Source organism: Elusimicrobiota bacterium (genome assembly GCA_016180815.1).
In the GTDB taxonomy this organism is placed as follows: domain Bacteria; phylum Elusimicrobiota; class Elusimicrobia; order JACQPE01; family JACQPE01; genus JACPAN01.
This window is the reverse complement of sequence record JACPAN010000016.1, coordinates 56,814-111,703: the sequence shown is the minus strand read 5'-3', so window position 1 is coordinate 111,703 and position 54,890 is coordinate 56,814. Positions and strand designations below refer to the sequence as shown.

Here is a 54,890-nt window from a genome sequence, read left to right as displayed (position 1 = left end):
TTGTTTGATTTGATTTCAAGATCGACCATCAAATTGCCGTAAACCTTGCCCAGGCGCACCATGGCCGCGGTGGTGATCATATTCAAGGCCATTTTAGTAGCGGTGCCGGCTTTGAGCCGGGTCGAGCCCGCAATGACCTCCGGGCCCACGTTGAGAGAAATCAGAACGTCGATTTTAAATGTTGAGCGGCGAGCGCTGAATTCTGAATTGCAAGTCACCAGGATGACCCGGCAATCGCGGCGCCGCGCTTCTTTGAGAGCGGCCAGCACAAAGGGGGTGATGCCGCTGGCGGCGATCCCGATCACCACATCGCCGGGCCGGATTTTCAGGCGAACGGCCCGGCGTCCCGCGAAAGCGTCGTCTTCCGCGCCCTCCTGGGACCTAAAAACCGCCTTTGACCCTCCGGCCATAATGGCCTGAATGCGGGCGGGCGGCGTATGAAAAGTGGGCGGGCATTCCGCCGCTTCCATAACACCCAACCGGCCGCTGGTGCCCGCGCCGACGAAAAAAATGCGGCGCCCTAGCCGCCAGGCATCCACAACCATGGCCACGGCGCGCTTGATCGAGGATAATCCGGACTTGAGGGCGCGAATCGCAGACTCATCTTCTTGATTAATGACATTAAGGATCGCGCCTGCGTCCAACGTATCGATGGTTGTGGTTTTTGGGTTGACCCGTTCGGTGGCCAATCCGTGGTATTTGCGCATAGGGCCATAATAGTGAATTTGATCGAGGCAGCGAATATTTCGTATATAGGCCTAAAGTCCTATTGGGATACAGGCTCAGGCTTGGGTAAATTTGCCCAATAGGCCCATTTATTGCTTCAATACTTCTGTAAAAATAAAATAAGGTTATGATTCGGGTGGGAATGCGAGGATTAGCGATTATAGCGGGGCTATTGGCGGCCCTATACCCTTACGCCTGGGGGGTCCCCTTAACCCCTGAAGCCACGGAAACCAATAAGTTTTTATCTAATTTAACCAGCGGCGGTTTCGCGAAAGCGGCGGTCGTGGGCATCTTAGAAGACATCACCCCTGTATGGAATTTGCTGCCGTTTGAACTGTCCCCTCTTGAAGATGAAATCAGCCGGTTGGTGGAACGCGAGACGGTCCGGCGGGCCAGCATGCTGGTTCGAACAGGGGTTGGTGAAATCGGTTTAACGGGCCCGCTTTCCTTATCAAGCGGCGTTTATGTGCCCGGCAGCGCTTCAGCCCGCCGTTCAAATTCTTCGCGGCGGCCGGTCAGGTTGCGCGCCAAAGTTTCGCCGCATCGCATCGGCCTATCTTTTCTTCTGCGTTTTTAAGCGACGACAATCCTTGAGCCGTTATCCTTGGGGGGATTTTTTATTTAAAGAGGCCGTTGGTTCAGTAGAGGCTCTTTATTGTGCACTTTTTTCCAGTAGGCGGCCACCGGGGTTCCAAAAATGTACAACACGGGGATGGCGATCAGCATGGCCGCAGGCCCGAAGCGGATCATCACAAGCGCCGCAAGCAGGGCCAAAAAAATCGCATTGCGCTTAAAGTGGGATGATTTTTTGACGGGAGCCTTGAGGCTGCGGTAGGGAAAGTGCGAAACCATCAGGAAGCCCAGCGCGGCGAAGAGAAAAATCATGGCCCGGCGCAGTCCTGTTTCATGGCCCTCAAAGATGGAATTGCCCAGTCCCTGGCCTAGAAACAGCAGCAGGGCCACCCACATCAAGGAAGCCCCGGTAATCGGCAGGCCGTCGAAATACGCGCCGGGTTTCGACGCTTGACCGGCGCTTTGATTGAAGCGAGCCAGGCGGAAAGCCCCGGACAGAAGATAGGCGAGGCACGCCCCGAAACTGAAGAAACTGGGGCGATCATCAAATAAACATACGTAAAAAACAATGACCGGAGCCACGCCGAAACTGACTAAATCAGCCAGGGAATCAAGCTCAAGACCGAGGGCGGAACTGACATGCATTTTCCTCGCCACAAAACCATCCAAGAAATCGCAGCAGCAGGCCACGAAAAGCAACGCCCCTAAGATTGTAAAAAAGCGCGCCGAATCCTCAAAAAACATGTCCCGTTTGGTCAGGGCCAGCCAAATGACCATAAAACCAAAACCCAAGTTGCCCAACGTCAGCATGGTCGGGATCCACTCGCGTTTTAATTTCTTTTTAATGTTCATATCCCCCGATGACGCTTCGTCCGGCGTCAACCTTGTCCCCGACGCGGATTTTGAGATTCACCCGCTCTTTGGGCAGCTCAATTTCCACGCGGGAGCCTAATAATATCATGCCCAACCGTTCCCCTGGTTTCAAGGAGCTTCCTTCCTCGGTCCAGGTGAGTATCCTTCGCACCAGAAACCCCGTGATTTGGCGAACGACGCAAAGACCCAGCCTCGGGTTTTGAATTTCGATGGTCGCCGAAGCATTGAGGTGCGAGGCTTGTGGATCGTAAGCCGGCAAGAATTTTCCGTTTTTCCGGGTGATTCGCGTCACCTTGCCCTCGAACGGAACCCATTGCACATGAACGTCGATGGGGGAAAGAAAAACGCCGATGCGAAGCCGCCTATCCGCGGGATTGGCCCCGGGAATCTCGGTGATATCCGTGACTTTCCCTTCGGCAGGGGAAATAATGGGCTGTTCTCCCGGCTTAAGACGGCTCAATTCTTCCGGGTTCGGCCGGCGTTGAGGATCCCTGAAAAACCACGCAACCAGAGAAGTGATCACGGCCAGAATACCCGTGATCGCCCACGCTGTCATGGTTTGAGACGCCCAGGCCCAATAACCGGCGGCCAGCGTTGTCGTCGAAAAGCCGATTATCCACCGCCAGCCCTGGGCGGCTATGGGCCAGCGTCCTCCGGAGCTCGTCGAAGTTTCCGAGACGGAATTTTTTTTAGGAGGACGCTGGGTTATCGTCGCCGGCCCCCGCCGCCCTCGCCTGCGCCTTGGCGTCGTTCCCCGCGGTTTTGCATCCGGTCGCCCTGACGCTGCATGCGTTCCCCGCGGTTTTCGCGATGCTCGCCCCTGTTTTGCATCCGGTCGCCCTGGTGTTCCATCCGTTCCCCGCGTTTTTCCATTTTATCGGCCCGGTGCTCCATATGATTGGCCGCGCGTTCGTGCCCCGAGGCATCCAGGCGTTCGGCTTTTTTGTCCAAATGCTCCGCTCTCTTTTGCACGCGTTCGCCGCGTTCCTCGCGACGCTCGCCGCGGTTTTCAAGCCGCTCTCCTTGATTTTCCAAGCGCTCGCCGCGGTTTTCTCGCCGTTCGCCTTTATTCTCAAGCCGCTCGCCCTGATTCTCTAAACGTTCGCCGCGTTCCTCGCGACGCTCATCGCGGTTTTCCAAACGTTTGCCGGCATGCCGTTTGATTTTTCTGCGCCTGTGCCCGGGGGCGTTCTCTGAATTGCCGGGGCCGCCTTCGGCGTTTTTCAGGGCCGGGCTGGCGGGCGTGGCTCCTGGCTCGCCGGGCGTCGGGTCAGCCGGGATTGTGCCGCTGGGTGTTTCATCCGGCGTTTGGGCTTGAAGAGAAGTCACGCCCATCAATCCGCCGAGCGCTAAAAAAGCGAACAGTTTCATTTTTTTGTTCATGTTTTTGTCCCTCCCAAAGTTATGATCGTTTTGTGCTCTTTGTCATCGATGATCAAGTGTACACCTTGAAATTGATCAATCAAGGTGCAAATGGTCACTTCAGAGATTATATAAATTGCGGTTGAATACCCCATGTGTTAGAATATTAGCAGTCTTGGCGTTTAACTGCTAATTATCAAAAGACATTTAATTACATGAGAATTTTGGAAGAAAAAGAGCGGCAAAGGCGCCGCAAGCGTTTGCTGCAAGCCGTTATTTTGGAGTACATCCATTCCGGTGATCCTGTGGCCAGCTCTACGGTTTCGAAAGTGGACGGCATGGATCTTTCCTCCGCGACCGTCAGGAATCTTCTTCATGATCTCGAGCAGGAGGGTTTATTGACCCAGCCGCATACATCGGCCGGCCGCGTCCCGACGGATAAAGGCTACCGTTATTATGTGGATTATCTCCTCGGTCTTCAGGAAGTTTTGGAGGCTGAGCAAGTTCGCATCGAGGAAGAATACCGCAAGCGCATGGGGGAGATCGAATCAGTCCTTTCCCAAACTTCCTATATGCTGGCTTATCTGTCCCATCATGCCGGTTTTGTTTTAAAACCAAAACTCGACGTCAGCGTCCTGCAAAGAATGGAGTTGATCCCCTGCGGCCAGGGCCGGGTCCTGCTGGTTTTGGTGGCGAAAAACGGATTGGCGCGTTCACGTTTGGTGGATGCGTCCCGCGATTTCAGCGAGGATGAATTGCGCCGGGTATCCCGTTGGGTGAACGATTCTTTTCAGGGAAGAACGTTCCAGGAATTATGCCTGGGTTTTGAAGCCCAGGTCAGCGACAAGATCGAGGAGGAGCTTCGCAGCACCCGGGATATCCTTCGGGCGTTTATGGAGCCGGTCGCGGCCATGGCCAAACAAGAAAACGACGGGGCGCTTTTGTTGGAGGGCGCGGCCAATGTGCTGACCTCCCCTGATTTCAGCGGAGCTTCGGTCACCATGAGGCGATTGGCCGATACTCTGGAGAACCGCGATGAAATGATGGCGCTTCTGAAGAAAGAGGTGGAACGGGCCGAGGCCAAAGCGCATAAAAGCGTTTCGGTCGTGATTGGGAGGGAGGCGTCTTCCCCGGAATTCAAAGATTTGGCGGTGGTCGCCCGGTCGTTCGAGACCGAGGATCATACGGTCGGGGTTTTGGGCATCTTAGGCCCCAAGCGTATGGAATACGGCCGCATGGTGTCTTTGGTGGAAGCCGTGCACCGCGCTTTGCAAAAGGCGCTGGAGAAATTAACCATCAGCGCCGAGCACGGCAAGGGAGGGTTGTTGCCCGATGACGCAGCAAAACGAATCGGTCCGACAGACAACGCCTGAGGCGGCGCCCTCCGTCGAGGATTCAGCGCGCGCCGAGAAATTGGCGGAGGTGGAGTTGGCCCGCCAGGCCTTGGCCGAAAAGGTCAGGCTCGCTGATGAATTCAAGGATCAATGGCTGCGGGCGATGTCCGATCTCGACAATTACCGCAAGCGTGTGGAAAAAGAGAAAGCCGACATCATGGGATTCGCCGTCAGCAGCGCGCTGGGCCTTTTCTTGCCCGTTTACGAGCAGCTTTGTCAGGGGCTGGGCCTTCTTGAGGCGTCTAAAACCGTCGACCCAAAGGTTAAAGAAGGGTTCTTGCTCATCGTTAAAAATATCGAGAAGATTTTTTCGGACCAAGGTTTGACGAAAGTCCCGGCTAAGGCCGGAGAGCGTTATGATCCCCTCTGCCATGAAGTCGTGGGCATTGAGGAAGGATCGGCTGATGAGGGCCTGATCGTGCGCGTCCAACAGGACGGCTATCGTCTGGGCGGCCGCCTACTGCGGCCGGCGCGCATCGTGGTCTCGGCTAAGGCCAAAAACAGCAAGGATTCATTGAAGTCATAGGAGGCATGTTATGTCAAAGATTATCGGTATCGATCTCGGAACATCCAATACCGCGGCTGCGGTGATGGAAGGCGGGAAATCCGTCATCGTCCCCAGCGCGGAAGGAACCACCGTGGGGGGCAAAGCCTTCCCGTCCTACGTCGCGTTCACCAAGGACAACCAGCTCTTAGTCGGCGAGCCCGCCCGGCGTCAGGCCGTGGCCAATCCTGAGGGAACGGCGGCGGCGTTTAAGCGCAAAATGGGCACGGATTTCAAATACCATTTGCAGGGCAAGGATTACACGCCCCAGCAATTGTCCGCTTTCCTTTTGCAAAAGGTCAAACGCGACGCCGAGGCGTTTTTAGGCGATAAAGTCGAGAAAGCCGTGATCACGGTCCCGGCGTATTTCAATGATAACCAGCGCCAGGCCACCAAAGACGCCGGGCAAATCGCGGGTTTGGAAGTCGTGCGCATCGTCAATGAGCCCACGGCCGCCTGTTTGGCTTATGGGCTTGATAAAAAAGGCAAAGAAGAAAAAATCATGGTCTTTGATCTGGGCGGCGGCACGCTGGACGTCACGGTCATGGAGTTCGGCCACGGGGTTTTTGAAGTGATTTCGACGTCGGGCGACACTCAGTTGGGCGGCACGGACATGGATAATACTTTGGTCGATCATGTCACCGGGCAATTCCGCAAAGAGTCCGGCGTGGATTTGAAAAACGACGCCCAGGCCATGCAGCGGGTCCGGGAAGCCTGCGAAAAGGCCAAAATCGAGTTGTCCAATCTTTTTGAGACGGACTTGAACATCCCCTTCGTGGCCAACACCAAGGAAGGCCCCAAGCATTTGGCCATGAAATTGACGCGTTCGACCTTGGAGAGCCTCGTGGAATCCATCGTCAAACGCTGCAGGGAATCCATTGATCAGGCATTTTCCGACGGAAAATTAAAACCTGCGGACATCACGCGCATCATTTTGGTCGGCGGCCCGACGCGCATGCCCATCGTGCAGCGCTTCGTCGAGGATTACGTGGGCAAAAAAGTCGAGCGCGGCATCGATCCCATGGAGTGCGTGGCCATGGGCGCCGGTATTCAAGCCGCCGTGCTGACCGGCGAGGTCAAGGATATTTTGTTGTTGGACGTGACCCCCTTGACTTTAGGGATCGAGACGTTGGGCGGGATATTTACCCCGCTGATCGAGCGAAACACCACGATCCCGGTCAAAAAATCCCAGACATTCTCAACGGCGGCCGATAATCAGACCGCGGTGACCGTGCAAGTGCTCCAAGGCGAGCGCCCGATGGCCAAAGACAACGTGTCGCTGGGCCGTTTTGATTTGGTCGGGATTCCTCCGGCGCCCAGAGGTTTGCCTCAAATCGAGGTAACCTTCGACATCGACGCCAACGGCATCATCCATGTTATGGCCAAGGATTTGGGTACGGGCAAGGAGCAGAGAATTTCAGTGAGCGCGCCTAATAAGCTGGATAAAGCCGAGATCGATAAATTCGTCAAAGAAGCGGAGCGATTCGCCGATGAAGACAAGAAGAACAAGGAAGTCATCGAGGCCAAGAACGAATTGGATACGGCGGTGTACGCCACGGAAAAGGCCTTGAAGGATTACGGCGATAAAATTTCGCAGGAAGAACGATTGGCCGTAGAGCGCGAGCTGGAAGCCGCCAAAAATGCGTTGAAAGAAGACGATGCCGTGAAATTGCGCCAGGCCAAGGAAAAGCTCTTGGGCGCCAGCCATAAATTGGCCGAAGCCGTTTACAAGGACGCCCAGGCAAAATCAGCCGCGGGTGCTGCTGCCGGCGCCGCAGGCGGCGCCAAATCCGAAAACGGCAAGGATAAAGTCGTGGACGCTGAGGTTGTTGAAGAGCCTAAAGAAGGGGGCCAGTAACGAGTGCCGCGCGATCCTTATGAAGTTTTAGACGTTCCCAGAAACGCCACGGAAGAAGAACTTAAGCGGGCTTTTCGAAAACTCGCCCTTAAGTATCATCCCGACCGGAATCCGGGATCCCAAGAGGCTGAAAACAGCTTCAAGGAAATCAATGCCGCTTACGAAATCCTAAGCGACGCCAGAAAGCGTCAGCTTTACGATCAATACGGTTTCGCCGGCGTTGAATCAGGAGCTGCCGGCGGTCCGGGCGGGGCTCAAGGGTTCGGGGGCGCCGGAGATTTCGGGTTTGGGGATATCTTCGAGGATGTGGTTGAGGGCCTCTTTGGCGGCGCCCGCCGCTCGCGGCGCGTTCATAAAGGCGCGGATTTAAAATACGAGCTCAACGTGACTTTGGAAGAGTCTTACCGGGGAACCGAGATGCCGTTGAAAGTGAAAAAGAGGGAAGCCTGCCCAAAGTGTCACGGCACGCGCGCGAAACCGGGAACCACCCCTAAAACCTGCCCGACTTGCCACGGCTCCGGAAAGATTCAGATGGTGCACGGCTTTTTCGCCTTATCGCAAGCCTGCAATCGTTGCCATGGAGAAGGCCATATTGTGGAGAGCCTCTGCAATTTTTGCGGCGGCGCCGGGCGCGTGGAAAAAGCGGTGGAGGTCAGGTTGCGCATCGCGCCGGGCATCGCCACAGGCACCACATTGAGGATCAGCGGAGCGGGCGACGCCGGCGAGCGGGGCGCGACGCCCGGCGATCTTTACGTGCACGTCGTGGTCAAGGATGATCCGCGCTTCGAGCGCAACGGTGATGATTTGGTCCATGACGTGCGACTGACTTTTCCTAAAGTGGCGTTAGGTTGCGAGATCGAAGTTCCGACGTTGAACGGGGAGAAAACGCGGGTCAAGGTTCCGGCCGGAACGCAAAACGCCACCATGCTGCGCATCCGCGAGCGCGGCATGCCGCGTTTTCAGGGACGGGGCCACGGCGATTTGTTCGTGCGCGTTTCGGTCAATGTCCCTAAAGACTTGAGCGGCCATCAGAAAGAGCTGCTGGAGCATCTTGAGAAAAGTTTCGAAGAAGACAATGAGGGCTTTTTTAAGAAGGTATTCAAGCGATGAAAAAAAATAAAAGTTCCAACCTCGGCGCGTTCGGCCCCTTATTCAGCGACCCGGAACCTGAGCCGTCGGCCCCTTCTTCGGTCGACAGGCCGGCGGATGTTCCCGCGACCGTTTCTAAAAGCAGAGAATTTTTGAAGCGCCCCCTCGTTTTTCTTGATTTGGAAGCCACGGGCTTGGACACGGCCATGGACCGGATCGTCGAGATTTGTTTGATCCGCGTCACGCCCGACGGTCTCGATGAAAATTTTACCAGCAGGATCAATCCGGGCATTCCCATCCCGCCCGAATCCACGGCCATCCATGGCATTTCCGACGCGGATGTGCGCAATGCTCCGTTTTTCAAGGCTGTGGCCCCCAAAGTCGAGCAATTTTTAACGGACGCGGATTTGGGAGGCTACAATATCGCGCGTTTCGACGTGCCGATGCTGGCCAATGAATTGGCCCGCGCCGGCCTGTCCTTGGGCGCGGAGAGACGGCGCATCATCGACGCCATGAAAATTTTCCACAAAAAAGAATCCCGTGATTTGGCGGCCGCCTATAAATTTTATTGCCGAAAAACTCTGGAGTCTCATCACAGCGCGCAAGCGGACACGGCCGCGGCCAGGGATATTTTTTTCGGGCAGCTCGACATGTATCCGGATTTGCCCAAGGACGTTGACGCCTTGCACGCGTTCTGTAACGCGTTGGACAGCCGTTTCGTCGACGGCGAGGGGAAGTTTTCCTGGCGCCACGGCCAGGCGCATTTTAATTTCGGCAAGCACAAAGGCCATTCCCTTCAGGAAGTCGCCCGGATCGACCGGGATTATTTGATCTGGCTGATGGAAGGCTCCGGCTCGTCTCCCGAGTTGGCCGCCATCTGCCGCAACGCCTTGGACGGAGAGTTCCCACGCCGCAGTTCCTAGCCACTCACCTTAACGCGCAGTCGAAAACTTTTGAAATTGTGGGCCAAGAAGCCCGTCATATCGCGCGGGTATTGAGGAAAAAGCCGGGCGATGTTTTACGCTTGTTCGATGGCAAAGGTTCGGTTTTTTTCGGAGAAATTACGGAGGCCGTCCCTGAGCGGGTTGCCGGGCGCGTGCTTGAACATCCGCCCGCCAAATCAGCGGCCGCCGGTCATTGGCCCTGGGAAATTCATCTTTATCAGGCTTTGCCCAAGGGTTCAAAATGGGATTGGGTTTTGGAAAAGGGGACGGAAGTGGGCGTGACCCGTTTCGTGCCCCTGATTTCAGAGCGGACTATTGTCCGCGTGCCGAGCGGAGAAGTTTCCAGAAAAACCGCGCGCTGGAGAAAAATCGTCCAGGCCGCGGCCAAACAATGCGGGGTGGCGCGTTTGCCTATTGTGGAGGAGCCGCAGTCATTCGGCGAAGCCTTGCAGCAAGCGTCTAAAAAAGGCGGCCTTCTGCTTTTTGCCTGGGAATCCGAACTTGCCGAACCTATTTGGACGGCACTGGCTAATCAAAGCAAGCCTTCTTTAGTTTCGCTTTTTATCGGTCCTGAAGGAGGATGGAGTTTGGATGAAGCAGAGACAGCCAAAAAAGCGGGAACTCGTCCCGTGGGTTTAGGCCCCCAGGTGTTGCGCACGGAAACCGCGCCTATCGCAGCCATCGCTATGCTCAATGCTTTATTAAGCCGTTAACGATAAGCGTCTTTGCGGTGTTTAATACGGTAAACGTAGATAATTTTTGTTTTATCATCCACACGATAGAGAATACGCCAGTCTCCAGAGCGCAAGCGATAGCCTTGGTCCGCGGTTAATTTAAGACAGCCGGGAGGGCGGGGGTTGTCAGCCAAAACAGCGAGTTTCTTTTTGATCTGGTTGAAGATGAAAGAATCCAGCGAATCTAAATCCCTTTGCCCGGAAGGGAGAATTTTGAGGGCGTACATTACCTGCGGCGGGCTAGGTATTCTTCAAAGCTGACCGCTTCTTTTTCGTGCGGTTTGTTCATCTTAAAATCTAAAAGGTCTTCCTTGAGCTCTTCTTGCGCCAGTTTTTCTTCGATCGCTTTTTCCACGAAAAAACCCTGTTTAAGGCCATGGTCGGCGCAATAGCGGCTGACTCTCTCGGCTACCTTGGACTCGATTTTTACGGCCAATGTTTTTTTAGGCATCGCTTAGAGTCTACCATGAGAACCAATATTTTTCAACTATAGTTAGTAAATACTAACTTTTGCATACATTAGGCAAATGATCCCCAACCGGGGCCCATGAGATAGAATGAAAGGCGATGAAAGTTTACGTCACCAGTTTCGGGTGCCGGGTCAATCAATACGAGGGCGAGCGCGTGCGCGAGGGATTCGTTCGCCGTGGCGCTTTGTTCACGCCCGATTATCACGAGGCGGATGTCTGCGTCGTCAACACCTGCTCGGTGACGGATAACGCGGATAAAGACGCCCGCCGGTTGTTGAGAAAAATCGGCCGTGACAACCCGGCGGCCAAACTCGTCATCACCGGCTGTTACGCGTCCAGGGCGCCCGGAGAGCTTCAGGATTTATTTCCGCAGGCCTTGATCGTGGGCAATGAAGGCAAAGATTCCATCCCGGCGTTAGCGGATTGTTCCATGGGTTTGGGGACCGACGGCCGTGCGATTTCCTCTTTTTACGGGCATACGCGGGCGTATATCAAGGTTCAGGACGGGTGCAATATGCGCTGCACCTATTGCATTATCCCAAGCACGCGCCCGGCGATGGAATCAAGGCCCGTGGCTGAAATTTTGGCGGAGATCGAGGGCTTGCTCCGAGCCGGCTACAAAGAATTCGTTCTTTGCGGAATTCGCTTGGGAAGGTACTGGGATCGCAGCGCGGATCCTGACGGAAAATCCGTTGATTTGCCGGGATTAATCGAGCGCATCGCGGCCCTGGACGGCGATTTTCGCATCCGCTTGTCCTCAATCGAGATCACGGATTTAACCGACCGTTTTTTGGCCGCTTATGCCAAAACGCCCAAAACCGTGCCGTATTTTCATCTTCCCTTGCAATCCGGCAGCGATGCGGTCTTAGCCTCCATGAAGCGCTGGTACGGCACCCGTTTTTATGGCGAGCGCATTGAAGCCGCCCGGCGTTCGCTGGGGCAGAGCCTGGCTATTTTTACGGATTTGATGATCGGTTTTCCTTCGGAAACAGGGGAGCTTTTTGATGAATCGTTGGCTTTCGCCCGTAAGATCGGATTCGCAGGCATGCACATTTTTCGCTTCAGCTCCAGGCAGGGAACGCCGGCCGCCTCTATGGAGAACGTTGTTGACGTCCTGGAGCTGGACCGGCGGTTCAAGGATTCGCATGCCCTTGATGGGGAGCTTCGCGCGGCCTTTGCCGGGCGCTTTATCGGACGGCAGCTTCGCGTCTTATGGGAGGAAGCGGCGTTGGAGGGACTCAAGGGTCATGCCGAGAATTTCCTTCCGGTCGTCGAAATGCGGCAAGGCCGGGACCAGTCGCCGCGCGCCAATGAATGGCAAACTGTTACAATCAATCATGCGGATGGGAGCCGGTTGATCGCCAGTCATGCCTAATTGCCTATTTTGCCGCATCATCGAAGGGGAAACGCAGTCGCAGCAGGTGTTCGCCAATGACCGTTTGGTGGCTTTTAAAGACATCAATCCTCAGGCGCCGGTGCATATCCTGATCGTGCCGAAAAAGCATGTGGCGGCCTTGTCATTGGCCGAAGTCGAGGACCGGGACATATTGGGGGAGATCCAATTGACGGCCAAGAATATCGCGGCCAGCATGAAATTGGAAGGTTTTCGCCTGGTTTTAAATAATGGTAGAATAGCGGGGCAAAGCGTGGATCATATCCACTATCATCTTTTAGGCGGCCGGCGATTGACGTGGCCGCCCGGATGAGCGGTTCGAATGTTCCGTGATTTGACAAAATTGGGTCTTTTTTTTGTGAGGTGATTGATTGTGCCAGAAGTGAGAGTCAGGGAAGGGGAACCCGTCGAGGAGGCCCTGCGTCGTTTTAAGAGAGAATGCGAACGGGAAGGGATTCTTCAAGAGATCAGAAAGAGAGAGTTTTTTGTCCCGCCTTCGGTCCGGCGTAAACAAAAATTGGCTGAGGCCAGGCGAAAGCTCCGCCGCCGCCGTACTTATTAGAACGCGGTCCATTGAGTTCGGTGTTTGCATTCAAGCAAGATACGTCATTTCTTCAATTGACTTCCGGCTAAAGCCTTGCAAAGGGAATTAGACGCTTTACGTTCGCGTTTGGATATCCTGGATTTGGCCCGGGAGTACCTGAGGGATTTACGCCGGTCCGGGAAATCATGGGCTGCGTTGTGTCCTTTTCACGAGGAGAAAACGCCGTCTTTTCATCTTGATCCGGACCGTGGTCTTTTCTATTGTTTCGGATGCCATAAGGGGGGAGACACGATCGGACTCTATATGGAATTGGAACGGCTTGAGTTCAAGGATGCGATCGAAGCGTTATGCGAGCGCTTCGGGCTGCCGCGCCCGAATTGGGGTATCCAAGGAGCCAAAGCGTCCGGCGAGGAAAAAACCAAAGCCGCCGTTAAGAAAGCCCTGAGTCTGGCGGCCACGCTTTATGCCGAGGCCCTGCAATTGCGCGAAGACCCGCAGGCCGAAGAAGCGAGGCAGTATTGCCTGCACCGGCGCCAAATGGATAAGAACATCATGCAGGGCTATCGCATGGGTTATGCGCCCAGGATGAGCAACTGGCTCTATACGGCGATGGTGAGCAAACACGGGATCGACCCCAGGATTCTGGAGAAAGCCGGTTTGGCCTTAGTTTCATCCAGAGACGGGCGCTACCTCGATTTTTTTCGGGGCCGGATCGTTTTCCCGGTGCTCGATCTTTCGGGCCATGTCTGCGGGTTCGGCGGCCGGATCATCCCCTCGGAAATGGGCTTGGGCCGCGACAGCGAAGGGCCCAAGTATCTGAATTCGCCGGACACGTTATTGTTTAAAAAGAGCGATACTTTGTACGGTCTGGCCCAGCATAAATCGTATATCCGCGAGAAGGACAAGGCTTATGTTGTGGAAGGGTATTTTGATGTTTTGGGCCTGGCCCAGGGAGGCCTGCCGTTGGCGGTCAGCCCCATGGGGGGCAATTTAACCGCCAGCCACGCCCGCACGCTCAAGCGTTTTGCCCGCAATGCGGTGCTTTTATTTGACCCGGATACCGCCGGGATTGCAGGCGCCATACGGGCCGGGCGGATTTTATTGGCCGTCGGGGTGACGATCAAGCTGATGCGGCTTCCGTCCGGGCTGGACCCGGATGAGTTCATGTTGAAGTACGGACGCGCGACATTCGAGGAGCTTGAAGCCCGGGAGGCGAAGAGTTTGTTGGATTTTGAGATCGAGAGCCGCTTAGCCGGCAGGTCCGTGGCTCGTTTGGGTTTGGACGAGCGCCAGGCCTTGGCCAAAGAGATGATGCCTACGCTGTCCGCGATCACCGGGGAAATCGAGCGCCGGGAGTCGGTGGTGAGCCTGGCTCAAGCCCTGCGCTTAAGCGAAGTGGGTTTGGAGCGGGAGCTTTTTAAAAATATGAATCAAGCCCAAGGCGCATCCTCGGCCGCGTCGCGGCCGGCCGGCTCCGCATCGCCGGCCGTCGGCAGCCCTCGAGCGCGTGTTAATCCGGCCGCGTCCTTTCTCTCCCTTGAGGAAGAGCTCTTGGGCATGGCTGTGGTGGATAAGCAAAGCGTCCGGGACGCCTTGGCCCAAGCGGGCATCAAAGCCGCTGATTTCGTCGAACCCAGAATCGCGCAGTACGTTTTAGGAGAAACGCAGGCTCAAGCCGTATTGTTGCCCGATCCGCGATGGCAAGAGATGATCAGCAGAGCCGCCTTGAGCCAGCCCGATCACCTGTCGACGGATGATTTGAAAAAACGCGTCACGGGCTTCGTTCAGGAAATGCGCCAGCGCGTCTTGACGCGGGAGTTGCGGGAGTTGCGCGAAGTCATCCGTCGCGCCCGCGCTAAGGGCTCGGCCGTGGAGCCGGAGATGCTTAAACGTTTTCAGGAAATTTCAAAACAAATGAAGGGATTCGTTCGCGAATCTTAAAGGAGAGTTCTTAAACCATGATGGAAATGGACACCAGCACGACGCTTAAAGACTTGATTGAAATCGGCAAGGAGCACGGGTACCTCACATTCGAGGAAATCCAAAAATCGCTTTTCGGCACGGTCAGCGCCGAGGACATGGATAATTTTCTTGAAACCCTGGAAGATTTGGGCATTCAGGTCATCGACCGGGACCAGGTGCGCCGTTTCCACGGCAGAAGCCGTGAGGAATTAGGAGCGGCCAGCGCCCAGGCCCAGGCCGAGGTTAAAGGGCCGGAAACGCTCAACTCCATCCGCATGTACCTGTCGGAGATGGGGCGCGTGCCTTTGCTGACCAGGGAAGAAGAGGTCAGTTTGGCCAGAAACGTTTACGAGCGCACGCGGGCCCTGCGCCTGTTGGTTCTTGAGTCGCCGATTACCTTCCGCGAGATCGAAAATTGGGAGTCATTGATCGAGCAGGAGGAGATGACGCCCAAAGAACTCATGCCCCGCGGCCGCCGCACGGAGGGCGAACTGACCCGTATGCGCCATAAAATCCGCTCGACCGTAGGGTTTTTAAAGCGCATGACGGAAAAAATGGACAAGGTCAGGAAGGAGCTTGATAAGACGGCGACCGAGCGCAAGAGAAACAGCTTGAAGCTCAAGATCTACAACCTCAAAAAATCCGTCGTCGACCGTATCATCGATTTGAACCTCAATCAGGAAAAAATTAAGCGCGTGACGAATAAAATCAAAACTTTGGCCCAGAGGGTCCAGGAGTGCGAGGTTGAGCTCTCCCGCTATGAGCAGAACTTGAAAATCCCTTACAGGGATTTTCTGGACGGTTACGCGGCTTATGAAAAAGGCCGGTTATCGCCCAGGGACTTCCAGCAGAAGACCTCGTTTACAGTCACCGCAGCCGAGAGCCTGGTGTCCAATATGCGTCAGGTTTTCGAACGCAAAACCAGGATTGTCGCGGGTTTGCCGGTGAGCCGAGAGGAACTGCTGAGCCTGTCGAGAAAAATCACCGATCTTGAGGAAAAAATCCTTGAGGATAAATTAAAGCTGATCCGGGCTAATTTGCGTTTGGTGGTTTCCATCGCTAAAAAACACATGGGCGTTTCGAGCTTGGAGTTGTCCGATCTGATTCAAGAAGGCAGCTTGGGCTTGATCCGGGCGGTTGAAAAATTCGAATACAAGAAAGGCTTCAAATTTTCGACCTATGCCACCTGGTGGATTCGTCAATCCATCAATCGCGCCATCGCGGACCAGGCCCGCACCATCCGCATCCCGGTGCATATGAAAGAGCTGATTTCCAAGCTCTCCAAGGTCCAGAGAAAATACCGCCAGCAAATGGGCCGGGACCCCTTGATCGATGAATACGGGAAGGCCCTTCACATTTCAACGGACAAGGTGCGCGCCGCGCTTAAAATCATCCCGGAACCCTTGTCCTTGGCCATGCCGATCGGCGACGACAATTCCAGGCTTGAGGATTTCGTCGAGGACAGGGACAGCTTGGTGCCCATGCATTCCGCCGTCGGCTTCTTGAAGCGCCGGGAAATCGAGAAGGTTTTGGAAACCCTCTCCCCGAGGGAAGCCAAAATCATCCGCCTGCGCTTCGGCCTGGAGTCGGGGTACCCGCGCACGCTGGAAGAAGTCGGCCGCATGTTTAAGGTCACCCGTGAGCGCGTGCGCCAAATCGAGGCCAAGGCCATCCGAAAGCTGCGGCATCCTTCGCGCAGCAAACTCTTGAAAGACTATATCGAACAGTAACCGGAGGCCCCATGAGCAGCAAAGTTGTTGAGCCGCGGAGCGCCGCTTCAACAGGCGGTCCGATCAACGAATACGTCGGGACGAATTTCGGGCGATTCTTGGATGAGTTGATCGCCTGGCTTAAAATCCCCAGCATTTCCGCCTTATCCCAGCATAAAGGCGATGTGCTGCAATCCGTTGATTTTGCGGACGGGCTTTTAAAGGAGATGGGCTTTCGGACCGAGGTTTGGCCGACCAAGGGCCACCCTTCGCTTTTTGCCGAGAAAATGACGGATGATTCCAAGCCCACGGTTTTGATTTACGGGCATTTGGACGTTCAACCGGTTGATCCGCTTAAGTTGTGGAAAAAGCCGCCGTTTGAGCCCTGGCAGGAAGGCGACCGGTTGTACGGCCGGGGCACGGCCGACGACAAGGGCCAGACCATGATGCATATCAAAGCCTGCCAGGCGATTTTAAACACAAGGGGCCGGCTGCCCGTCAACGTCAAATTCATCATTGAGGGTGAGGAGGAAATCGGCAGTCCGAATTTCGAGACTTTGGTCAATGAGCATCGCGAGCAATTAAGCAACGACGCAGTGGTGATCAGCGATACGGCCATGGTCGGGGAAAATTGCCCGACGATTTCTTATGCGACGCGCGGCTTGGTTTATTTCGACCTGATCGTCCAAGGCCCTCAAATCGATCTTCATTCGGGCGGCTTCGGCGGCGCGGTCGCCAATCCGGCGTTGGCCTTGGCCAAGATTCTCTCGGCCATGACGGATGCCAAAGGCCGGGTAACCATCCCCGGTTTTTACAACAACGTGGCGAAATTAAGCAAAGAGGAGCAGCGTTGGTTCAAAAGAGCCCGTTTCATGGCCAAAGAGCTTGAGGCGGCGGCGGGCGTGCCGTTGACCGGCGGAGAGAAGGGCCTTGATCCGATCACGCGCGTCTGGGCGCGGCCCACGTTTGAGGTGCATGGCTTGGTCGGTGGATTTTTAAATGAAGAAGGATCGAAGACCATTATTCCGTCTTCGGCCAGGGCCAAGGTGTCCATGCGCCTCGTTCCCAAACAAAACCCGGATCAAGTCGCCAAAAGCTTCGAGCGTTATGTCGCCAAATTGGCGCCCAAAGGGCTTCGCGTCACGGTCCGGCGCCTTGAGGGCGGGGGGCCGGCTTTTCTTGAAAATGTCAACAGCCCGGCCATGGAAGCGGCCCGCAAGGCTCTCCATGAAGTGTTCGGCGTCGAACCTTATTGGGAGCGCTGCGGCGGCTCGATTTTCGCGCCCGATCTCTTTAAAAAGGCTTTCCCAAAGACCCCGGTCATTATGCTCGGCTTCGGGCTTCCCGGAGAGAACGCGCATGCGCCCAATGAATGGCTGGATTTGAAGAATTTCAAGCGCGGGATTCTGACCGCGGCCCGTTTCTACGAGCTATTGGGCCGAGCGAATCGTAACTAACGCCACCCCTTCATTATTGGGTCCTAAGTCCTATTTTTTCCTAGGTCTTTTAGGCCATCTAAAAGGCCCCATAGTCCCTCGCTAGTTTTTGGGAGTCGTCTTATCCTATAAGCATTAGCCTTAAAGAGGAGATTGTGATAATGAACAAATCAGAGTCTTTTTTTGCAGATAAAACGCAGGTTTTTGTTTTAGCGGTTTTATCCATGTTGGCATTTGCGCCCCAAGCTCAGGCGGACGGATGTTGCCCCGATGGGTATATCGAGGGAACCGGATCATGCACGCCTCGTGATGCCGATGACGGCCTACGCTGTTGCTGCCGGCTGGACCCGCGCCGGGCTTTTAGGGAAGATACACCGTCGAATCGTACGGCCGCGGCTCCGGTCGCGACCCCTGTTTCTGCGCAGAACGAAGCCGGCCGAAGAGAAACATTGAATTCCGTTATCACATTCGCCGGAGCGGCCAAGGCTTCTTTGGCCAACATCCGCTCCTCCATGCAAGGCCTTGTCCGCGTTGAAGAGCATACGACGCGCGGCCGCGACCCGATTTATTATTACTTTCAGTATCCGGCGCTGAGCGCGGATGAAACCCGCACGCGTTTGGTCTTGATTGACACAGGTTTCAATCAATATGCCGCTCATGTGAAAGTTGCGGCTCGCTTGCTTGAGGCTTATGCGGCGAGCGGAAGCTCCCTGCCCGGCTCCGTCAGCGCCGCTGTTTTGGCGGGCGGGGTTAATACGCTTGAAGCCGGTTACTCGACTCTTAATGTGGCGTCGGTCGCCGGCAACAGCGCCTCCAGCGCCGAGTCCATCGTCACCTTGGTCACCGGGCATCCTTGCGGCCGCACCATCGTGCCTGTGCCGTGGTTCTCCGGCAACGCCGCCAGCGTGGCTGCGATGATGGCTTCGGATGAGTTCCAAAACATCGAGCGTCAAATCAATTACCTGGCCGATAATGATTTAGCGGCTAAATTAGCCCGGGCCCGCGATGCGGCCAGCCGTCCCGCTGTTCCTGAACGCCTGCGTCCGATCGATCGCAGATAATTTTTTTAGATATTAACGCAGCCGGGTCGTGCAGTAGTCCGCAAAAATCGGCAATTGGGCTTTGATTTTCGGCAGCGCCTCTTCGGCAGCGGCTTCGCCCAGCGGGATCAGCTCCGCCCCCTTATCGAAATCCGTCCAATTGTAATTGGGGGTTTTGGGGTGGATCGTGACATGGGCGCTTTCCGTGTTACCGGTCGCGATTTGATGGCTCATGGTCAGAATCATCCTGAAGAAAATATCCAGAATGCCCAGGTTTTCTTCGGCCTTTCCTTCCTCTTTCCCCAACAGCCCGATGGAAAAACGCCGTTCCGCAGGGGAATTGGTCAGGCGCGCGGCGATGATCATGTCCGCGCCCATTTGGACCAAGGTGGAAGCAGGCACCGGGTTGACCAACCCGCCGTCGACCAATAGACGTTTGCCCATGCGGTTGGGTTTAAATACCACCGGCATGGCGATGCTCGACCGGACAGCGTCTAAAACCCGTCCTTCCCGGATGGCCACTTCTTCTCCTGTGCCGATGTCCGTGGCGATGGCGGCGAAGGGCAGCTCAAGATCGTTGAAATCAAGATCATCGAAGAGGCTGCGCAGGAAGCGTTGCAGTTTCAATCCGCCCATGAAGCCGCCCCGGCTGGGCCAGTCAATGTCCCAAAAAACGATTTCTCTCAACCAGTTTTTGTTGATCGAGAGCGCAATTTGCACCATTTCCTCGACGCTCATGCCCCTGGCGTACATGGCGCCCACCAAAGCGCCGATGGACGTGCCCGCGATCAAGTCCGGGTAAATGCGCTCTCTCTCTAAGACGCGCAGCATGCCGATCAGGGTGTGACCCAGGGCGCCGCCGGAGCCCAAGGCCAGGCCGATTTTAACGTCCGCGATGACGCGCGCCATGCGCTCCACATCCCTTAAGGTTCTGGTGCCCATCAGCGCTTCAAACGGGTTCTTGTTCTGATCGAAGGCGCGGTCGATGGCCCGCGCCCAGCCGATGCGGATATGTTCGAGCTTGACGAACGAGGAGCGGCCGTCGGGAACAAGGGTGATGTCCTGGAAAACAACATTGCCGCCGGCTTGTTTGATCAGGTCCGCGATTTTGGGTTTAAGTTCGGGATCGGGTTTCATATCGATGTCGTTTAAAAACAGAATTTGATCCACTTCTTCAAAAACCAGCTTCAAGCTGTCCCATTGCAGAGGCGTGGCGATCAGGATGGAAAAATCATAAGTGGCGCGCAGCCAATTTAAAGCCACGAAAGCCTTGTCTTTGTCCCTGGGCGATGAAAAAATTGAGCTGGGCACCGTAAATAAGTCGAGGCCCGAGGCATGGGTTTTTCGGGTTTTTCTTAAGAGTTCCTGCAGCGAAAGCGCTCCGGGGGACTCGATGCCGGCCATGATATCGCCCAAGCCCGCGAAATCGGTGAGGGAAGATTTATTTTCCAGGCAAAGCTCGATCAAGGCCACGCGCCGGCGCGTTTGTTCCAGCAAATTGACGGCCAGGTTCAAGCCGAATAAAATTCCCTGGGCTTCGCTGGTGAGCCTCAACAGCAGGACGAGCTTGGGCTCGGTGATGCGGCGTTTGGCCAGCTCCTTCAAGCTTGATTCCGTGGTTTGAGCCAGGCGCCTGGATAGAATGCGCGATAAGTAAATGCCGATAGCGGGGTTGCCGGTTAACAACTCTTCGAAGTCTTTTTTTTCCAGGACGAAAAATTCGCTGGTCGATTCCAGACGGGTGTTGACGGTTCGCGGCTCTCCCGTCAACAGCGACATTTCGCCGAACACCTCGCCGCGGCCTAAAACAGCAAGGATAACTTCTTGGTTGTTGGAGGGCCCCGGCGCGGTCAGGGCCACGTGCCCGCTGGAGATGACGAACAGTTTTTCGCCTACATCGCCTTTTTTATACAGGGTCATTCCTCGATGATGAGTTTCGCGTTTGAAGCGGGCGGCTATTTGCTGCAACTCAGCGGGGGGAAAATCCCGGAACAAAACGCTCTCGGCTAAGAGCGATAAGATGTCCTGGTCAATATCCGGCATGAACGCGTTCTCCCGAGTCCATTTAATACCGTAACACACGTTGATGGCTCGCGCCACAATAAAATCGATGCTCCCCGCTTTCCACAAACCCCTCTCCTAGAGAAGGGGTTGTTTCTGTGTTAGAATCCAAATGTCGTGAAAGACCCTGGGCCGCGAAGGGCGGTGACCGAACAATCGATGAAAACAGCGTCCATTCGCTTGACCCGGGAAGTTGCGGGAGGCCTGAGAGTAGACGCCTCGCGTCTGAGTCCGAGTCGTAACGCCGAATCCGACCTCTGTCAAACTCAACGAGTAGCCGTCCCTAGCCTACCCCTAAAGCAAGGAGAATAAGAAACAAATGGGTAAACGTCTGTTCATAGGAAACTTGTCGCCTGAGACAAAGGACGAGGACCTGCAGAAGGCCTTTGCCGATTGCGGCAAGGTGCTCTCTGTCCAAGTCATTAAAAGCAAATTCGATCCGTCGCAGTCGCGCGGGTTCGGGTTTGTGGAAATGGAGAGCGAAACCGACGCCAAGAACGCCGTGTCTAAAATGAACGGTGCGGAGATCAACGGCCGGAAAATCGCCGTTGAGGAAGCCAAGCCTTTAAATCGCGACAGCCGGCCCGGTGGCGGCGGCGGTGGCGGTGGCAGCGGGCGCCCTTGGGGCGGCGACCGATCGGGTGGAGGACGACGGGACTCGAACCGACGCTGGTAAGAACAACCGGTTTCGAGTTTGAAACCCCCCGCCGTTAGGCGGGGGGTTTCGTTTTGCCGACGCTCGACGGCAGGTTGGTATAATGAAAACTCCATCGAGGCCGATGAAAATGACCATCCTGCGTTTGATTGCCGCTCTCTTGGCGCTTATTTTTTCGCATTGTTTAGTCCATGCCCAAGAGTCGCGTCCGCTGAAAATTTTGACCTTCAACGCCGGCGGGGTGCCGTTCGTTTCACCGTTGTCCAACCGCAAGAAGCGTTTTGAGGATATCGCCCGGCGGCTGAACAAGTCCGATTACGATCTTGTCTTTCTTCAAGAAGTTTGGATGAAGCGCGATTTGAAAATTTTTACGGAGCAGTCGGGTTACCCTTACGCGGCTCATGTCAACAGCAGCATGCTCTTCGGTAACGGTTTGGTCGTTTTATCCCGGTTCCCCGTTCTTGAGACGCGCGTTTATACGTTTACGGCCGCGGAGCCGTTTCATGATTTTCTGGACGGCGATTTCTGGGCGGCGAAAGGCGTTCTGGCCGCGCGTTTGGACGTGGGGGGCCGCGCGTTGGACGTGTACAACACGCACTTGGTGGCCAACACTTCCGGGCGCGAGCATATCGCGTTAAGGCATACCCAGCTTTACGATTTGGCCGGGGCCGTGGCTGATTTTTCCAAGGGGCGGCCTTTTGTGCTGGCCGGAGATTTCAATTTTCCGCCGGTTTATGACGGTCATAAAATCCTGACCCGCTTGCTCGGCGCTTGGGACGTTTGCGACGGCAACGGGCCGGGCGCCTGTTCCGGAACCGACGTGGACGGGCGGCTGGATTACATTTTCCTTTCGCGGCATTTCGCCGAAGAAGCTATTTTGGCCCAGGACACGGATTTTCGTTGGGAGCGTTCCTACCCTCATTTCAAATATTCGGATCATCAGGGTTTTACCGCGACGTTGAATCCCTCGGCGATTAACTTCGGCGCGCTGCCGGCGGCCGTTGACACGGACCGGCGCTGGGCCGTGGCCCAGGTCAGGAACAGCATCTTGGTCCACATCAGGGACATCGCCCGGCGCTACCACGAACGGCTTTGGATCCCCCTCTATAATTTTGGCTACGCCATTTTTATGTCCGCGCGTGTGGTGAATTTCATCAACCTGGAGCGCGAAATGAGCATGGTTTTGCAGAAAAAAGATTTGGTTTACGTCCCCGCTTACAGGATGAAGGGGATGAGAAGCCGGGTTCTTTGGCGGTAAGCCGGAAATTCATTTTTGAACGCCTCAGCCAGCAAACGTTCCTCGTTTGAGATCCTCAATAGCACGGCCGGCAGATAACACGCCGCTAAAAAGCAGCCCATCAAACTTCCGAACGCCAGAGGAAAACCCGATAAAAACAGCAACAGCCCGGTGTAAAACGGATGGCGTACGAACCGGTAAGGTCCGCTTTGAATAAGCCGATGCCCTTGCTGAACGGTGATTTTAGGGCTGAACCATCGGCCCAGGGTATTAATTGACCATAACATGATGCCGACGCCGCCGGCCTCCAGCGTCAGGCCAAGTATCGCAGCCCAAGGCGTGGACACGATCCAAAATCCGTAGGTTTCATGGTGCCTGGCCATGCGTCCTGACATCAGCAGCATCATGGGGAAGACGACAAGATTGGCCAAAAAAAACAGCAGTTGCCAGAGGGCCTGGCGGCCTTTGGGGTTTAACTGCATGCGAGAAAGTCCGAAGCCGAATAGAAAGACGAAAAAACCAAGGGAGGCCAGAAGCCGCAGCGGATCGCTCCAGAGTCCGGCCGCTTGATCCCAGCCCCATCCGGACTCAAGAGCAAAAAAACAAAAGGCCGCGGCAGCGGCGGTCAGGGCGATTCGTGTCGGGTCCACCGGCTATATTCTAAACTAATTTGAATTAAGGGTCCGTTAAGGAATTAATGATCAATTTGCCAGGGCGATTTTGGAGCGAGGCAAGGCGCCGCGAGGCGCGGCGTGCCCACAGGGCACGTAAGCCTCGCGGCAACGCAGCCGCAGCCCAAAAGCGCCCTGGCCCTTCGGGGAGGCCCATCTTCGCACCGACTGCGTCGTTGTTCCTCCTCAACGTACCGCAAGGGTACGCCATCGTCGTCGCGCCTAGCATTCGGCGCAAATCTGGGCCTCCAAATTGATCATTAATTCCTTAACGGACCCTAAGGGCTGTCAAGACAGCCCCCTACTATGAAAACCAAGGCTGCCGCAGCGCCCGTTATTCGCGCTCCTCATGGGACGGCGCTTTCCTGCAAAGGCTGGGCGCAGGAAGCCGCCTTAAGGATGCTGATGAATAATCTCGATCCTGATGTGGCTGAACGGCCCGATGATTTGGTGGTTTACGGCGGGCGCGGCCGCGCCGCCCGCAATTGGCCGGCGTTTCATGCCATTGCCCGATCCTTGCGGGAGTTGGAGTCCGATGAAACCCTGCTCGTGCAATCCGGAAAACCGGTCGGTGTTTTTCGGACATTCCCCTGGGCGCCGCGCGTGCTCATCGCCAATTCTAATTTGGTCGGGCATTGGGCGAATTGGGAGGAATTCGACCGCTTGGAGCGCATGGGCCTGATGATGTACGGGCAGATGACGGCCGGGTCCTGGATTTATATCGGCACTCAGGGCATTCTTCAGGGAACCTATGAAACATTCGCGGCTTGCGGCCGCAAGCATTTCAAAGGCTCTTTGGCGGGGCGCTGGGTGTTGACCGGCGGCTTGGGCGGCATGGGCGGGGCTCAGCCGTTGGCCGTGACCATGAACGGCGGCTGCGTTCTGGCTGTTGAGGCCGACGAAAGCAGGATCAAGCGCCGTTTAGAGACCGGGTATCTCGATGAGATGGAGACGGATTTGGACAAAGCCTTGGTGAGGATTCGGCGAGCTACCGAGAAAGGCGAGGCCATTTCCATCGGCCTTTTGGGCAATGCGGCCGATGTGCTGCCGGAAATCCACAGGCGCGGCGTTGTTCCCGATGTCGTTACGGATCAAACCTCAGCCCATGATCCGGTCAACGGCTATATCCCGGCCGGACTAAGCGTTGAAGAAGCCGCCTGGTTGAGAGCGCAAAACCCCAAGGAATATTTGAGCCGCGCCATGGATTCCATCGCCGCGCATGTGCGCGCCATGTTGGATTTCGGACGTTCGGGCGCCCAGGTATTCGACTACGGCAATAATATCCGGACCATGGCCTTTAAAGCCGGGGTCAAAAACGCCTATGATTTTCCGGGTTTTGTCCCGGCTTACATACGTCCGCTTTTTTGTGAAGGCAAGGGTCCGTTCCGTTGGGCGGCTCTTTCCGGGAACCCGGCGGATATCGCGCGCACGGATCAATTGGCCCTTGAACTGTTCCCGGAAAATGAAGGGCTGGCGCGCTGGATTCGCATGGCTTCGGCCAAGGTCAAATTTCAGGGCTTGCCGGCCAGGATTTGCTGGCTGGGTTACGGTGAACGCGCCCGATTCGGGATGCGTTTAAACGATTTGGTCAAAAAAGGCGAGATTAAAGCGCCCATTGTGATCGGTCGGGATCATTTGGATTCCGGGTCCGTGGCCAGCCCTTTCCGCGAAACCGAGGGCATGAAAGACGGCTCAGATGCTGTTGCGGATTGGCCTATTTTAAACGCTTTGTTGAATACGGCCAGCGGCGCTACTTGGGTCAGTTTTCACCATGGTGGAGGGGTCGGCATGGGCTATTCGCTTCATGCCGGCCAAGTCGTGGTGGCTGACGGCACAAAGGAAATGGGGTTGCGCTTGGAAAGAGTGTTAACCAATGATCCCGGCATTGGCGTGGCCCGGCATGTGGATGCTGGTTACGATGAGGCTCGCCGTTTTTCTGTTAAAAATTCAATAAAAATACCTACGGTTAAGTAAAGATTAGTTATCCACAGGTTATCAACATGTTGTTAAACCCATGAACGCCACAGCCCTAGTCACCGGAGCCAACGGCTTTGTTGGCAGCGTTTTGTGCCGGTTCCTTGTCGGCCAGGGATTCAATGTGCGGGCTTTGATCCGTCGTTCGTCAAATCGTTCCCTACTTGATGGCTTGAGTCTTGATTGGGCTTACGGCGATGTTACGGATGCCGTATCCGTTAAAACGGCCGCTGAAGGCTGTGATTATGTGTTCCATCTGGCCGGCGTCATTTTGCCATCGAAGGAAGAGGAGTTTCGGCGGGTCAATGTCGGCGGCACTCAAAACGTGATTCAGGCGGCCGGGCCCTCGGTCAAGCGCGTGGTTCTGGTTTCCAGCCTGGCCGCGGCCGGGCCCTCGGTCAACGGAAGTTTTGTCGATGAAACCATGGCGCCCAGGCCTATTTCCGTCTACGGCCAAAGCAAGCTTGAGGCCGAAGCCTTAGCCCTTGAATCCAAAGTTCCGGTGACCGTGATCCGGCCTCCGGTTGTGTTCGGCCCCGGGGATCAGGCGACGCTGCCGATTTTTTTATGGGCCAGCAAGGGATGGGCTTTTCGCTTGGCCGGCCAACCCATGCTGGCCAGCGTTGTTTACGTCGAAGATTTGGCACGGGCTATCGTTGCGGCAATCCAACATGATCGCTCCGTGGGCCAAACATACTTTGTGTCTTATCCGGAAAGCATTGAAATGGGGCGTTTGATGGAGAAAATCGCGCATTTGGCCGGACACAACCGCGTTCGGACCGTCGCTATCCCACGGTTGTTGTTGCGTTGCGCGGCTTTTGCCGGCGAGTGGGGCGGGCGTGCGTTGGGACGCCGTCCGATGTTCACCAGAGATAAGGCCCGCGAATTTTTGGCCGGCTCCTGGGTTTGTTCCAGCGCCAAACTGGTCCAAGAGATCGGCTTTGTCGATTACACTCCCCTTGAAACCGCTTGCCGCCGGACATTGTCCTGGTATCAGGAGAAGGGATGGCTTTAACCCTGGGCAAGCGCAAGCCCAATAGCGCCGCCTGGGCGTTCATCGTGATCAATTGCCTTGTGTATTACTTGGCGAGCCGGCCTGATGCGATTGATTCAGTCGCCGGCCGGTGGCTGGTGACGCCCGAATCGTTATGCCTGGCCCGCCCTTTCACGCAGTGGGCGCTGGCTGTTATTTTATTGTTGATTGTTCCGCTGTTATCGTCTGTCGCCCTGGATGCAGGAGAGCCCATTCGGCTCCGAACAGGCCTGTCCCTGCCTCGTTGGGACCTGCGCACGATTGCGCTTTGCGCCGGAGGCGTGATGGTGATGGCCGCCAGCGCTTGGTGGGCGTCGCGCCGGGGCGATTTTCAATCAGAGTATCCTCTCTGTCCCTGGGCTTGGTCGGATTTAAGCGCAGGCATTCCCTATTATCTGGGGTATCTGGGCTATTATTTGGCTTGGGAGTTTTTTTTCAGGGGGTATATCCAGCTTCGGATGGCTGATCGATCGGGGATGGCCGCGGCCATGGCCGCTCAGGTGTTGTTATCCACGCTTCTTCATTGGGGCAAGCCTTGGCCTGAATTTTGGGGCGCGCTGCCAGGGGGCGTTTTTTACGGCTATTTGGCGCTGGCGACCAAAAGCGTTTGGCCGTCTTTCTTCCTTCATGCCCAACTCGGATTTTTGACCGATTATTTCTGCGTCAATCAATGAATAAGGTTTTGGTCACCGGCGCCACGGGTTTCATCGGACATCATCTTGTCCGGGCCTTGAAGGAGCGCGGCGATTCGGTCAGCGCTATTATTCAACCGGGCGTGGACGCCGGGTTCGTTAAACCCTATTGCGACCGGATGGCCGTTCATGATTTGCGCCAACCCAGCGGTCTTGAGTTTGTGAGCGGAGGCTACGATTGTGTTTTTCATCTGGCCGCGTTCCTGAGGGATTGGGGCCCTTACCGGGATTTTGAAGAACCAAATGTGTCGGCGACCCGACATCTGGCCGAGGCTTGCCGCGCTGGCGGCTGCGGCCGCTTTCTTTTGTTGGGGAGTTTGTCGGTTCATCGCTTCAAAGACCGCGTTCATGCCGACGGTCTGGAAACTCCGGATAATTTCGCGTTTGGCTATACTCGAAGCAAGCTTGAGGCCGAGCGTGTATTGACCAACGGTGATTTTGGGCGATTGTCGTGGACGATTATAAGGCCGGGTTTCTGGGTGTTCGGCCCGGGGGACGTCAAAAGCACGGCGCCGATCTGCCGGGCGGTCCGCTCGGGACGAATTTTTTTCGTGCGCGGCGCCCGCAAGCTGGTGGCCACATCCTATGTCGGCAATCTAGTCGACGCCGTTTGCCTGGCTGCCTCGGCCCCGCAAGCCGCAGGGAAAACGCTGGTCGCCACTGATGATAATCAAGTTTCCTGGATGGATATTTTTGAGGAGTTGGGACGCATCATGAATTCGTCAGTTCATATCCGCAGCGTGCCTTATCCGTTGGCCTATGCCGCGGGCTGGGCCAATGAATGGATTCACCGCGCGATCCCGGCCGTTCCTTTGGGCGTGACGCGTTACAGGGTTGAGGTCGCGGCTCATGACTGCCATTGGGCAACCAGCCCTTTGCTTCATGAGTTGGGTTATCAGCCAAAAGTCGCATGGCAGCAGGCTCTTGAAGAAAGCGCGCGGTGGTTTTTAGGGGACGCATGCTGCTGATCATCAACGCGGCGCAGATTGTGACCATGTCCGGGCCGATTGGGCCCAGGCGCGGCAAAGCCATGGGGGAAATCGGTTGCTTAGGCAAGGACCATGCTGTTTTAATGAACGGCGAAAAAATCGAGGCTGTGGGTCCTTATGCCCAAGTGCGTAAAAAAACCGAAGGCCGCCAGGTTCAGGAACTCGATGCCGCCGGGCGGGTGATGATGCCCGGGTTCGTTGACAGCCACAGCCATGCGGTGTTCGCCGCTTCCAGGCTCAAGGATTTCGAGATGCGTGCGCAGGGAGCCGGCTATGAGCAAATCGCGGCCCAGGGCGGCGGCATTAAGCGTTCCGTGGAGGATTTACGGGCGGCGCCGGAAAAGAACCTGGAGGTTCATCTGGAACGCTGGGCGCGCCGCGCCTTGAGTTACGGCATCACCACCATGGAGATCAAATCAGGCTACGGGCTTGAGCTTGAAGCCGAGCGTAAGATGCTTTCTGTAATGGCCTCGGTAAAGACTCCGCTGGAAATCATCCCCACGTTTTTGGGCGCCCACGCGCTTGCCAAAGAGTACGAAGCCGATCGCGAGGGTTATATCGATTATCTTTGCGAGCGCATGATTCCCGAACTTAGCGGGCTCGCCAAGTTTTGTGATATTTTTTGCGATGAGGGTTATTTCAACAGGGACGAAGCGCGCCGGATTTTGCTTCGCGCTCAGGAATTGGGCTACGGGCTTAAGCTTCATGCCGAGCAGCTTCATCATACCGGCGGCGCTTACCTGGGCTATAAACTGGGCGCAGTTTCAGTAGATCATTTGGATTGCATAACAGACGGCGATATGAAGTTTTTGGCCGGATCGGACACCATGGCCACGCTATGCCCGGGTTCCAATTTCTTTTTGGCGACCAAGCGCTATCCGCCGGCGCGCAAAATGATCGACAAGGGTTTGGCTGTGGCCTTGGCTACTGATTTCAACCCGGGCACATCGCCCACCGTGAACATGAGTTTTATTCTGTCGTTGGCCGTCAATCAAATGAAACTTAAACCCGAGGAAGCTTTGGTCGCCGCCACCATCAACGGGGCTCATGCCCTGGCTCTGGGACGCAAATTGGGCAGCCTCGAAGCCGGCAAACAAGCCGATCTTATTGTATTGGATGTTTCGGATTACCGGGAAATCCCCTATTATTTCGCCGTCAATATGGTTTGCGGCGTCGTTAAGAAGGGCCATGTCGTTTTTTGGAATGGGTAGGGTCCCTAAGCGCAAACTTTTGGTTTTTGACTTGGACGGCACTTTGCTCGTCACCGGCGGCGCGGGCAAAAGGGCCATTGAAGACCTTTTTTTAAAGCAATACGGGCTTGCCGGCGCCCTGGAGGGGATTGAAGGGCGGGGGAAAACGGACCCGGCCATTTTTCTTGAAGTTTTTGAACGAAAAATGAAACGTCATCCGCGACCCGGGGAGTTGCGGCATTTGACGCGGATTTTCCCTTCGTTCCTTAAACCTCGGGTGCGCGCCAGCCGTGGTTATCGCATGATCGACGGCATCAAGGATTTTTTGCGCATGCTTTCGCGTTTGCCGGGGGTTTATTTGGCCCTGGGCACGGGTAATTTGGAAAAAGGCGCGCGCATTAAATTGAGTCGCTCAAAGTTGAACCGCTTTTTTCCCGTCGGCGGATTTTCGACCGATTCCATCAAACGGCCCGAGCTTCTGCGCAAAGGGGTGGCTAAGGCCATGCGTCATTACCGGCGCCGCTTCCGCAAACACGAGGTGTTTATCATCGGCGACACTCGGCGCGATATTGCCGCGGCCCGCGCCTGCGGCTACCGAAGCGTGGCCGTGGCCACGGGTCCTGTTTCCGGCAGCGAACTACGGGCGGCTAAGCCCGACTTTTACTTTAATGATTATGCGAGTCCGCAGCGATGGATTAAGCGTTTAAAGTTGGTATGAAGCTTGTTCAATGCGTTCCTAATTTCAGCGAGGGCCGCGATCCCGCCAAAGTCCAGGCTATCGTGGCCGCCATCCGCGAAGCCGGAGTCGTGTTGATGGATATTGAGATGGATAAAGACCATCACCGCTCCGTAGTGACCTTCGTGGGCGCCCCTGATGCGGTTGCGGAAGGAGCTTTCCGAGGCGCCAAAAAAGCCGTGGAGCTGATTGATATGCGCCGGCATAAAGGCGAGCATCCCAGAATGGGCGCTACGGATGTCATTCCCTTTACGCCCCTCTTTGGCGTCGATCTCAAGGAATGCGTTGCGTTGTCGCAAAAATTGGGAGAACGGTTGGCCAAGGAGCTTGATATCCCCGTGTTTTTGTACGGCTTTTCAGCGACCAGGCCTGAACGGGAGAATTTGGCCAATGTGAGGAAGGGAGAGTTCGAGGGGCTATCCGAGGCTCTGGGCAAAGATTCAAGCCGCAATCCGGATTTTGGGCAGCCTAAGATTCATCCTACGGCCGGGGCCACGGCCGTAGGCGCGCGCGAGCAGATTATTAATTTCAACGTCAATCTGGCGACCGGGGATATGAATTTGGCCAAGGAAATAACCAAGAAAATTCGAACATCTTCCGGCGGCTTACCTTATCTGCGCGCCAAGGAAATTGAGCTGTCCGATCCGGGCAAAGTTCAGGTGTCCACGGTGCTGACCAATTACCCGGTCACGGGCTTAAGCGCGGTATACCGGCAGGTGGATTCCTTGGCCCGCGCCGCGGGCGCAGCGATCGCTGAAACCGAGTTGATCGGGCTTGTGCCGGCTGCGGCCTTGGAACACTTCGCGATTGAGGAACTTCGGGTGAAAGGATTCGATCCCGCGAAGCAGGTTTTAGAAAGCAAGCTTCTTGAGCTTTTGGCCGGAGAGACGAATTCTTCCTCGGCAAGCGGGAGTTCTTGGGAATCCGGGTTAGGGGCTATTTGCGATGCGCTGGCCGCGCCCCTTCCCGTGCCCGGCGGCGGTTCAGCTTCGGCTGCGGCATCGGCCATGGGCGCGTCCTTGGCTATGAAGGTTTTTCAAATCCGGTTGAAAAAATCATTGAAAACAGGCGAGAACGGACGCGGTGAAGCGAAGATTAAGGAACTGATCACGCGGGTATCTCATTGGGCCCAGCAATTGCGCCGTCTGGCCGTCGATGATGCGGTCAGCTATCAAGCCGTCGCCGATGCTTATCGTTTGCCGAAAACCGATCCCAAGCGCGGTGAAGCGATCCAGGAGGCCTTGAAAAAGGCGGCGGAAACACCTCTGACGACGCTCAGAACAACGGTTGAGTGCGCCATGATCTTGGCCGGCGAGAAAGAATTGGTTCCCGGGAGCATGGCCAGCGATTATCAAGTCGGGCTCGGCTTGCTTGCCGCCGGCGGCCGCGGCGCGAAGGAAAACGTTTTGATTAATTTGCCGTTGATCGAAGATGAAGCCTACAAAAATCGCCTTTCAGCTCAAGCTGAAGCCCTTGAAGCGAGCTTGAAAGAGAGATTGGGTTAATCAGCGGCGTTTTTATTCGGCGGAACAGGGTTCGTCTTGACCGAAATTTTCGATCTGGTTAACCTTGCTTTTGAATGTTTCCAGATTGGTTTGCAGACGCCCACCCTCGGTGTTTAACGCCCGTTCCGCTCTGGCCTGAGCCCGAGTATTATTGTTGGCTGCGGCTTCGTGAACATCTTGTAGATGTTTAGCCATTTTTTTGTCGTTTTTTTGAATTTTCCGGAAGGCGCCATATAAGCCGTCAAAGAATTCTTGCGTCGCGCAGAAATGTTGAGGCGAAGCAATCAGAGTTTCAAATTTGGCGATGATTTCATTGCAAAGACGTTCTACCTCAGTACTGTAATCGCGAAAAAGTATGTGTTCATGCGTGCAAATCCCGCGCAAGGACATGGGATCGTAAACCCCTCGTTCGTCCGGACCCATTCCTTCTAAAAAATTTCTCAGGGTTTCGTGATCCGGTGGATCGGCATGAGTGATCGTGCCTGTGAGCATTAATCCGATGATCAGAGCAAGCGCGGTATTTTTTTTCATGCTCAACCTCCTATCGCGTGCTAATAAAGCCTACCCTGAATAGGGAATCGTGTCAACGAGGCGTTTTATCGCGGATGGGGTCCGGATTTTTGTTGGCGCTTGCGCATGCCCCGACGTTGAGGGCCGGGGCCGTTTCGATCCCCGCCTTTGAGCTGCTGGCGGCGTTCGCGTCTTAATTCTTTGACTTTTTGCCTGATGGCCCGGCGGCGCTCATGCGGCATGGACCGCCATTTGGCGCGTAATTGCGCGTGGCGCTTTCTCATAAAAGCCATGCGTTTTTTCATGGCTTTAAAGCGCCTAATCGCCCGTGGTTTTGGGGGAGCCCCTTTGCGGATGAAATCGAGTTCTTGACCGGCTTTGACCTTGACCGCAGGGGACCCTTCCAAATTATTCAGCGTGGCCTCCACTTCACCCTCAAAAACGCCCAATCCTCCCACGTCATCCTCGCCGGAGGCGTCCGCCGCGAACTCAGTCCCCCGAACGGCCAACGTGGAGGCGGGCAGGAGAACGTTCATATTGCGTTTTTTTTCCGCTATTTTTTCTTCGATTTTAGAGAGGATGCGCCCGGTAAAAAGCCTGAACTTCGTCCAGGCGAGATTGCTTGAGGTGACTTCAAATTCCGTATCCGGGGAAAGCTCCACGGTATTTTCCTGGTCGATTTGTATGGTGGCTTCGGAAGGCTCGGAGCCGGTTTTAATGCCCTCGCCTTCTTCCAAGGGGAGTTCTTCGAAATTTTTGGTATCCACCACTTCCCACTCGCCGCCGGAGGGCTTCACCCATACCGATCCCTTGGCTTCGACCAAGCGGATATCCCGCTTATTGTTTTCGGCGTGAAGCGGCAGAAAAGCGGCCAGAAGGATCGAAGCCAACACAACGTTCATCGGTTATTTAACTTTAACCCGCCTGGCTTTTTTCTGCAAGTGGCGAAAACGATTGTGCTCTTGGAGGGTTTTAAAGAACACATGGCTGCCGTCGCCCTTGGCCACGAAATACATGTATTCGGTCGGCGCCGGATCAAATACCGCGGCGATGGAATCTTGGCCCGGATTGCCGATGGGTCCCGGCGGCAAGCCTCGGTATTTGTAGGTGTTGTAAGGCGAGTCGATTTGAAGATCTTTGTACAAGACGCGATCCTTCCAGCCGCCTAAAGCGTATTGCACCGTGGGATCGGCTTCAAGCTTCCAGCCTTGTCTTAAGCGGTTCATGAACACGCCGGCAATCAGCGGTTTTTCTTGGGATAAGTTTGTTTCCATCTCGATAATCGAAGCCAGCGTCACCACGTTTTTTTTGGTGAATTTAGGCGGCAGCGATTTGCCGTCAAAATTCTCTTTCCAAACTCGTTCAAATTGTTGGTTCATTTGCTCGATGATTGTTTCAGGCGCGGAATAAGGCTCAAAAAAATAGGTGGAGGGATAAAGAAATCCTTCCAGCGTTTGTTTTTGGACCAAGCGGACGAATCCGTCCGTATTGATGATGGATTGAGCCTTCAGGCGATCAGCGATCTGCTCGGCGCGCCAGCCTTCGGGAATCGTGACTTTGACGGTGAAGGTTTCCCCTTTGAGAAGTTTTTTGGCTAAGACCGGCCAAGCTTCCCCCCGTCTCAACAGATAGGTTCCACGCTTGAAGCGTTTGTCCCAGCCGAAGACTTTGCTCGCCAAACGAAACGCTCTGGGGTGTCTGAGGATCCCTTGCGCTTGAAAGACGCTGATGATGTCTTTTGCTGTTTTGTGCTCGGGCGAGATCCTGACTAAGACGCTTTCGGAGGAGCGCGGGATCAGCGGCAATTCCCAGCTTAAGAAAACCGCGGCGAAAATACCGAGGAATAAAGCGAGAGCCTTTTTATTCATGGCCAAGATTAAATTGTTCCAGAGTTTTATAAATCGGGGACGGTTTAGCCAGCAGGCTTTCCATCAACGCAATTTGCAAGACCGGCCAGGATCCCAGCGCAGGCATGGGTCGCTCGACATAGCCGCGTATTTTGGATACGGCGGATGAAAGGACCTTGGCGCGGCTGGGTTCGCGGGGATCGCGCATGCGCGCCAGGGTCAAATGCGGATCAGGGTCTTTGCTGTCGAACAAAAAACCGCCTGCTTGAAGCTCATGATGCAAGCCGCGGGCCAGATGGCGAAGCTCTTGAGCTCCTTTTGATATGCCGATCCAAAGCACGCGCGGGGCGCGGGTATTCGGGAAAACGCCCAAGTTGCCGAACTCGGCGCTGAATGATTTGCCGGTTTTAGCCGCTTGCTGAGCCACGTTTTTGAGTTCGGCTAATTTTGTTTCAGGCGTTTCTCCTAAAAAAACCAACGTGATATGGAAATTCTCAGGGGGCACCCATTTGGCGTCTAAATTTTCGCAGCCGGCCTTGATTTCGTCGGCCAAGGCCGCCGCTTTCCGGCGGATTTCTTCGGATGGATGAACGGCAAAAAATAACCTCATGAGGATTGACCGGCGGCGTCTGAGACAGGAATGCCGATTGTTTCAAGCCGGGCCATGGTGATGTCCAAATGGCTGCCGGGCCAGAATATTTTGCGGCATTTGAAGCATCCATGGAATTCGTCGTGATGCAGCAGAACCTTGGGCGGTATTTTTTTAGGATCGATTTTAGCTTTTGGAATTTTTTTGAGCGGGATATTGCACCCGCTGCAGCGGGAAAAAACAGCCTTCCGGGCGACGGGGCCCAGATCGAGCGTTTTCCAGACCGTATTCAATTGGTCCCACCAATGCTGATCGCGCAGGATCACGGTTCGATAGGCATGGGCATGGGCCAGTTTCGTTTCTCTGGTGAGGAGGATGCGGCGCTCCAAGAAGCTTTTTTCCAGCATGCTTTTTCGTTGACTTTCCTGGACAAAGGCCGCGTCATAACCCAACAGGCGCAGCCAAGTGCACAGGCGTCCCAGCATGGTGTCGACCAGAAATTTGGGTTTGCGCATTGTTTCATTATCCTATTATCTCGTCGTGCTGTTGGGCGCGCATTTTTCCATCCGAAAGTCCTTGCTGCATGCGTTGCAAGAGGCCAGGGCTTTGGGTCTTGAGGCCGTTCAAATGTTCGCTTACCGCAGGCACGAGTTTTATTTTGAACCCGGCTTGAGCCGAGCGATCAGGAAACGGCTTGATGAAGAAATCAACAGTTGGAACAGCGCTCTGCTGGCGAGTCCAGTTAAAGAGGTCGTCGTGCATTCGCGCTCCGTGGCCGCTCTGGCCGCGGATAACGCCCAATTGCGCAAGCGTTCCTTTGACCGCCTTAAACAGGAGCTCGAGTTGGCCCGGATGCTTCGAGCGGCCTATTACGTTTTTCATTTGGGTCCTTATGGAGAACGCATGGATTTGCAGACCGGCTTGAGGCTGGTGCAAGAGGGTTTGTCCGGGATTCTGCAGGACACCCCGGCGCAAGGCCCCGCGATTATTCTTGAAAACGTGCCCGGCGGAGCCCGGCGCATGGGGGGAACGCTTGAAGAGCTCGCTTCCATGGTCGCGGCGCTTTCGCCGCATGGGCCGCGTTTCGGTCTGTGCTTGGACGTGGCTCATTGCTGGGGCGCCGGTTATTCGTTGAAAAACGCCGGCGAAGCCAGGAAATTTTTCGCCGATTTTTCCAAGCTGGTTCCTTCTTCGAAGCTGGCCATGATTCATTGGAATAATTCCAGTTTGCCGTTGGGCTGCCATCTGGATCAGCATGCGCATTTGGCTCAAGGCCATGTGCCGCCTGAGGTTTATCGCGTGATTTTAAAAGAATGGCCGGCCAAGGTCGGCATTCTGGAAACGCCTAAAGAGCCTCTTGGATCGGATCGAGTCAACGTTGATTTTTTAAGAAACCTTTAAAGGTTTCCCTAAAGGCCTATATTGTCCTAAGCCTTGCGGACCCTTATTTATTGCCCTAGAGGCTCTGCTCGCGTTCAAGCGCGTCTGTCACAATGAAACTATGCTTTTTACGGAGGTGGCAGGATGAATAAGGTTTTGTTGGGCGCGTTCGCGGGCATTGTGTTGATTTTTGGTTTGGGACCTTCAGATGCCCAGGATTCTCCGCAGGTTGAAGTGGTTGAGCCCGCGGCCGGAGCCGAAGAATTTATCCGGATTGAAGCGCGCGGTGATTTCCAGCGGGTCATTGACCCGGCGACTCTCCCCCAACGGTCCCGCCTTCGTCTTAGAGCGCGGACAGGCCGTAGCGCCCAGCGCACGGTCCGTGTCGCCACCAATAAGCGCGCTGGATCAAAGATCAGGCTTGAGCGCACTCCTCCCGGCGTCAATACGCGCCGCAGCCGCCAAGGAACGAGCAAAGGCGGACGTCTTCGCCGTCTTCATGAGCGCAGGTCAGGGCGATGAGAAAAATTTCAACCTTTGCGCGGTTATTCATCGCTTTTTGTTTGATCGCGAATTCCTTTCCGGTTCAGGCGCAAAATCACCAAACCGAAGAAAGCCGTCAGGTTTTTGACGGCGGACAAAGATCAGGGACCGCAAACACAGTCAGGCTCACGCCGCGTAATTACCTGCGTCCGGATTCCGCCGACCGGAGTTCAAACGCCTCGATTCTTGCGCCCATTGGTTTGGGTATTGCAGGCGCGGCCGGGCTTCGCGCGTTAGCGCGCAGCGGACGATCGAGGGCGGCCGGCCGTTTGGCTCCCTTGGCCTTGGGACTGGGTGCGGCAGCGGCGGTTGTCGGCGCTACAGGCTGCGGTCCCGGCGAACCCGAACCCGGCTGCGACGGCGAGGTTGATATCCGCAACGAAACGCGCCTGGAAACTTTCGCCGTCTATGTAGATGGAGACTTTGCCGGCTATATCGAGCCCGGCCGGACCCAAGGCTTTCTCATCCTCAGCGGCAACCGGCATATTGCCGTTTATGAAAGCTATAGCGGCGATTTGTTGTATGGCATTAATATTACGTTGCTCTGCGGCGATCTTGTGGCTTGGAGCGTGACTGATCCCTATGAATCGGAATTAAACGTTAATAACGAAACAGGCGGTTATGTTTCCGTGAGCGTGGACGGGGACTATTACGATTCCGTGGGGCCCGGTTATTGGGCCTTACCTGTGCGCGAAGGCGATCGCCTCTTGAGGCTTTCCGATTACGAGGACGGGGAGCTCTTCTACAATTCCGTCGATTCGTTCGAGAGCGGATTCGCCTATGAGTACACGGTGTACGATCCGATTTGCGGGGAATTGGACGTTTATAACGGAACGGGCGAGGATGTCTCGGTCGTCATGGACGGTTATTCATTCGGCTATCAGCCCTGGGGCGATATTTGGGGTTATTCAATGAACGATGATTATCATCTCGTCCAGGCCATCGGCCGTTACTCGGGCTATGTTTATTTCGACCAGACGGACTATTACGGCTGCGGGACGTATTACCTGGACCTTTATTAAAAGGGGAACATTTTTCGTACGTTGGTTTCAACGATAAAGAGGGCCGAGTCCGGCTTGGGCTCAAGCGTGGAAAACATCTCCGCGCCGAAAAGGGCTTGGTTGAGGTAGGGGATATAGCTGGTGATTTCAGCCTCTGAGGCCCTGAAATTGACCGTATTGCGATAGAGGAAATTTCCTTTTTTGCTTTCCATCTGCCGCCAGTAATCAACGAGTTTGTTGTAATCCGCGGCCAAGTGGGAGCCCCTCGGATCGGGAGGATAGATAAACATGCTGCCGGCTAGCGGACAAAAATAACGCTCCGGGTTTCCGCTTCTTTTTTTAATCAGTTTCACCCGGCAAAGCGCATCAAGGGCTTTTCGAGATTCATTTTGGGGGATCCCCAAGAGACGGGCCACTTCCTGTTCGCCCCAGTCTTTTTGATCATTCGTAAAAACTTTCCATGTCCAGTAGTTGGCGAAATTTTCCTTGATGACGGCGGCTTGCCGGGGGTTTAAGTGGCGACGGCGCCCCTCGCGCGCTTTGTCGATGGCCGCGGCCATGGGCAGGCGGGCCGATGCTGCGGATGTTTGGGAAAGCAGGGGGGAAACAAAGTTTTTATAAGCCTCGGTTCCCAGCAAGGATTTGAAGTAGGCCAGGGTGTAATCACCAACGCGGCTTCTGCCGCTCGCCAAGCGCAGCATCCGGCCGATTTGAATGAACGTTTTTGGGCGAGGGAGCGATTGTCCGCGCTCCAAATAGAGATACTGGTTGTAGCGAAAACCGAACACCGGCGCGCCGCCGTTTTTATGGAAGAACGCATACGCGCTTTGGTACCCCGCTTCCCGGCGCAAGTGTTTTAGGGCCGTTCCGAAGTCGTGCGTCATGCTCCCTAAGCCTAGCACCCAAACTTAGTTATATCCAGATTTAACTTTTCGGCGCCATCCATCTCCTCTTTTAGCGTGAGTCGTAAGGCTCATAAACGATACCCGGCAGACTCTAGGCGGTCCTGCGGGCAGCTGATAGCATAAAACCAAAAGAGAGGTTGAATCAATGAAAAAGTCATTGTCCGTTTTTCTGATGGCCGCGGCGCTGCCCGGCTGGCTTTGGTCCCAATTGCCCGAAGCGCAGTTGGCCGAGGCTGAGCAGGTTTTTGACGCCAGGGCTAATGTCCCGGGATCTCCCCGGAGCATCCGCATTCCCAGGCGCAGATGGGGTGATTTGGAATACCTGGCCTTTCGCGTAAAAAGTCTTCAGCGGCATATGCGGATGGACCAAGATAGACTCAACCGGGAGCGTGGAGCTTTTCTTGAGGCCCAAAAATACAATCGTTTGGGAGAGAAGATCGGCTTTTGGGGCGGGCTATTGGCCCCACAGCTATCTTTGCTGATCGGCCTTTTGGCCGGAAGCTGGGTTATTCCCGTTGTCGGCGGCGTCTTGCTGCCGGTCGGTCTTTTGGCGGCGTATCTTTATGCCAAGCAATCCCAGGAGAATGAGCGGCGCTACCGTAGTGAGGTCGTTCAAAGAGCCATGGATGATTTGAGCGATTCCGTCGAAAGCCTGCCTTCCCAAGTAAGCGATTAGGAAAAAAATTGACGGCATAGGAAGCGGAACAATATGAAAAACAAAATGGGTATCACCGCGTTCGTTTGGCTGTTTTTATTTGTGCCTGGTTTTTTGCCGGCACAATCGCCTGGGGAAGCAGAGGAGGCCATGTCAACTTTTGACGGAGCCCATTTTCCCGGCCGCACGCCGCCTCCCGCTTTTCGATACCGCTTGTACGAGAGATTAGTCGGCCGCGAGGACGAACTCGTTTCCCACCGGCGTAGGCAAGCCCGTTATCGTTGCCCGGATGGACAAGGAGGTTCTGTTTACCACGAATTTGAGGTAAATGACCAATGCGTTTTTGAGAAGCCTGTGCTTGTCGAGGACTGGCGGCGGACCAATACCTGGAGGGCTTCGCCAGGCGGTGGAAGGCTCGCAAGAGCCGGCCGGGATGGGGTGCTGTGGGGATTGCTGGCCGGCTCAGGATTGGGACTCATCGGCGGCATTACCGCTGCAATTTTATTAGGAATGGCGCCATACCTTATCCTTGCAGCCTCCTTGGGTCTGGCCGGTGTCGGTATTTTTGTTGGCCGAATGATCGCCAGAAGCCTGGCCCGCGAGTACGAAGAAATCCGGCATTTTAGGGTGGAGCGGCCCGAGTCTTAAGGAGGCGATATGATCAAAACAAGATTGTTAAGGGTTTTTTTATGGACCATAGTTCTCTGGCCGTTGGCCCAGCCTGGCTGGGCCAAGAACGGAACTACCCAAGCCCAGGGGGCCGTCAACTCCATATTTGACCGGCGATTGGGAGCGAGCCGGGTATCAAGGCGGCAATGGCAAGAGTTTGTCCAAACTCTGGACGGCCAAAAACATGGAGGGTGGTTTAGACGGGAGTACCGCCGCCATGGCCGGCGATGGGAAATTTGGGCGTCTCACGACGGCCGGAAAATTACGATGCGCAAAACTCTCTATATGCCCAAGACCCCCTATTCCTTCTTTAATGATCAGGCCGATTTCAGACTCAATGGCCGGATCATGGCCTTTGATCGGCGAGGATTTAATATTCGGGATTTGCCGTTCATCGATCACGGCCGTGTCGTATCAGGATTGAGTTCCCGGGCTGTCTTTGGCCGTCTGGCAAGGATGGCGCGGCAATTCGCAAGGATTGTGAAATGAAGAAAAAATTATTAATCGCAATCGCCTTTTTTCTTATCGGCGTCCAGGCTTTTGCTGTGGGGGAGCAGACGCTTTCTGCAAAAGGGGCTCTTGATCAGCGTTTCGACGGCGTCCGTAGGCTTTCAATGTATGGTGCTAGACCCCGGCAAAGGGTCTGCCCCGCAGGCGCAATTTGCCGCTACGATGACCTTGAGAATCCGACCCAGGCCAGGCGACATCTTATGGAATCCGGCGACGTTGACCCCAAGGGCTATCTCCTAATGAGGGCTATGGGTCATCAGCAGGCGGCCCGGCGGGACACGCGCGATGCCTTGGGAGTTCTTTTCGCCGGTTTGGGGCTTTTGGCTTTTGGTTTTTATTTTGGCGGCGTATTTTTGTTTCTCGGCTTGGCCCTGGCCGTTTTCGGTTTTGTCGGCAGTTATGCATTGGCCCGGGATGCCAAAGCGCATCGAGATGAGGCGCGGGCCTGGGCAAAACAGGCGCGTCTGGCGCCCGGAACAGGCGACTGCCGGGAAGCGGGAGATTACGGTGTTTCTTGCCGGTCTGCGGGGAGTCAAGATCAATAATTTGCGTGGCGGTCTATTTCGGAGCCTGGGCGTGAACAAAATTGGGCGCTTTGATCGGATCGTTGTGAAAAAAAGAGTTTTTTTGACTTGCATTATTTCGGTCATTTTTTCGGTGAATGGTTCGGCTCAGGTTCGACGCTTGGCGGAAATGGAGCACGGGCAATTAGCCGAGACTTTTGACCGAGAGCGGCGCTGGAGCCCCTGCGACCGCCCGCATGCCAATTGCGGGCCGGATGGGACGGTTTTGTTGAATTCGAGAGAAACGCCGCGCCGACGCCGCTATATTGCCGGCCGGACGGTTTGCCGGACGACCAAGCGTGACGAGGCGGCAGGAGGCTGCCATATTGAACCCGCGCGTCGGGTGACGCGCTGGCAAACCATAAAAACCTACCGTATTCTTGACCGCGAACGTTTTTTTAACCATCGGGCGGACAAGGGAGGAATAACCGGCTGGTTGACCGGCATGCCCATCGGAGGCTTAGCCAGTATTTTGATTTTTGGTTTGGGTTCCGGGCTGATCGTCGGCCTCATGGCCGGCGGCGTGACGGGGATGATGCTCGGCGGCTCCATCGGCGCCCGGCAAGCTCAGCGAACCCCGACGGTTTTTTCGACGGCTCGACATCACTCGCGGACACGCTTGGTGGATCATTGATGCGCATCATGTCGGCGGTCATTTTAATGGCTTGTTTGTCCGTATCTGCCGAGGCCGATGATGATCGTGCGGTGATGCGGGGGCAGTCTGTTCTTTTATCATCGATGGAAGGTCGGCCCCGAGCGTCCAGTCAGGAGCAGGCGGCGCTTAGGCTTTTTGGAGGAGCCGGCCGGTCCGATTTGAGCCGTTCTTATCGTGCCGGAATTGAGGGCGAGTGGTGGATTGATCCATACGCGGCCTTGGCCGGGCGCGTGGCCGTGGGCAGCGACGGCGGTGTTTGGTTTGAAAGTCGGCGCCTCGGATTTATGGAACCCAATTTGCTGATCCGTTTGGCTGATCTAGGCATCGCCAGATTGGTTGCCGGTGTTGGCTTCGGGCTGATTTACGTTGATGACCGGAAGGAGAATTTTTGCATTCCAACGTGGACCGGGGCCGCCTGTGCCGGGGGCTCGCGTGAGCGCCGGTGGGATTATGTCAGTTCAGCCATGGCCGGGATTCAGTGGAGCCTGGGTTTGTTTTCCTTATCCGGTATGTTTCGCGGCGAGAATATCGGTTCCCGGGACTGGTCCGTAACTTTTAATTTAGGCGCAGGTCTTAGCGCCGGCAACCGTTAATTTTGATGGTTGACATCAGAACCGGTCGCTGTCCTAAATTCCTACTTATATCCAGATATAAGAAAAGTTATCTCTAGCATGATTCTTTAGAGTGAGCCTTAAGGCTTATGCCTTGGGGCCGTTGGACTCTAGGTGACCAATCATCCCGCTGATAAAGTTAAGTCATGACACGCAAGTGCAAGGCCAGGCAAAACCCTGCTGACGCGGAAACAAACGAAAGTCCGTCGCGTCGGTTTTTCATCATGGCTGTCATGGAGGTTAACTGAAATGTCGAAACCAATCGATCGTTTCGTCGTTGCCGCCGTTTTATTGGCGATCTCTTCGGAAGTCCGAGCTATCCAAACCGATGAGCAGGCGGCGGCTCGGCGCCCCAGCCAACGGGGCCCTGTTATCGTGCCCCCCGGCGATAGCCTTTCCACGCTCCCCAGAACAAACGGCGTGATCACTTTGGAAGCTCTCGAGCAATATGTTGTTGATATTGCCGATGACTCCACCGTTGAGGTGACTCGCCTTAAAGCTCTTTTGCCGGGGCAGATTGGGACCATATCCTGCGAAGATGATATTGAAGACCCATTTCCGGGTGTCCATTCCTGTGTTACCTCTAAAACAATCGCGGGGGAAGCGGTGCGCGCTTATTTGGAGGCCAAATACATCCTTAGGCATGCCCGGGCTAGATCAAGCGGCGGCTATGGTCATTTGAACCGGCTTAGAGATGAGCCGGCCCGGATGGGGTGGAATTTTCCGCAACCAAACCCGCAACTGGAACGCATGATTGAACATGCAAACAAAAGATACGAGAGGGCTCAGGGCGTCGTTGCCAGGATAGAACGCAAAGTCAGTGCATTAAGATCGCTGATTCTTGAATATCACTGGGCCGCCGAGGAATATTACAGGAGCGGGCGCGATATAAAATTAGATTGTTTTATCTGTTATGAAGGTCATTATCTGGAATTTAATTTAACTCCCGGCGTAGATTTTGAGTGAAGATCGTGTCAAAGGCGTTGCTGTTGGCGGTTCTGTTTGCGGCCGGTGGCCGGGCCGGAGCCCTGGATCAGCTTGGCTGTCCCCGGGAGTTCAGTTTCGAGATTCGTCCGGACACGGACAGGCGCCGGGCCGTGAAGGTGCTCAAGCGGGCCGTCGTCGAAAACCCCTGTCAAAGCGTTCAAGAGGCAGCTTTGGGAGAGTTGGCCATGGTGCTGTGGTCGCGCGAGCGGCTGCGGGAAGCTTGGGAGGCCCTCCTTGACCTTAGAGAGGAACGCCTGTCGCCGCAGTTGCGCGCGGTGTGGCTTGCGGCGTTTGGTTTACTGGCGCAAAGCGATGAGTCCGCCGAGATTCGCCGTCAATCCCGCGATCTGCTGGCGCGTTTTGCCCGGGCGCTTGAGGTTGCCGTCCATGAGTCCGCCATTGGCGAAATGATGTATTTAATTCACGCTTCTTTTGTCGCCGCCGGGGAGAAGGAGATGATTTTCAGGGAGATTATACGGCTGGCGCGGGACAACTCAGCGGGACCGGCAAGAATGCGTGCCATCGGGGCTTTAGGTGATCTTTCTTTTGTGGATGAAGGCGAAGTTTATGGCAGAAGAGCCCGCGAAACGTTAGGCTCCCTGCGCCATGACCCGGACCCGGTCATCCGTTGCGAGGTTGAGTTTGTGACGGATCCCGCGCAAGAACCGGCTCCGGAGTGCCGGAGCCTCGAATAATTTGGAGCCACCCGAAAATTTTTCCCACACCCGTCCTTAGAACCCTTCATTTCCTTCGGAAGCAATGAGGTAAAATAGCCCCGGATATTTTAGTGGGCCCGTAGCTCAGTTGGGAGAGCGCCACATTGGCATTGTGGAGGTCGAGGGTTCGAATCCCTTCGGGTCCACCAGTTTTTTCGCGCCGGCCGGCATTAGGGGGTATCGTGAGAAATTCTAAAGTATTTATTCTGCCTGCTTTGTTGCTTTTAGGCTCCTGTTTCGTTGCTGCGACCATCGAGGCATCCGACGACGCGCTCAAAAAATCGGCCGTTCAAATCTTCACCGTCATCAAAAGGCCCAATTATTACCAGCCTTGGGAAATGGGCTATCAGTACAATTCAGGCGGTTCCGGGTTCATCGTCAAAGGCCGGCGCATCCTGACCAATGCCCACGTGGTCAGCGATCAGGTTTATATTCAGGTCAAAAAAGCCGGGGACACGAAGAAATATACCGCCCATGTCGAGCATGTGGCTCATGATTGCGAAGTCGCCATGTTGACGGTTGAGGACCCGGCTTTTTTTGATGGAACGATTCCTGTCGAGTTTGGGCCCATGCCGTTTCAGCGCGACAAAGTCGCGGCCTATGGATTTCCCATCGGCGGCAACGACCTTTCCATCACCGAGGGCGTGGTCTCCCGCATTGAGGTGCAGACCTATACCCATTCCCGCAAGGATCTTTTGGCTATACAAACGGACGCGGCCATTAACCCGGGCAACAGCGGGGGTCCGGTTTTCAAAGACGGAAAGCTTATCGGTATTTCTTTTCAATCCTACAGCGGCTCCCGTGTAGAAAATACGGGCTACATTGTTCCCGTGATCATTGTGGAGCGTTTTTTAAAGGATATCGGGGACGGCCGCCATGACGGCGTTCCTGATCTGGGTATTTTTTGGCAGAAGTTGGAGAGCGAAGCTTTAAGAAAGTTATACAAGCTGGGGCCCAGTCAAAATGGCGTTTTAGTGACCAAAGTGGTTTATGATTCGCCGGCGTGGAATGTTCTGCGGGAAGGCGATATTTTGGCGGCTGTCGACGGCATCAGGATCGCCAATGACGGGACTGTTCCTTATCGGAAAAGCGAGCGTCTGATTTTTTCCCATATCGTCAGCCAGCATCAAATGGGGGAGGAGATTGCCCTTGAAATTTTTAGGTCCGGCGCTCCGGTTAAGCTTGCAGTCAAAGTGAAGCCGTTTCGTTCGTTGGTGAGCGGCCCTTATTATGACGTGCGCCCGACTTATTTCGTTTTTGCCGGGTTTGTCTTTCTTCCATTGAATTTTAATTACATGGATGCTTGGGACTGGAAAGACGTTGATCCACGCTTTAAATACTTTCTGGAGCATGTGCTTCCTTCGGAAAACCGGCGTCAAGTCGTATTGATCAATGAGGTTTTGGCCGATGACATTAATATCGGCTACCATAAGTTAAAGCGGGCCGTTGTCGAGAGAATCAATGGGGTTGCGATCCGGGATATCCGCGATGTCCTTGATGCCGTGAGCAAGCCTCAGGGTGATTTTCATGTGATCGAGATCGATCATTATTCGGGTTCCGGGGGCCAATCCGATTATGACGGCGATGCAGGGACGAGGGTCGTCGTCGATGCCAAAGCCACGGCGAAAGCCAATGAGCCGATTTTAACGCGCTACCGGGTTCCGGCCGACCGTTCGGATGATTTGAAGCCTTAAAATGTCATTGACGCCGATTCATTCGTCCCTTATAGTTTAGATAGCCATGCGATTCAAAAATATACCGGCGGCACGCCTGCTGATCGCGGCTGCGTGCGTGATGATGACGGCAGGTTCATGCCGCCGGGATCAATACGGCCGACTCGCGCGCCAATTATTGCGCTCTTGGAAACCCGCGGCCGGGGCTAAAGTGGCTGTCCTGCCTTTTGTGGATTTGAGCCGGTCCGGCTCGCCTGCCGTGGTGACGATCAGCGAACGGCTGACCATGCGGCTGACCGAACGCGGCAACATTCAGGTCGTCGAACGGCAGCTGTTGAATCGTTTGCTCGGCGAAGAGAAACTTCATCAAGTGGGCGTGCTTGACGAGGTCTCCGCCCATCGCGTCGGAAAAATTCTTGGGGTTGAGGCCGTCGTCACCGGCACGGTGATGGAAGTGGATCTGATGGGCGAAGTGGTCGAGGTCAACGCCCGTTTGATTCGCGTCGCCGACGGCGCCATCTTAGCCAGCGCCAGGGGCAAGATCAAAAAAGATTGGCAGGAGCCGCCGGGGCCGGACGTTATGGATGATGAAAACTTATGGCCCCCGCCGCCGATCAATCTTAAGGCCAGCGTGCTTCCTGAGCATCTGTACCTGGCGCGCTGCGCCCGATGTCACGGCGAGGACGGCAAGGGGGCCAACGCTCCGTTGAAGTCCCTCGGCGCGGCCGCCTCGGATACCGATTTGACCGATGCTCAAACTCAGCCGGTCGCCGACGCGGCCCTGGCCCGGCACATCAGGCAAGGAGGCCGGCGCATGCCCGCGTACGGCAACCTGCCCGGATTCATGGAAAAGCTCAACGACGCCGAGGTGGACAGCCTGGTGCGTCATGTTCGTTCGTTGGGTCAAGAGGCGGCGTCCCGGCAGGAGCCGTTCGCGTCCTCTTCTTTCTATAGCCATCATTGCGCCCTTTGCCATGGATGGGACGGCAAGGGAACGCATATCGCGGCCAGGCTTTTGGACGTACGCCGCCGGGATTTGGATTTAACCAAGAAGGTTATCTTGGATATGAGCGACCGGCAGCTGGCGCGTTTGCTTAGCCAGGGGAAAGGCAAGATGCCTTCTCTTGAGTCCGTGCCGTCCGGCGATGAGCTGGCCCAGGTGCTTTTTTATCTTCAAAAGTTAAGCGAACAATCGCCGCATTGAACGGCAGGCTCCATCAAACTGTTCCTCTATGGATACGGCCGTTCGTTCCGGAATAAGGGCTGAGTCCAGGCGTATTCCCCTCGGCTGGATACGATTCTTGCGCGGACATAGTCATCCCTTTTTTTCAGGGTGTAAGACGGCGTCAGTGATGTCGAGCGGCCTAAAACGCGTCCGTTGTCGCCGATGAAATACGTTCGAAAGGCCGCGTCCCCGTTTGCTTTGATTCGGATGGAGAGAGTCCCGGCAGCCATTTCGATATTATCCAGAAGCACCCCGGTTGAAGCGTAAAAATTGCCGTTTTCGAAAGCTTGGCGGATCGCCTCCCGGCTTAGGCTTGCGGCCCGAACCATGATAAAGCCTCGTCCGGGATTGGCGTATTGCGACCCCCAAACCTGGAAATGATGCGCGTCGTCTACGGCCACGCCGAAGAGGCGGATGCCATTGCTCAAAATCTCATCCCACATCTCCTCCAGGCTTTGATAGGCCCCTCCACCCGAATTGTTGGCATGGGGGTGGCCGTTGAAAATTTCAAAGTGTTTGAGGTGGCGCAACGACGCGAGATCGCGGGCGGTCAGCGCCCAGCGGAAGTTCGGGTGATTGACGCTCGCTACGCCGCCGGCCGCGTGAATGGCGTCCACTTGGGCCTGAAGAAGCCCGGTTTTGCTCGTGGCGGTGGGAACCTGGACGCTGTGTTGAGTGTCCACGCCGTTGGTATGAACGGGGATTTTGTCGAAACTTGACGTCACTTCTTCGCCCGGAATAAAAAGAAAGGAGCCTTTGCTTTGAACGCTCGTTTCCCGGTCGAATTCTTTTTGCAGCTCATCGATTGCGGTCCGGTAATTATGATCGCTCAACACCAAAAAATCATAGCCGTGATCCCGGTACCAGTGAGCGACTTCGCCAGGGGAGGAATCGCCGTCCGAATTCAAAGTATGCGTGTGGATATTGCCTTTCCACCATCGGGAGTCTTGGGCGCAAATCCATCCCGTTAATGAGGACGTCAGGAACAGGGTTAAGGCGAAGCGCCGGGCAAGTTTAGAAATCAAAAAGTTTGTAAACCCGTCCTTCCACGAAGACCAGCGCCGATTGATCCGTTTTTTCGGTGACAGCGTAGGCGTTGACGCTGCGGATGGCGTCGCGGAAATGAGGGACGAAGCCTTGTATTTTTCCGGTATCGGCCCTCACGCCGCAATAGCGGACATCAAGCAGCTCGCCTTTCTTTTTGATCATTTCCGCGTTGTATTGGAAAACCCGGTCCATCATGCCCTTGGAAATCAAATTGGAGTCCGGGAAGACCAGAAATTGTCCGGCCAGGGGGCTCTCGTATCGTCCGTTTTTAGTTTTTTTGACGATCAGTTGTTTTTCCAGGGCGGTCAAAGCCGTTTGGATTTCATCAGTTCTAAGCCCGAGCAGTTTGGTCAATTCCTGGACGCCGAAAGGCTCCTTGGCGCTGGTTAAAACCCGGTAGCACCAATAACTGGCCCGGTTTTTCATAATCGTTTCATATTGAGCCAAGGCCAGAGGCTGGGCCGAATCGCGGATGACTTTGCGAAGCGCTTGAGCGCCGGGATCGCTGGCCATGGCTTGGCCGACGCCGTTTGTGAATGGACCCAGCACCCAATCCGTCAAGTCTTTGGAACCGAGCCATGTCGTCAGGTACGCCAGGATCAGTTCTTTAAGTTCGTTCGATTTAAGGGGGAGTCTCAATAGCGTGCATAAAAGCGGCAGGCGTTTGGGCTGGGGCAAATGCGTCCCTTTCTCGATGCGCAGGTAATTAGGGAAGCTGCATTTGAAAACTTTGGCGCCGCCGTTTTTGTGAAAAAACTGATAGGCGGTTTCAAAACCCGCTTCTTTGCGCAGCTTGGCGAAGACGCGGGAGAATGCCGTTACCATGGTTTCACCACATGATAGTAATTTGACTCATCATGATTCATTATTGATTCAGAAATCGAATAGCTTCAGAATTTTGCCTTCGATGAAAATCAGCGCGGATTTTTCCGTTTCTTCCAGCGTTGTGTAAGCGTTGACGGTTCGAATGGCGTCCCGAAAATAGGAGATACAGCCCTCCAGTTTGGCCATATCCACCCGCGTTCCGGCAAAACGGATGTCAAAAACCCGCCCCCGTTCCTTGGCCGGCCGCTACGAAAAATTATCCTTTTCTAAACTGGGTCTTATTTTTCGTCCGATCATTCACCGGGCCTTACGCTTGGCTTTATAATCCCCAGCTATTGCTGTTTCATGGGCTCAACCAGTTGATTGAGCATGGTTCTAATGTTTTCTTTTTCCGCGTGAAGCTCATTTCGCCGCCCAACGATTACGTTTGCTTCGGCGATCACCGTGGCTACGGTCATGGCCGGTTTCCAATGCCAGCTTTCGATTTCTTTCAGCAGGCCCTTGGCGCCTCCGGAGGCCTTGTGGTATTCGAGCAGCGCGGCTAGGTTTGTAAATTGGGGGCCTTCGACGCAGCCGCAACCCCGGCATAGCCTGTTCATTCGATAATTGACGGCGCCCAGTAGAGTGATTTCCCGTTGATTTAATTGAGTCATTTCCTGATCAACGGCGGACAGCCGTTGGGTCAGGCTTTCAGTCAGGTTCATGATGGACACCCGCGCCGGCGCCGGGCTTTCCGGAAGCGAAACGGTTACGCTCGCAGGAGCGGCTGCGGCCGTGGCCTGCACAAAGCGCGGCAAGGCGGCTCGATCATGAACGGCTGAAACGATTGACCAGTTTTGCCAATCGCGGTTGTCAGCAGCCAGAATTTTTGTTTCTCCCAAAACAAAAAAGCCGGCGGCTGCCAATAATCCTTTTATTTTTTGCGTCATTTGCATTCTCCTTGTTGTTTTTACCGGGATCAGATTTACCAATAGCGGAAAGCGACATTGGGAAGAATAACTCTGCCCGTCCTTTTGCCCAGCTTCACGAAAATGGTGATGACCGCCTGCATTCCTCGTTCGAGTCTTATGTCCCCGTCCAAAACATGGCGGGCGTTTAACGATAAGCGCGACGGCCTGGCGGATTTCAGGATCGAGGCTTCGGTATTGGGCGTCAAACGCAAGGTTACTCCGGGGTAAGCCTGCGTCCCCGCAGAGTTTAAAACGTTAATATTCATGCCCGTATATTGAAGCAGAACAGGGTTCTTGTTGCCGGGGCTTCTCCATGAACCCTTGACCTGGGCGCGCACTGCTTGCATCGGCGAAGCGTCATTGTCAATCAAGGCCGTAATTTCTTGAGGCCTAAATTGCAATTTGGGACCTCGCGCTGAACTTTCGAAAACAACGTCCAAATAACCGGAATTTGCTTGAACCGTGGCTGATAGAGCCGGGATTAAAAACAGCGTCGATAGGAAGATTAAATTTTTCTTTTTAAGCATCGCCGGCCGTCTCCTTTCTTGCCGATGGAATTTTTGTTCCTTGCTATTAATTAGAAGTTACCTCCGGTGGTCGTTTGGGAGAGCCGCACGAAACCAAACCAAAGTCCCGGTTGTTTAACCCCCAAGACTCAAGAGAAAAATCGTTCTTTTTGTCATCTTAATAGGCAGGGAGAGGCCCGAGTTGGGATAGGAGGACAATACGATGAAGATTAAACGAGTTTCCTTAGGGACGCTGGTCACAATTTTTATGGCTGCCGTGTTCTTAAAGGCTGAAACCAGCGATGGTTATGGCACTTGCGCCACTGTGAAACAGCAGCTTCGCCGGCAGGCCGATGCTGCAGGGCAGGCCCAATCATCTTTTGACGGCGGTAGCGCCGGATTATCGTTGGGCGAAGGCCGGACGAATAACTGCCGGGGAACACAATGCATTCATCAAGATTCCGATCCCCATTTAGGGACGATGCCGGTGGTGCCGGCAGGCGGAGAATGGTCCAAGGCAAGGCCCGACGGCGGGACCTCCCAAGAACAGGAATTGCAAAAAACTCAGCAAGCCTTGGATTACTATCGTGAGGAATTGAACCGCTCGCGCGGTGATGTCGGCCGCACAGCCACGGATTTGAGCGAGCGGCAGAAGGAAATCATGAACACAATCAATAAATTAACCGAGCAGCGAAGCAGGCTTTGGCGGGAAATTGATCAACCCAAACAGGACGGCCGCAGGGAAGTGCAAATGCTGAACCCTTGGGTTTTGCCTAAAACTCCTGATACTCCAGGGAATGTCGATGGGGCGGACGCGGGGTTTTCCGGCGGCCATCGGCGTCCGGCGGATTACGACTGCGTGCGCAGGCCCGGGCAAGGCGGTTTTTATAATCAGCAGGTTGCCAATCAGGCCTCCGGTCAGACGGACGGCGGCGAATGGCCGGTTCAGACAAATCAGGCGCCGTCATCCCGCTTTGACAACGGCTGCCATAGCCACGGGACCGGTGTTATTTGCTGCCAACCTTAAATGAGAAATTTGGTGTCGACCATGGTTGGATTTTTAAGACAGGGCCCTCTGGTGTCCGCCCTTATCCTATACGGGTTATTTGCTCTGCCGGCTTATGCCGAAGACGGCGGGGAGGCCCCTGGCGCCGAAGAACTCATGCGCATCTTTGATCGGGGAAAAAACAAGCAAGAAGGTCTGCTTCTTGCTCGACTGGAGACACCGTTTTTGAAGACACGGGGAGCCGACCCGTCTGCGTCCGGGTTGTCCTGGGACGGGCCTTATCTTCCGTGGCGTCCGGCTGCTCAATATAATCAATCATCCGGAGGGTTCCAATTTAACTGGCCTAAGGTCGGCGCCATTGCCCTGGCCGTTCTTCTTATTGGGGGAACATTGGCCGCCGGGCTTTTGTCTGCGGCGGCCATGGGCTGGACGGCAGCCGCCGTCATCCCCCTTGAAGTGACGGCGTTGGCTGTGGCGGCCGAGCTTGTGGTGCTCGGCCGTTGGATCGAGACTCTTTGATATGTGGTTTGCCTCAGGAGCGTAACTCAATATAAAAGCGGATGATGTGATGTGGTATGCTCCATAACTTAAACGGGGATTAATTGAGTTGATGGAGGCATTATGAATCAGTCATCATTGAAACCTTTTTTTATTTTTTTATGGGCGGCTTTTTTGGGAGCCGGATTATTGTCGGCCCAGTCCAGCGATAGCGATTGGTCTGACTCAAGCGGAGCTTTTGATCAGGGAGTTCGGGTTCGAACCGGACAATCGCTTCGAGTGCAAAAGCGTCGCATCGTCAATATTGATTTTGACGACGGCCGCGGCCCCGTTGCCGCTCGCCGGCACGGCAACGGCGGGGGTTGGGTTGCGGCAACGGCCAGAGTGGATCAAACGGCTTATGTGGATAGCCAGGCTGTTGTTTTCGGCCATGCCCGAGTGTCAGGCAACGCCAAAATTTTGGATGAGGCTAAAGTTTACGGTCAGGCTCAGGTCAGCGACAACGCCGAGATCAGGGACTATGCGCGCGTGTTCGGGGGTGCCGTCGTCAAAGAACAGGCGAAGGTGATCGCTTACGCGCAGGCGGCGGACAGCGCTACGATTTCCGGCGAGGCGAAAATAGACGGCGCAGCCTTAATCGGCGGCCAAGCGAGAATCAACAATCGAGTTTGGATTTTCGGCCGGCCGAAAATTGCCGGTCACGTCAACATCCGTGACGATGCGCGAGTTTTTGGAGAGGCTGTTATTTCTGACCGAGTTTTGATTGCGGACGGCGCCCAAGTGCATGGATTGGCCGTGCTTGCCGATGACGCGCAGGTCGGCGGTTATGCCCAGGTGCATGAATATTCGAGCGTCAAAGGCCAAGTCAAAATTTTCGATCACGCCATCGTCAAGGGCCATGCCAAAATCAGCGGCGAGGCCATGATTTACGGCAACGCGAAAATTTTTGACGAAGCCGTGATTCTTTGGAAAGCCCGCGTTTACGGAGCCAATCCTATGGTTTCCGGCAAGGCCGTCATCTCAGGCGAGGCGAAAATTATGGATGAGGCCTCGGTTTACGGCGAAGCGCAAGTTTTTGACACGGCGCAGATCGGCGGCAACGCCAGAGTTTACGGCTCTATTTTGGTTTTTGGCGATGCTCAAGTCGGCGATTGCGCACAGCTTTCCTCGGCGGATGTCTTCGGCGGCGTCCATCGCTCGCCCTGCCCGTAGAATTTTTATTCCACGTTCAAGCAAAGAAATCAGGTGATCAGAGCGGAACGCTATTTCAGCGGGTAATCCTGCGGCACCAAAACCCTTAAGGCTTCGGGGAGAATGCCGACGCGAATCTCCTGGGCATCACAAAAAGGCTCGCCGTCGAGATGATAGGGCAATGGTTCGGGCAAATGCAAAACAGCTTCCTTGAGGGTCAGCGTTTCGGCGAATGAGCATTGGTCCATGGTCTTATTAAAAAGTCGGGAAGCCTCTATCGCCACTTTCCAAATGGGCGTCTCGGGAATCATAACGGCGTGCAGCAGTCCGTCCGTCATTGAGGCCTTGGGAGCGATTTCAGCGCCGTCGCCGTATTGTTTACCGTTGGCGAATGCAACTAACAGCGGTTTCATGACGCGTTCATGGCCGTTGATTGTAACCTCTATGGCCGGCATTTTATGAAAGGCCATTTCCTTGAGTGTTAGGTAATAATAGGGGAGTTTTCCTCTGGTCGGATGTTTATCGAAGGCCCAGCCGACCTGGGCGTCCAGCCCGATACCCGCGATATTGAAAAAATAGCGGCTATTGAATTTTCCGGCGTCAATAGTCAGTATCTTGGAGTTGAGGAGACCTTTACAGGCGGCTTCGGGCTCAAGGGGGATTTTCCATTCGCAGGCCAGGCCGTTGCCTGATCCTTTGGGGATCAAGCCGATGACCGCATTGGTTTTGACCAAAACAGAGCCCACTTCGTTGAATGTGCCGTCGCCGCCGACAACCAGAATAATCCGGCCTTCATCCGCCCCTTGCCGGGCGATTTCAGCCGCATGGCCGCGGAATTTGGTATGGGCAATTTCCAAGGACCGGGCTTTGGGGCCCAATAAGCGTTTGACCGTTTCTTCGTAAGAGGCGATTTTTCGCTGCCCGGAAATGGGGTTGATGATGCACAGTAGTTTTGAATTTTTGATGTCAAAAACGGATTCAATCATGGTTTCTTCGGTCAAGTTCGTTGATAATACGGTCATAAAAGGCCAAATGATCGAAGCCCGAGCGCGTCGCAGCCCGGACGGTTTGGGCTATTAAACTAAAGCTGTGGCCGATTTGGGCGAAGTGATCGGCCTCCACGGTTTCCGCATAATCGAAGCCGAGTCCTTGGCCCAGGGCCGATGCTTGGGCCACCAAGCCGTCGTTGGGGCCGCCGGCTTTGGCATGGGGGTAGCGGCTGATAAAATGATGGGGGATTTGAAGCGCCGGCGGCATCAGGCCCCCGGCCCAAGGCGAGGCTGCTCCGGCAAAAGCGAGGTAAATGACGCCGCCGGCTTGCGGCGTTTCTTGATTAAAACGCTCCATGGCGTCGGGCGTCATTTGCGCCAACCCGCCCTCGAAGGGAAGCACCAAGTCGCGCAGCCAGCGTTCGCCGTGAATCCAGGCGCGCGCATCAATCAATGCCTCAAGCTCAACGATGGGCCAGTGTTGTTTGGCTTTGACCGCGAGATCGGCCAATGGCGTTCCCCAATGGGGGGAACCGATGGTAGCCAATGCGCCGATGATTTCATGGCCCCCCAAGCGGCTGATCAAGAAACGTGCGTCCAAGCCGCCCATGCTATGCGCGATGAGCAGGGCTTTTTGCCGGGGTTGCAACTGCGGCCGGGCCAGCCATTGAACGATTTGGGCTTTGATTTGCCCGGCGCGGCGTTCGATGGAGGCGCCGGGATCGACCTGGGTGAAATAAACGGGCCGCCCGGGGAATCGCCGCTTGAGATGCCCGTCTAAATTGTTGAAGTAGGCGGTTTTTCCGATTTCTTTAAAGCCCAGAAAGCCGTGGGCGAATACCAGAGGGGAAAGCATGGTGAATGTCCAGCATACGCAATTGGGGAGTTAGTGTCGATGAACCGGCTCGCGAGTGTATGTGTCGTCGAATCCCCGCTCATCATATCGATGCTCATCGTGGGTTTCGTGGCTGAAATGTTCATCATCGTACTCGGCGGTTTGATTGGGGACTGGACCGCGATCCGTGTCGGTATGCTGAAGTTTGGGCGGTTCCAGGAAGCGCCGGGCTTGCTCCAGGACTTCTTTAGCGCGCCTGATGGCATTATCGACGTCCGCTTTGCCGCCTTTGCCCGCGGAAAGGCCCTGAAGCCGTCCGTAAATCCGTTCAAGGCAAAGATATCGTGATTCCTGGGAATAAAACGTCTTGGGCCGGATGCGCGCGCCTTGGGCTTGCCCGACCTTTTTAAGAACGTCGATCACGCTCATTTCCAGATTCCTGGCATCTTTGGCCAATCCCGTGGCCGCCGCGCGCACCGCGGCATAGGAATTGGCGATCCCCGTGTCATTGGCATTGGGCAAAGCGAAGGTCAGCGGCTTGGTCAGTTCTCCGGCGACTTTGAATTCTTGAATATCATGCGTGTATTGATCGCGTATTCTATTAGCCTTA

61 protein-coding genes and 1 tRNA gene (2 of these 62 cut by a window edge) are annotated in these 54,890 nt (G+C 55.1%); 40 read left to right on the top strand and 22 right to left on the bottom strand.

All coding sequences use genetic code 11. The features are described 5' to 3' along the window. Positions 1–707 carry the 5' portion of an N-acetylmuramic acid 6-phosphate etherase gene (gene murQ / locus HYT79_09560; protein ID MBI2070831.1) on the bottom strand. 193 nt of this gene lie to the left of the window's left edge, so 707 of the gene's 900 nt are visible here — the first part of the coding sequence; the start codon lies at positions 705–707; its stop codon lies off the left edge, out of view. Positions 708–853: 146 nt separating this feature from the next. Between murQ and HYT79_09555 the strand changes: the two genes are divergently transcribed. Continuing rightward, positions 854–1,303 (top strand): hypothetical protein, encoded by a 450-nt coding sequence (locus tag HYT79_09555; protein MBI2070830.1) that lies wholly within the window; start codon positions 854–856, stop codon positions 1,301–1,303. Between the two features lie 44 nt (positions 1,304–1,347). Here HYT79_09555 and HYT79_09550 read toward each other — a convergent pair whose 3' ends face one another. The 3 genes from HYT79_09550 to HYT79_09540 form a co-directional block, all read right to left on the bottom strand. Further along, complete coding sequence (locus HYT79_09550) at positions 1,348–2,151, bottom strand: CDP-alcohol phosphatidyltransferase family protein (protein MBI2070829.1); 804 nt, start codon at positions 2,149–2,151, stop codon at positions 1,348–1,350. Continuing rightward, positions 2,141–2,728: a phosphatidylserine decarboxylase gene (locus HYT79_09545; GenBank protein MBI2070828.1), complete on the bottom strand. Its 588-nt coding sequence runs from the start codon at positions 2,726–2,728 to the stop codon at positions 2,141–2,143. Before HYT79_09545 ends, HYT79_09550 begins: the two co-directional genes overlap by 11 nt. A 149-nt stretch (positions 2,729–2,877) precedes the next feature. Continuing rightward, a complete protein-coding gene (locus HYT79_09540; protein MBI2070827.1) occupies positions 2,878–3,555 on the bottom strand; it encodes a hypothetical protein in 678 nt (225 codons plus the stop codon). Between the two features lie 194 nt (positions 3,556–3,749). On the opposite strand from HYT79_09540, the gene hrcA reads away from it, so the two are divergent. The 6 genes from hrcA to HYT79_09510 are packed head-to-tail and all read left to right on the top strand — an operon-like array spanning position 3,750 to position 10,076. Then, entirely contained in the window at positions 3,750–4,907 is a 1,158-nt protein-coding gene (gene hrcA / locus HYT79_09535; GenBank protein MBI2070826.1) for a heat-inducible transcription repressor HrcA, read from the top strand. After that, complete coding sequence (locus HYT79_09530; GenBank protein ID MBI2070825.1) at positions 4,867–5,454, top strand: nucleotide exchange factor GrpE; 588 nt, start codon at positions 4,867–4,869, stop codon at positions 5,452–5,454. The genes hrcA and HYT79_09530 overlap by 41 nt, the downstream gene beginning before the upstream one ends. Positions 5,455–5,464: 10 nt before the next feature. Then, positions 5,465–7,330 carry a molecular chaperone DnaK gene (gene dnaK / locus HYT79_09525; protein ID MBI2070824.1) on the top strand — a complete coding sequence of 622 codons (1,866 nt, stop codon included), beginning with the start codon at positions 5,465–5,467 and terminating at the stop codon, positions 7,328–7,330. A gap of 3 nt (positions 7,331–7,333) precedes the next feature. After that, positions 7,334–8,440: a molecular chaperone DnaJ gene (dnaJ, locus tag HYT79_09520; GenBank protein MBI2070823.1), complete on the top strand. Its 1,107-nt coding sequence runs from the start codon at positions 7,334–7,336 to the stop codon at positions 8,438–8,440. Continuing rightward, entirely contained in the window at positions 8,437–9,342 is a 906-nt protein-coding gene (locus HYT79_09515; protein MBI2070822.1) for a 3'-5' exonuclease, read from the top strand. Before dnaJ ends, HYT79_09515 begins: the two co-directional genes overlap by 4 nt. Further along, complete coding sequence (locus HYT79_09510) at positions 9,252–10,076, top strand: 16S rRNA (uracil(1498)-N(3))-methyltransferase (GenBank protein ID MBI2070821.1); 825 nt, start codon at positions 9,252–9,254, stop codon at positions 10,074–10,076. The genes HYT79_09515 and HYT79_09510 overlap by 91 nt, the downstream gene beginning before the upstream one ends. Here HYT79_09510 and HYT79_09505 read toward each other — a convergent pair. Further along, positions 10,073–10,324: a type II toxin-antitoxin system RelE/ParE family toxin gene (locus tag HYT79_09505; GenBank protein ID MBI2070820.1), complete on the bottom strand. Its 252-nt coding sequence runs from the start codon at positions 10,322–10,324 to the stop codon at positions 10,073–10,075. The two genes, HYT79_09510 and HYT79_09505, sit on opposite strands and share 4 nt — an antisense overlap. Next, positions 10,324–10,548, bottom strand: coding sequence for a hypothetical protein (locus tag HYT79_09500; GenBank protein MBI2070819.1), 225 nt, complete (start codon positions 10,546–10,548; stop codon positions 10,324–10,326). Before HYT79_09500 ends, HYT79_09505 begins: the two co-directional genes overlap by 1 nt. Positions 10,549–10,664: 116 nt before the next feature. Between HYT79_09500 and HYT79_09495 the strand changes: the two genes are divergently transcribed. From HYT79_09495 to HYT79_09465, 7 genes are all read left to right on the top strand, one after another. Then, entirely contained in the window at positions 10,665–11,942 is a 1,278-nt protein-coding gene (locus HYT79_09495) for a MiaB/RimO family radical SAM methylthiotransferase (GenBank protein ID MBI2070818.1), read from the top strand. After that, entirely contained in the window at positions 11,935–12,273 is a 339-nt protein-coding gene (locus HYT79_09490; protein MBI2070817.1) for a histidine triad nucleotide-binding protein, read from the top strand. The genes HYT79_09495 and HYT79_09490 overlap by 8 nt, the downstream gene beginning before the upstream one ends. A gap of 60 nt (positions 12,274–12,333) precedes the next feature. After that, positions 12,334–12,522 carry a 30S ribosomal protein S21 gene (rpsU, locus tag HYT79_09485; protein ID MBI2070816.1) on the top strand — a complete coding sequence of 63 codons (189 nt, stop codon included), beginning with the start codon at positions 12,334–12,336 and terminating at the stop codon, positions 12,520–12,522. 75 nt (positions 12,523–12,597) lie between these two features. Next, positions 12,598–14,445: a DNA primase gene (gene dnaG / locus HYT79_09480; GenBank protein ID MBI2070815.1), complete on the top strand. Its 1,848-nt coding sequence runs from the start codon at positions 12,598–12,600 to the stop codon at positions 14,443–14,445. A 17-nt stretch (positions 14,446–14,462) separates the two neighbouring features. Beyond that, a complete protein-coding gene (locus HYT79_09475; protein ID MBI2070814.1) occupies positions 14,463–16,196 on the top strand; it encodes a sigma-70 family RNA polymerase sigma factor in 1,734 nt (577 codons plus the stop codon). A gap of 11 nt (positions 16,197–16,207) precedes the next feature. Further along, positions 16,208–17,632 (top strand): dipeptidase, encoded by a 1,425-nt coding sequence (locus tag HYT79_09470; GenBank protein ID MBI2070813.1) that lies wholly within the window; start codon positions 16,208–16,210, stop codon positions 17,630–17,632. Positions 17,633–17,772: 140 nt separating this feature from the next. Further along, positions 17,773–18,672: a hypothetical protein gene (locus HYT79_09465; GenBank protein ID MBI2070812.1), complete on the top strand. Its 900-nt coding sequence runs from the start codon at positions 17,773–17,775 to the stop codon at positions 18,670–18,672. Positions 18,673–18,684: 12 nt separating this feature from the next. Here the strand turns inward: HYT79_09465 and HYT79_09460 are convergent, their stop codons facing one another. Beyond that, positions 18,685–20,694: a patatin-like phospholipase family protein gene (locus HYT79_09460; protein MBI2070811.1), complete on the bottom strand. Its 2,010-nt coding sequence runs from the start codon at positions 20,692–20,694 to the stop codon at positions 18,685–18,687. A 337-nt stretch (positions 20,695–21,031) separates the two neighbouring features. Here HYT79_09460 and HYT79_09455 point away from each other — a divergent pair, with 337 nt between their 5' ends. Both HYT79_09455 and HYT79_09450 read left to right on the top strand, forming a co-directional pair. Continuing rightward, a complete protein-coding gene (locus tag HYT79_09455; GenBank protein MBI2070810.1) occupies positions 21,032–21,388 on the top strand; it encodes an RNA-binding protein in 357 nt (118 codons plus the stop codon). Positions 21,389–21,491: 103 nt separating this feature from the next. Then, positions 21,492–22,625 (top strand): endonuclease/exonuclease/phosphatase family protein, encoded by a 1,134-nt coding sequence (locus tag HYT79_09450; protein MBI2070809.1) that lies wholly within the window; start codon positions 21,492–21,494, stop codon positions 22,623–22,625. Here the strand turns inward: HYT79_09450 and HYT79_09445 are convergent. After that, positions 22,583–23,254 (bottom strand): isoprenylcysteine carboxylmethyltransferase family protein, encoded by a 672-nt coding sequence (locus tag HYT79_09445; GenBank protein MBI2070808.1) that lies wholly within the window; start codon positions 23,252–23,254, stop codon positions 22,583–22,585. The two genes, HYT79_09450 and HYT79_09445, sit on opposite strands and share 43 nt — an antisense overlap. Positions 23,255–23,581: 327 nt before the next feature. On the opposite strand from HYT79_09445, the gene hutU reads away from it, so the two are divergent. From hutU to ftcD, 7 genes are read left to right on the top strand one after another with little or no spacing between them, the layout of a single operon-like run. Continuing rightward, positions 23,582–25,249 (top strand): urocanate hydratase, encoded by a 1,668-nt coding sequence (hutU, locus tag HYT79_09440; GenBank protein ID MBI2070807.1) that lies wholly within the window; start codon positions 23,582–23,584, stop codon positions 25,247–25,249. Between the two features lie 40 nt (positions 25,250–25,289). Further along, positions 25,290–26,264: an NAD-dependent epimerase/dehydratase family protein gene (locus HYT79_09435; GenBank protein MBI2070806.1), complete on the top strand. Its 975-nt coding sequence runs from the start codon at positions 25,290–25,292 to the stop codon at positions 26,262–26,264. Beyond that, positions 26,255–26,956 (top strand): CPBP family intramembrane metalloprotease, encoded by a 702-nt coding sequence (locus HYT79_09430; GenBank protein ID MBI2070805.1) that lies wholly within the window; start codon positions 26,255–26,257, stop codon positions 26,954–26,956. The genes HYT79_09435 and HYT79_09430 overlap by 10 nt, the downstream gene beginning before the upstream one ends. Beyond that, positions 26,953–27,942 (top strand): NAD-dependent epimerase/dehydratase family protein, encoded by a 990-nt coding sequence (locus tag HYT79_09425; GenBank protein ID MBI2070804.1) that lies wholly within the window; start codon positions 26,953–26,955, stop codon positions 27,940–27,942. The genes HYT79_09430 and HYT79_09425 overlap by 4 nt, the downstream gene beginning before the upstream one ends. Next, on the top strand, positions 27,933–29,174 hold the full coding sequence (locus HYT79_09420; GenBank protein MBI2070803.1) for an imidazolonepropionase: 1,242 nt from the start codon (positions 27,933–27,935) through the stop codon (positions 29,172–29,174). Before HYT79_09425 ends, HYT79_09420 begins: the two co-directional genes overlap by 10 nt. Then, on the top strand, positions 29,167–29,871 hold the full coding sequence (locus HYT79_09415) for an HAD hydrolase-like protein (GenBank protein MBI2070802.1): 705 nt from the start codon (positions 29,167–29,169) through the stop codon (positions 29,869–29,871). Before HYT79_09420 ends, HYT79_09415 begins: the two co-directional genes overlap by 8 nt. Then, a complete protein-coding gene (ftcD, locus tag HYT79_09410; GenBank protein MBI2070801.1) occupies positions 29,868–31,394 on the top strand; it encodes a glutamate formimidoyltransferase in 1,527 nt (508 codons plus the stop codon). Before HYT79_09415 ends, ftcD begins: the two co-directional genes overlap by 4 nt. A gap of 12 nt (positions 31,395–31,406) precedes the next feature. On the opposite strand, the gene HYT79_09405 is transcribed toward ftcD, so the two are convergent. The 5 genes from HYT79_09405 to HYT79_09385 all read right to left on the bottom strand — a co-directional run bounded on the left by HYT79_09405 (position 31,407) and on the right by HYT79_09385 (position 34,855). Continuing rightward, complete coding sequence (locus HYT79_09405) at positions 31,407–31,925, bottom strand: hypothetical protein (GenBank protein ID MBI2070800.1); 519 nt, start codon at positions 31,923–31,925, stop codon at positions 31,407–31,409. 65 nt (positions 31,926–31,990) lie between these two features. After that, positions 31,991–32,806: a FecR domain-containing protein gene (locus HYT79_09400; GenBank protein ID MBI2070799.1), complete on the bottom strand. Its 816-nt coding sequence runs from the start codon at positions 32,804–32,806 to the stop codon at positions 31,991–31,993. A gap of 3 nt (positions 32,807–32,809) precedes the next feature. Continuing rightward, entirely contained in the window at positions 32,810–33,772 is a 963-nt protein-coding gene (gene mltG, locus HYT79_09395) for an endolytic transglycosylase MltG (protein MBI2070798.1), read from the bottom strand. Continuing rightward, complete coding sequence (thpR, locus tag HYT79_09390; protein ID MBI2070797.1) at positions 33,765–34,361, bottom strand: RNA 2',3'-cyclic phosphodiesterase; 597 nt, start codon at positions 34,359–34,361, stop codon at positions 33,765–33,767. The genes mltG and thpR overlap by 8 nt, the downstream gene beginning before the upstream one ends. Next, positions 34,358–34,855, bottom strand: a complete 498-nt coding sequence (locus HYT79_09385) for a hypothetical protein (protein ID MBI2070796.1) — start codon at positions 34,853–34,855, stop codon at positions 34,358–34,360. The genes thpR and HYT79_09385 overlap by 4 nt, the downstream gene beginning before the upstream one ends. Here HYT79_09385 and HYT79_09380 point away from each other — a divergent pair. The 3 genes from HYT79_09380 (at position 34,824) to HYT79_09370 (ending at position 37,285) form a co-directional block, all read left to right on the top strand. Next, on the top strand, positions 34,824–35,741 hold the full coding sequence (locus HYT79_09380; protein MBI2070795.1) for a TIM barrel protein: 918 nt from the start codon (positions 34,824–34,826) through the stop codon (positions 35,739–35,741). The genes HYT79_09385 and HYT79_09380 overlap by 32 nt on opposite strands. Positions 35,742–35,864: 123 nt before the next feature. Continuing rightward, positions 35,865–36,242: a hypothetical protein gene (locus HYT79_09375; GenBank protein MBI2070794.1), complete on the top strand. Its 378-nt coding sequence runs from the start codon at positions 35,865–35,867 to the stop codon at positions 36,240–36,242. Next, positions 36,239–37,285, top strand: a complete 1,047-nt coding sequence (locus HYT79_09370; protein ID MBI2070793.1) for a hypothetical protein — start codon at positions 36,239–36,241, stop codon at positions 37,283–37,285. The genes HYT79_09375 and HYT79_09370 overlap by 4 nt, the downstream gene beginning before the upstream one ends. On the opposite strand, the gene HYT79_09365 is transcribed toward HYT79_09370, so the two are convergent. Further along, on the bottom strand, positions 37,282–38,148 hold the full coding sequence (locus tag HYT79_09365) for a hypothetical protein (protein MBI2070792.1): 867 nt from the start codon (positions 38,146–38,148) through the stop codon (positions 37,282–37,284). The genes HYT79_09370 and HYT79_09365 overlap by 4 nt on opposite strands. Before the next feature lie 166 nt (positions 38,149–38,314). Here HYT79_09365 and HYT79_09360 point away from each other — a divergent pair, with 166 nt between their 5' ends. The 11 genes from HYT79_09360 (at position 38,315) to HYT79_09310 (ending at position 46,412) form a co-directional block, all read left to right on the top strand. Continuing rightward, positions 38,315–38,845, top strand: a complete 531-nt coding sequence (locus HYT79_09360; protein MBI2070791.1) for a hypothetical protein — start codon at positions 38,315–38,317, stop codon at positions 38,843–38,845. Between the two features lie 33 nt (positions 38,846–38,878). Next, a complete protein-coding gene (locus HYT79_09355) occupies positions 38,879–39,472 on the top strand; it encodes a hypothetical protein (GenBank protein ID MBI2070790.1) in 594 nt (197 codons plus the stop codon). Positions 39,473–39,481: 9 nt separating this feature from the next. Then, positions 39,482–39,982 (top strand): hypothetical protein, encoded by a 501-nt coding sequence (locus HYT79_09350; GenBank protein ID MBI2070789.1) that lies wholly within the window; start codon positions 39,482–39,484, stop codon positions 39,980–39,982. Continuing rightward, the gene (locus HYT79_09345) at positions 39,979–40,548 is read left to right on the top strand and encodes a hypothetical protein (GenBank protein MBI2070788.1); all 570 of its coding nucleotides are present in this window, start codon (positions 39,979–39,981) and stop codon (positions 40,546–40,548) included. Before HYT79_09350 ends, HYT79_09345 begins: the two co-directional genes overlap by 4 nt. A 31-nt stretch (positions 40,549–40,579) precedes the next feature. Beyond that, a complete protein-coding gene (locus HYT79_09340; protein MBI2070787.1) occupies positions 40,580–41,200 on the top strand; it encodes a hypothetical protein in 621 nt (206 codons plus the stop codon). Beyond that, positions 41,200–41,814 carry a hypothetical protein gene (locus HYT79_09335; protein MBI2070786.1) on the top strand — a complete coding sequence of 205 codons (615 nt, stop codon included), beginning with the start codon at positions 41,200–41,202 and terminating at the stop codon, positions 41,812–41,814. Before HYT79_09340 ends, HYT79_09335 begins: the two co-directional genes overlap by 1 nt. Positions 41,815–42,081: 267 nt before the next feature. After that, a complete protein-coding gene (locus HYT79_09330; GenBank protein ID MBI2070785.1) occupies positions 42,082–42,798 on the top strand; it encodes a hypothetical protein in 717 nt (238 codons plus the stop codon). Next, positions 42,795–43,514, top strand: coding sequence for a hypothetical protein (locus tag HYT79_09325; protein ID MBI2070784.1), 720 nt, complete (start codon positions 42,795–42,797; stop codon positions 43,512–43,514). Before HYT79_09330 ends, HYT79_09325 begins: the two co-directional genes overlap by 4 nt. A 94-nt stretch (positions 43,515–43,608) precedes the next feature. Then, a tRNA-Ala gene (locus HYT79_09320) sits at positions 43,609–43,684 on the top strand. A 33-nt stretch (positions 43,685–43,717) separates the two neighbouring features. Further along, positions 43,718–45,229, top strand: coding sequence for a trypsin-like peptidase domain-containing protein (locus tag HYT79_09315; protein MBI2070783.1), 1,512 nt, complete (start codon positions 43,718–43,720; stop codon positions 45,227–45,229). Between the two features lie 46 nt (positions 45,230–45,275). After that, positions 45,276–46,412: a c-type cytochrome gene (locus tag HYT79_09310; protein MBI2070782.1), complete on the top strand. Its 1,137-nt coding sequence runs from the start codon at positions 45,276–45,278 to the stop codon at positions 46,410–46,412. A 26-nt stretch (positions 46,413–46,438) separates the two neighbouring features. On the opposite strand, the gene HYT79_09305 is transcribed toward HYT79_09310, so the two are convergent. From HYT79_09305 to HYT79_09285, 5 genes are all read right to left on the bottom strand, one after another. Continuing rightward, complete coding sequence (locus HYT79_09305) at positions 46,439–47,458, bottom strand: PHP domain-containing protein (GenBank protein MBI2070781.1); 1,020 nt, start codon at positions 47,456–47,458, stop codon at positions 46,439–46,441. Further along, positions 47,448–48,305 (bottom strand): hypothetical protein, encoded by an 858-nt coding sequence (locus HYT79_09300; GenBank protein MBI2070780.1) that lies wholly within the window; start codon positions 48,303–48,305, stop codon positions 47,448–47,450. The genes HYT79_09305 and HYT79_09300 overlap by 11 nt, the downstream gene beginning before the upstream one ends. A 48-nt stretch (positions 48,306–48,353) precedes the next feature. After that, a complete protein-coding gene (locus HYT79_09295) occupies positions 48,354–48,491 on the bottom strand; it encodes a hypothetical protein (protein MBI2070779.1) in 138 nt (45 codons plus the stop codon). Between the two features lie 146 nt (positions 48,492–48,637). Beyond that, complete coding sequence (locus HYT79_09290; GenBank protein ID MBI2070778.1) at positions 48,638–49,234, bottom strand: hypothetical protein; 597 nt, start codon at positions 49,232–49,234, stop codon at positions 48,638–48,640. 35 nt (positions 49,235–49,269) lie between these two features. Further along, entirely contained in the window at positions 49,270–49,782 is a 513-nt protein-coding gene (locus tag HYT79_09285) for a hypothetical protein (protein MBI2070777.1), read from the bottom strand. A 202-nt stretch (positions 49,783–49,984) separates the two neighbouring features. On the opposite strand from HYT79_09285, the gene HYT79_09280 reads away from it, so the two are divergent. From HYT79_09280 to HYT79_09270, 3 genes are all read left to right on the top strand, one after another. Then, positions 49,985–50,788, top strand: coding sequence for a hypothetical protein (locus HYT79_09280; GenBank protein MBI2070776.1), 804 nt, complete (start codon positions 49,985–49,987; stop codon positions 50,786–50,788). Further along, a complete protein-coding gene (locus HYT79_09275) occupies positions 50,789–51,286 on the top strand; it encodes a hypothetical protein (GenBank protein MBI2070775.1) in 498 nt (165 codons plus the stop codon). Positions 51,287–51,388: 102 nt separating this feature from the next. Further along, entirely contained in the window at positions 51,389–52,477 is a 1,089-nt protein-coding gene (locus tag HYT79_09270; protein ID MBI2070774.1) for a hypothetical protein, read from the top strand. Positions 52,478–52,527: 50 nt separating this feature from the next. On the opposite strand, the gene HYT79_09265 is transcribed toward HYT79_09270, so the two are convergent. The 3 genes in view from HYT79_09265 to HYT79_09255 are tightly spaced (at most 30 nt apart) and all read right to left on the bottom strand, a layout consistent with a single transcriptional unit that may run on beyond the window. After that, entirely contained in the window at positions 52,528–53,478 is a 951-nt protein-coding gene (locus HYT79_09265) for a diacylglycerol kinase family lipid kinase (protein ID MBI2070773.1), read from the bottom strand. Continuing rightward, positions 53,435–54,301 carry a hypothetical protein gene (locus HYT79_09260; protein ID MBI2070772.1) on the bottom strand — a complete coding sequence of 289 codons (867 nt, stop codon included), beginning with the start codon at positions 54,299–54,301 and terminating at the stop codon, positions 53,435–53,437. Before HYT79_09260 ends, HYT79_09265 begins: the two co-directional genes overlap by 44 nt. A 30-nt stretch (positions 54,302–54,331) precedes the next feature. Continuing rightward, a protein-coding gene (locus HYT79_09255; GenBank protein ID MBI2070771.1) for a hypothetical protein crosses the window boundary here: on the bottom strand, positions 54,332–54,890 show its 3' portion. Its footprint extends 464 nt past the window's final position; 559 of the gene's 1,023 nt are visible here — the last part of the coding sequence; its start codon lies beyond the right edge, outside the window — the gene reads right to left on this strand; it ends in the stop codon at positions 54,332–54,334.

Excerpts from the sequence above, each read along its gene's own strand:
- HYT79_09555 (MBI2070830.1), top strand. The coding sequence starts at position 854 with ATGATTCGGGTGGGAATGCGAGGATTAGCGATTATAGCGGGGCTATTG.
- HYT79_09550 (MBI2070829.1), bottom strand. The coding sequence starts at position 2,151 with ATGAACATTAAAAAGAAATTAAAACGCGAGTGGATCCCGACCATGCTG.
- HYT79_09545 (MBI2070828.1), bottom strand. The coding sequence starts at position 2,728 with ATGACAGCGTGGGCGATCACGGGTATTCTGGCCGTGATCACTTCTCTG.
- HYT79_09540 (MBI2070827.1), bottom strand. The coding sequence starts at position 3,555 with ATGAACAAAAAAATGAAACTGTTCGCTTTTTTAGCGCTCGGCGGATTG.
- hrcA (MBI2070826.1), top strand. The coding sequence starts at position 3,750 with ATGAGAATTTTGGAAGAAAAAGAGCGGCAAAGGCGCCGCAAGCGTTTG.
- HYT79_09530 (MBI2070825.1), top strand. The coding sequence starts at position 4,867 with ATGACGCAGCAAAACGAATCGGTCCGACAGACAACGCCTGAGGCGGCG.
- dnaK (MBI2070824.1), top strand. The coding sequence starts at position 5,465 with ATGTCAAAGATTATCGGTATCGATCTCGGAACATCCAATACCGCGGCT.
- HYT79_09515 (MBI2070822.1), top strand. The coding sequence starts at position 8,437 with ATGAAAAAAAATAAAAGTTCCAACCTCGGCGCGTTCGGCCCCTTATTC.
- HYT79_09505 (MBI2070820.1), bottom strand. The coding sequence starts at position 10,324 with ATGTACGCCCTCAAAATTCTCCCTTCCGGGCAAAGGGATTTAGATTCG.
- HYT79_09500 (MBI2070819.1), bottom strand. The coding sequence starts at position 10,548 with ATGCCTAAAAAAACATTGGCCGTAAAAATCGAGTCCAAGGTAGCCGAG.
- HYT79_09495 (MBI2070818.1), top strand. The coding sequence starts at position 10,665 with ATGAAAGTTTACGTCACCAGTTTCGGGTGCCGGGTCAATCAATACGAG.
- HYT79_09490 (MBI2070817.1), top strand. The coding sequence starts at position 11,935 with ATGCCTAATTGCCTATTTTGCCGCATCATCGAAGGGGAAACGCAGTCG.
- HYT79_09475 (MBI2070814.1), top strand. The coding sequence starts at position 14,463 with ATGATGGAAATGGACACCAGCACGACGCTTAAAGACTTGATTGAAATC.
- HYT79_09470 (MBI2070813.1), top strand. The coding sequence starts at position 16,208 with ATGAGCAGCAAAGTTGTTGAGCCGCGGAGCGCCGCTTCAACAGGCGGT.
- HYT79_09465 (MBI2070812.1), top strand. The coding sequence starts at position 17,773 with ATGAACAAATCAGAGTCTTTTTTTGCAGATAAAACGCAGGTTTTTGTT.
- HYT79_09460 (MBI2070811.1), bottom strand. The coding sequence starts at position 20,694 with ATGCCGGATATTGACCAGGACATCTTATCGCTCTTAGCCGAGAGCGTT.
- HYT79_09455 (MBI2070810.1), top strand. The coding sequence starts at position 21,032 with ATGGGTAAACGTCTGTTCATAGGAAACTTGTCGCCTGAGACAAAGGAC.
- HYT79_09450 (MBI2070809.1), top strand. The coding sequence starts at position 21,492 with ATGAAAATGACCATCCTGCGTTTGATTGCCGCTCTCTTGGCGCTTATT.
- hutU (MBI2070807.1), top strand. The coding sequence starts at position 23,582 with ATGAAAACCAAGGCTGCCGCAGCGCCCGTTATTCGCGCTCCTCATGGG.
- HYT79_09435 (MBI2070806.1), top strand. The coding sequence starts at position 25,290 with ATGAACGCCACAGCCCTAGTCACCGGAGCCAACGGCTTTGTTGGCAGC.
- HYT79_09430 (MBI2070805.1), top strand. The coding sequence starts at position 26,255 with ATGGCTTTAACCCTGGGCAAGCGCAAGCCCAATAGCGCCGCCTGGGCG.
- HYT79_09425 (MBI2070804.1), top strand. The coding sequence starts at position 26,953 with ATGAATAAGGTTTTGGTCACCGGCGCCACGGGTTTCATCGGACATCAT.
- HYT79_09420 (MBI2070803.1), top strand. The coding sequence starts at position 27,933 with ATGCTGCTGATCATCAACGCGGCGCAGATTGTGACCATGTCCGGGCCG.
- HYT79_09415 (MBI2070802.1), top strand. The coding sequence starts at position 29,167 with ATGGGTAGGGTCCCTAAGCGCAAACTTTTGGTTTTTGACTTGGACGGC.
- ftcD (MBI2070801.1), top strand. The coding sequence starts at position 29,868 with ATGAAGCTTGTTCAATGCGTTCCTAATTTCAGCGAGGGCCGCGATCCC.
- HYT79_09405 (MBI2070800.1), bottom strand. The coding sequence starts at position 31,925 with ATGAAAAAAAATACCGCGCTTGCTCTGATCATCGGATTAATGCTCACA.
- HYT79_09400 (MBI2070799.1), bottom strand. The coding sequence starts at position 32,806 with ATGAACGTTGTGTTGGCTTCGATCCTTCTGGCCGCTTTTCTGCCGCTT.
- mltG (MBI2070798.1), bottom strand. The coding sequence starts at position 33,772 with ATGAATAAAAAGGCTCTCGCTTTATTCCTCGGTATTTTCGCCGCGGTT.
- thpR (MBI2070797.1), bottom strand. The coding sequence starts at position 34,361 with ATGAGGTTATTTTTTGCCGTTCATCCATCCGAAGAAATCCGCCGGAAA.
- HYT79_09380 (MBI2070795.1), top strand. The coding sequence starts at position 34,824 with ATGGTGTCGACCAGAAATTTGGGTTTGCGCATTGTTTCATTATCCTAT.
- HYT79_09385 (MBI2070796.1), bottom strand. The coding sequence starts at position 34,855 with ATGCGCAAACCCAAATTTCTGGTCGACACCATGCTGGGACGCCTGTGC.
- HYT79_09375 (MBI2070794.1), top strand. The coding sequence starts at position 35,865 with ATGAATAAGGTTTTGTTGGGCGCGTTCGCGGGCATTGTGTTGATTTTT.
- HYT79_09370 (MBI2070793.1), top strand. The coding sequence starts at position 36,239 with ATGAGAAAAATTTCAACCTTTGCGCGGTTATTCATCGCTTTTTGTTTG.
- HYT79_09365 (MBI2070792.1), bottom strand. The coding sequence starts at position 38,148 with ATGACGCACGACTTCGGAACGGCCCTAAAACACTTGCGCCGGGAAGCG.
- HYT79_09360 (MBI2070791.1), top strand. The coding sequence starts at position 38,315 with ATGAAAAAGTCATTGTCCGTTTTTCTGATGGCCGCGGCGCTGCCCGGC.
- HYT79_09355 (MBI2070790.1), top strand. The coding sequence starts at position 38,879 with ATGAAAAACAAAATGGGTATCACCGCGTTCGTTTGGCTGTTTTTATTT.
- HYT79_09350 (MBI2070789.1), top strand. The coding sequence starts at position 39,482 with ATGATCAAAACAAGATTGTTAAGGGTTTTTTTATGGACCATAGTTCTC.
- HYT79_09345 (MBI2070788.1), top strand. The coding sequence starts at position 39,979 with ATGAAGAAAAAATTATTAATCGCAATCGCCTTTTTTCTTATCGGCGTC.
- HYT79_09335 (MBI2070786.1), top strand. The coding sequence starts at position 41,200 with ATGCGCATCATGTCGGCGGTCATTTTAATGGCTTGTTTGTCCGTATCT.
- HYT79_09330 (MBI2070785.1), top strand. The coding sequence starts at position 42,082 with ATGTCGAAACCAATCGATCGTTTCGTCGTTGCCGCCGTTTTATTGGCG.
- HYT79_09310 (MBI2070782.1), top strand. The coding sequence starts at position 45,276 with ATGCGATTCAAAAATATACCGGCGGCACGCCTGCTGATCGCGGCTGCG.
- HYT79_09300 (MBI2070780.1), bottom strand. The coding sequence starts at position 48,305 with ATGGTAACGGCATTCTCCCGCGTCTTCGCCAAGCTGCGCAAAGAAGCG.
- HYT79_09295 (MBI2070779.1), bottom strand. The coding sequence starts at position 48,491 with ATGGCCAAACTGGAGGGCTGTATCTCCTATTTTCGGGACGCCATTCGA.
- HYT79_09290 (MBI2070778.1), bottom strand. The coding sequence starts at position 49,234 with ATGACGCAAAAAATAAAAGGATTATTGGCAGCCGCCGGCTTTTTTGTT.
- HYT79_09285 (MBI2070777.1), bottom strand. The coding sequence starts at position 49,782 with ATGCTTAAAAAGAAAAATTTAATCTTCCTATCGACGCTGTTTTTAATC.
- HYT79_09280 (MBI2070776.1), top strand. The coding sequence starts at position 49,985 with ATGAAGATTAAACGAGTTTCCTTAGGGACGCTGGTCACAATTTTTATG.
- HYT79_09275 (MBI2070775.1), top strand. The coding sequence starts at position 50,789 with ATGAGAAATTTGGTGTCGACCATGGTTGGATTTTTAAGACAGGGCCCT.
- HYT79_09270 (MBI2070774.1), top strand. The coding sequence starts at position 51,389 with ATGAATCAGTCATCATTGAAACCTTTTTTTATTTTTTTATGGGCGGCT.
- HYT79_09265 (MBI2070773.1), bottom strand. The coding sequence starts at position 53,478 with ATGACCGTATTATCAACGAACTTGACCGAAGAAACCATGATTGAATCC.
- HYT79_09260 (MBI2070772.1), bottom strand. The coding sequence starts at position 54,301 with ATGCTTTCCCCTCTGGTATTCGCCCACGGCTTTCTGGGCTTTAAAGAA.